Annotated in this window: 44 protein-coding genes, 1 tRNA gene, 1 other RNA gene and 5 pseudogenes (2 of these 51 cut by a window edge); 30 read left to right on the top strand and 21 right to left on the bottom strand. The window is 41.6% G+C overall.

Annotated features, from left to right (window positions below; genetic code table 11):
• A protein-coding gene (locus AC2SLO_RS11800; RefSeq protein WP_486543732.1) for an acetate/propionate family kinase crosses the window boundary here: on the bottom strand, nucleotides 1-988 show its 5' portion. 215 nt of this gene lie to the left of the window's left edge; 988 of the gene's 1,203 nt are visible here — the first part of the coding sequence; it begins with the start codon at nucleotides 986-988; its stop codon lies off the left edge, out of view.
• Nucleotides 989-1,324: 336 nt separating this feature from the next.
• On the opposite strand from AC2SLO_RS11800, the gene lptM reads away from it, so the two are divergent.
• The 4 genes from lptM (at nucleotide 1,325) to AC2SLO_RS11780 (ending at nucleotide 5,289) form a co-directional block, all read left to right on the top strand.
• A complete protein-coding gene (gene lptM, locus AC2SLO_RS11795; RefSeq protein WP_486543733.1) occupies nucleotides 1,325-1,597 on the top strand; it encodes an LPS translocon maturation chaperone LptM in 273 nt (90 codons plus the stop codon).
• 51 nt (nucleotides 1,598-1,648) lie between these two features.
• Nucleotides 1,649-2,989 (top strand): diaminopimelate decarboxylase, encoded by a 1,341-nt coding sequence (gene lysA / locus AC2SLO_RS11790; RefSeq protein WP_486543745.1) that lies wholly within the window; start codon nucleotides 1,649-1,651, stop codon nucleotides 2,987-2,989.
• 380 nt (nucleotides 2,990-3,369) lie between these two features.
• Entirely contained in the window at nucleotides 3,370-4,260 is an 891-nt protein-coding gene (gene dapF, locus AC2SLO_RS11785) for a diaminopimelate epimerase (protein ID WP_486543734.1), read from the top strand.
• A 12-nt stretch (nucleotides 4,261-4,272) separates the two neighbouring features.
• Nucleotides 4,273-5,289 (top strand): tyrosine recombinase XerC, encoded by a 1,017-nt coding sequence (locus AC2SLO_RS11780; RefSeq protein WP_486543735.1) that lies wholly within the window; start codon nucleotides 4,273-4,275, stop codon nucleotides 5,287-5,289.
• A gap of 73 nt (nucleotides 5,290-5,362) precedes the next feature.
• On the opposite strand, the gene AC2SLO_RS11775 is transcribed toward AC2SLO_RS11780, so the two are convergent.
• The gene (locus AC2SLO_RS11775) at nucleotides 5,363-6,268 is read right to left on the bottom strand and encodes a nitrilase-related carbon-nitrogen hydrolase (RefSeq protein WP_486543736.1); all 906 of its coding nucleotides are present in this window, start codon (nucleotides 6,266-6,268) and stop codon (nucleotides 5,363-5,365) included.
• Nucleotides 6,269-6,740: 472 nt separating this feature from the next.
• On the opposite strand from AC2SLO_RS11775, the gene AC2SLO_RS11770 reads away from it, so the two are divergent.
• On the top strand, nucleotides 6,741-8,477 hold the full coding sequence (locus tag AC2SLO_RS11770) for an RNA polymerase factor sigma-54 (RefSeq protein WP_486543746.1): 1,737 nt from the start codon (nucleotides 6,741-6,743) through the stop codon (nucleotides 8,475-8,477).
• A 422-nt stretch (nucleotides 8,478-8,899) separates the two neighbouring features.
• Nucleotides 8,900-9,298 (top strand): ribosome hibernation-promoting factor, HPF/YfiA family, encoded by a 399-nt coding sequence (gene hpf / locus AC2SLO_RS11765; protein ID WP_486543737.1) that lies wholly within the window; start codon nucleotides 8,900-8,902, stop codon nucleotides 9,296-9,298.
• 134 nt (nucleotides 9,299-9,432) lie between these two features.
• Here hpf and thiS read toward each other — a convergent pair whose 3' ends face one another.
• The 4 genes from thiS to AC2SLO_RS11745 form a co-directional block, all read right to left on the bottom strand.
• Nucleotides 9,433-9,633 (bottom strand): sulfur carrier protein ThiS, encoded by a 201-nt coding sequence (gene thiS / locus AC2SLO_RS11760; RefSeq protein ID WP_486543738.1) that lies wholly within the window; start codon nucleotides 9,631-9,633, stop codon nucleotides 9,433-9,435.
• A 46-nt stretch (nucleotides 9,634-9,679) separates the two neighbouring features.
• The gene (locus tag AC2SLO_RS11755) at nucleotides 9,680-10,042 is read right to left on the bottom strand and encodes a DUF423 domain-containing protein (protein WP_486543739.1); all 363 of its coding nucleotides are present in this window, start codon (nucleotides 10,040-10,042) and stop codon (nucleotides 9,680-9,682) included.
• A 38-nt stretch (nucleotides 10,043-10,080) separates the two neighbouring features.
• Complete coding sequence (gene rpoH, locus AC2SLO_RS11750) at nucleotides 10,081-10,947, bottom strand: RNA polymerase sigma factor RpoH (protein WP_486543747.1); 867 nt, start codon at nucleotides 10,945-10,947, stop codon at nucleotides 10,081-10,083.
• A 266-nt stretch (nucleotides 10,948-11,213) separates the two neighbouring features.
• Entirely contained in the window at nucleotides 11,214-11,591 is a 378-nt protein-coding gene (locus AC2SLO_RS11745; RefSeq protein WP_486543740.1) for a sulfurtransferase TusA family protein, read from the bottom strand.
• A gap of 481 nt (nucleotides 11,592-12,072) precedes the next feature.
• Between AC2SLO_RS11745 and AC2SLO_RS11740 the strand changes: the two genes are divergently transcribed.
• Nucleotides 12,073-13,743 carry a M48 family metalloprotease gene (locus tag AC2SLO_RS11740; protein WP_495637077.1) on the top strand — a complete coding sequence of 557 codons (1,671 nt, stop codon included), beginning with the start codon at nucleotides 12,073-12,075 and terminating at the stop codon, nucleotides 13,741-13,743.
• Between the two features lie 78 nt (nucleotides 13,744-13,821).
• On the opposite strand, the gene AC2SLO_RS11735 is transcribed toward AC2SLO_RS11740, so the two are convergent.
• The 6 genes and pseudogenes from AC2SLO_RS11735 to AC2SLO_RS11710 all read right to left on the bottom strand — a co-directional run bounded on the left by AC2SLO_RS11735 (nucleotide 13,822) and on the right by AC2SLO_RS11710 (nucleotide 21,394).
• Nucleotides 13,822-14,271 (bottom strand): GatB/YqeY domain-containing protein, encoded by a 450-nt coding sequence (locus AC2SLO_RS11735; protein WP_486543742.1) that lies wholly within the window; start codon nucleotides 14,269-14,271, stop codon nucleotides 13,822-13,824.
• A gap of 280 nt (nucleotides 14,272-14,551) precedes the next feature.
• On the bottom strand, nucleotides 14,552-14,767 hold the full coding sequence (rpsU, locus tag AC2SLO_RS11730) for a 30S ribosomal protein S21 (protein ID WP_007394316.1): 216 nt from the start codon (nucleotides 14,765-14,767) through the stop codon (nucleotides 14,552-14,554).
• A gap of 311 nt (nucleotides 14,768-15,078) precedes the next feature.
• Nucleotides 15,079-15,959: pseudogene (locus AC2SLO_RS11725) on the bottom strand (IS982 family transposase).
• A 309-nt stretch (nucleotides 15,960-16,268) separates the two neighbouring features.
• Nucleotides 16,269-19,592, bottom strand: a complete 3,324-nt coding sequence (locus AC2SLO_RS11720; protein ID WP_486541647.1) for a TonB-dependent hemoglobin/transferrin/lactoferrin family receptor — start codon at nucleotides 19,590-19,592, stop codon at nucleotides 16,269-16,271.
• A 91-nt stretch (nucleotides 19,593-19,683) separates the two neighbouring features.
• Nucleotides 19,684-20,432 (bottom strand): IS5 family transposase gene (locus AC2SLO_RS11715; RefSeq protein ID WP_486541649.1). Its coding sequence is split into 2 segments (ribosomal slippage): nucleotides 19,684-20,111 and nucleotides 20,111-20,432, totalling 750 coding nucleotides; the frame shifts between segments, so codons are not numbered across the junction.
• Between the two features lie 356 nt (nucleotides 20,433-20,788).
• Nucleotides 20,789-21,394 (bottom strand): annotated as a pseudogene (locus tag AC2SLO_RS11710) (IS982 family transposase).
• A gap of 296 nt (nucleotides 21,395-21,690) precedes the next feature.
• Between AC2SLO_RS11710 and AC2SLO_RS11705 the strand changes: the two are divergent.
• The 4 genes and pseudogenes from AC2SLO_RS11705 to AC2SLO_RS11690 all read left to right on the top strand — a co-directional run.
• Nucleotides 21,691-22,713 carry an energy transducer TonB gene (locus tag AC2SLO_RS11705; RefSeq protein ID WP_486541651.1) on the top strand — a complete coding sequence of 341 codons (1,023 nt, stop codon included), beginning with the start codon at nucleotides 21,691-21,693 and terminating at the stop codon, nucleotides 22,711-22,713.
• A gap of 22 nt (nucleotides 22,714-22,735) precedes the next feature.
• Nucleotides 22,736-23,407 (top strand): MotA/TolQ/ExbB proton channel family protein, encoded by a 672-nt coding sequence (locus tag AC2SLO_RS11700; protein ID WP_486541653.1) that lies wholly within the window; start codon nucleotides 22,736-22,738, stop codon nucleotides 23,405-23,407.
• Entirely contained in the window at nucleotides 23,407-23,820 is a 414-nt protein-coding gene (locus tag AC2SLO_RS11695; protein WP_486541655.1) for an ExbD/TolR family protein, read from the top strand. Before AC2SLO_RS11700 ends, AC2SLO_RS11695 begins: the two co-directional genes overlap by 1 nt.
• A gap of 574 nt (nucleotides 23,821-24,394) precedes the next feature.
• A pseudogene (locus AC2SLO_RS11690) lies at nucleotides 24,395-24,499 on the top strand (IS982 family transposase); the annotation flags it as partial.
• Between the two features lie 42 nt (nucleotides 24,500-24,541).
• Here AC2SLO_RS11690 and AC2SLO_RS11685 read toward each other — a convergent pair.
• Together AC2SLO_RS11685 and AC2SLO_RS11680 are read right to left on the bottom strand one after the other, a co-directional pair.
• Nucleotides 24,542-26,090 (bottom strand): annotated as a pseudogene (locus AC2SLO_RS11685) (IS3 family transposase).
• A gap of 194 nt (nucleotides 26,091-26,284) precedes the next feature.
• Nucleotides 26,285-27,165, bottom strand: a pseudogene (locus AC2SLO_RS11680) (IS982 family transposase).
• 476 nt (nucleotides 27,166-27,641) lie between these two features.
• Between AC2SLO_RS11680 and AC2SLO_RS11675 the strand changes: the two are divergent.
• The 4 genes from AC2SLO_RS11675 (at nucleotide 27,642) to crcB (ending at nucleotide 30,507) form a co-directional block, all read left to right on the top strand.
• Entirely contained in the window at nucleotides 27,642-28,043 is a 402-nt protein-coding gene (locus tag AC2SLO_RS11675; protein ID WP_486541657.1) for a hypothetical protein, read from the top strand.
• A gap of 192 nt (nucleotides 28,044-28,235) precedes the next feature.
• Entirely contained in the window at nucleotides 28,236-28,817 is a 582-nt protein-coding gene (locus AC2SLO_RS11670) for a c-type cytochrome (protein ID WP_486541659.1), read from the top strand.
• A gap of 186 nt (nucleotides 28,818-29,003) precedes the next feature.
• On the top strand, nucleotides 29,004-30,044 hold the full coding sequence (tsaD, locus tag AC2SLO_RS11665) for a tRNA (adenosine(37)-N6)-threonylcarbamoyltransferase complex transferase subunit TsaD (protein WP_486541661.1): 1,041 nt from the start codon (nucleotides 29,004-29,006) through the stop codon (nucleotides 30,042-30,044).
• 88 nt (nucleotides 30,045-30,132) lie between these two features.
• Nucleotides 30,133-30,507: a fluoride efflux transporter CrcB gene (crcB, locus tag AC2SLO_RS11660; RefSeq protein WP_486541663.1), complete on the top strand. Its 375-nt coding sequence runs from the start codon at nucleotides 30,133-30,135 to the stop codon at nucleotides 30,505-30,507.
• 75 nt (nucleotides 30,508-30,582) lie between these two features.
• On the opposite strand, the gene AC2SLO_RS11655 is transcribed toward crcB, so the two are convergent.
• A complete protein-coding gene (locus AC2SLO_RS11655) occupies nucleotides 30,583-31,521 on the bottom strand; it encodes a LysR family transcriptional regulator (protein ID WP_486541665.1) in 939 nt (312 codons plus the stop codon).
• 571 nt (nucleotides 31,522-32,092) lie between these two features.
• Here AC2SLO_RS11655 and AC2SLO_RS11650 point away from each other — a divergent pair.
• Entirely contained in the window at nucleotides 32,093-33,466 is a 1,374-nt protein-coding gene (locus AC2SLO_RS11650) for a dicarboxylate/amino acid:cation symporter (RefSeq protein ID WP_486541667.1), read from the top strand.
• Nucleotides 33,467-33,591: 125 nt separating this feature from the next.
• Here the strand turns inward: AC2SLO_RS11650 and AC2SLO_RS11645 are convergent, their stop codons facing one another.
• Nucleotides 33,592-34,347 (bottom strand): TSUP family transporter, encoded by a 756-nt coding sequence (locus tag AC2SLO_RS11645; RefSeq protein WP_486541669.1) that lies wholly within the window; start codon nucleotides 34,345-34,347, stop codon nucleotides 33,592-33,594.
• 405 nt (nucleotides 34,348-34,752) lie between these two features.
• On the opposite strand from AC2SLO_RS11645, the gene nhaA reads away from it, so the two are divergent.
• The 11 genes from nhaA (at nucleotide 34,753) to pdxJ (ending at nucleotide 45,726) form a co-directional block, all read left to right on the top strand.
• The gene (gene nhaA / locus AC2SLO_RS11640; protein ID WP_486541671.1) at nucleotides 34,753-35,952 is read left to right on the top strand and encodes a Na+/H+ antiporter NhaA; all 1,200 of its coding nucleotides are present in this window, start codon (nucleotides 34,753-34,755) and stop codon (nucleotides 35,950-35,952) included.
• A gap of 57 nt (nucleotides 35,953-36,009) precedes the next feature.
• On the top strand, nucleotides 36,010-36,576 hold the full coding sequence (locus AC2SLO_RS11635) for a DUF2799 domain-containing protein (RefSeq protein WP_486541673.1): 567 nt from the start codon (nucleotides 36,010-36,012) through the stop codon (nucleotides 36,574-36,576).
• A gap of 368 nt (nucleotides 36,577-36,944) precedes the next feature.
• Nucleotides 36,945-37,340 carry an MliC family protein gene (locus AC2SLO_RS11630; protein WP_486541675.1) on the top strand — a complete coding sequence of 132 codons (396 nt, stop codon included), beginning with the start codon at nucleotides 36,945-36,947 and terminating at the stop codon, nucleotides 37,338-37,340.
• A 162-nt stretch (nucleotides 37,341-37,502) separates the two neighbouring features.
• Nucleotides 37,503-37,876: RNase P RNA component class A (rnpB, locus tag AC2SLO_RS11625), an RNA gene on the top strand.
• Nucleotides 37,877-38,013: 137 nt separating this feature from the next.
• A tRNA-Met gene (locus tag AC2SLO_RS11620) sits at nucleotides 38,014-38,090 on the top strand.
• Between the two features lie 271 nt (nucleotides 38,091-38,361).
• A complete protein-coding gene (gene lepA, locus AC2SLO_RS11615; protein ID WP_486541677.1) occupies nucleotides 38,362-40,164 on the top strand; it encodes a translation elongation factor 4 in 1,803 nt (600 codons plus the stop codon).
• A gap of 156 nt (nucleotides 40,165-40,320) precedes the next feature.
• On the top strand, nucleotides 40,321-41,445 hold the full coding sequence (lepB, locus tag AC2SLO_RS11610) for a signal peptidase I (protein ID WP_486541679.1): 1,125 nt from the start codon (nucleotides 40,321-40,323) through the stop codon (nucleotides 41,443-41,445).
• 213 nt (nucleotides 41,446-41,658) lie between these two features.
• Complete coding sequence (gene rnc / locus AC2SLO_RS11605) at nucleotides 41,659-42,480, top strand: ribonuclease III (RefSeq protein ID WP_486541681.1); 822 nt, start codon at nucleotides 41,659-41,661, stop codon at nucleotides 42,478-42,480.
• Between the two features lie 462 nt (nucleotides 42,481-42,942).
• Nucleotides 42,943-43,983 (top strand): GTPase Era, encoded by a 1,041-nt coding sequence (gene era, locus AC2SLO_RS11600; RefSeq protein WP_486541683.1) that lies wholly within the window; start codon nucleotides 42,943-42,945, stop codon nucleotides 43,981-43,983.
• Nucleotides 43,984-44,088: 105 nt separating this feature from the next.
• The gene (gene recO / locus AC2SLO_RS11595; protein ID WP_486541685.1) at nucleotides 44,089-44,844 is read left to right on the top strand and encodes a DNA repair protein RecO; all 756 of its coding nucleotides are present in this window, start codon (nucleotides 44,089-44,091) and stop codon (nucleotides 44,842-44,844) included.
• A 132-nt stretch (nucleotides 44,845-44,976) separates the two neighbouring features.
• A complete protein-coding gene (gene pdxJ / locus AC2SLO_RS11590; protein ID WP_486541687.1) occupies nucleotides 44,977-45,726 on the top strand; it encodes a pyridoxine 5'-phosphate synthase in 750 nt (249 codons plus the stop codon).
• Nucleotides 45,727-45,742: 16 nt separating this feature from the next.
• On the opposite strand, the gene AC2SLO_RS11585 is transcribed toward pdxJ, so the two are convergent.
• A complete protein-coding gene (locus tag AC2SLO_RS11585; protein WP_486541689.1) occupies nucleotides 45,743-46,315 on the bottom strand; it encodes a pilus assembly FimT family protein in 573 nt (190 codons plus the stop codon).
• 535 nt (nucleotides 46,316-46,850) lie between these two features.
• Between AC2SLO_RS11585 and AC2SLO_RS11580 the strand changes: the two genes are divergently transcribed.
• The 3 genes from AC2SLO_RS11580 to mscL all read left to right on the top strand — a co-directional run bounded on the left by AC2SLO_RS11580 (nucleotide 46,851) and on the right by mscL (nucleotide 50,773).
• Nucleotides 46,851-48,017, top strand: a complete 1,167-nt coding sequence (locus tag AC2SLO_RS11580; protein ID WP_486541691.1) for an OmpA family protein — start codon at nucleotides 46,851-46,853, stop codon at nucleotides 48,015-48,017.
• 202 nt (nucleotides 48,018-48,219) lie between these two features.
• Nucleotides 48,220-50,070, top strand: coding sequence for a translational GTPase TypA (gene typA, locus AC2SLO_RS11575; protein WP_486541693.1), 1,851 nt, complete (start codon nucleotides 48,220-48,222; stop codon nucleotides 50,068-50,070).
• Nucleotides 50,071-50,344: 274 nt separating this feature from the next.
• On the top strand, nucleotides 50,345-50,773 hold the full coding sequence (gene mscL / locus AC2SLO_RS11570) for a large conductance mechanosensitive channel protein MscL (RefSeq protein ID WP_486541695.1): 429 nt from the start codon (nucleotides 50,345-50,347) through the stop codon (nucleotides 50,771-50,773).
• A gap of 138 nt (nucleotides 50,774-50,911) precedes the next feature.
• On the opposite strand, the gene mutM is transcribed toward mscL, so the two are convergent.
• The 4 genes from mutM to AC2SLO_RS11550 form a co-directional block, all read right to left on the bottom strand.
• The gene (mutM, locus tag AC2SLO_RS11565; RefSeq protein ID WP_486541697.1) at nucleotides 50,912-51,838 is read right to left on the bottom strand and encodes a bifunctional DNA-formamidopyrimidine glycosylase/DNA-(apurinic or apyrimidinic site) lyase; all 927 of its coding nucleotides are present in this window, start codon (nucleotides 51,836-51,838) and stop codon (nucleotides 50,912-50,914) included.
• A gap of 14 nt (nucleotides 51,839-51,852) precedes the next feature.
• Nucleotides 51,853-54,477: a RelA/SpoT family protein gene (locus tag AC2SLO_RS11560; RefSeq protein WP_486541699.1), complete on the bottom strand. Its 2,625-nt coding sequence runs from the start codon at nucleotides 54,475-54,477 to the stop codon at nucleotides 51,853-51,855.
• A 272-nt stretch (nucleotides 54,478-54,749) separates the two neighbouring features.
• On the bottom strand, nucleotides 54,750-56,312 hold the full coding sequence (rlmD, locus tag AC2SLO_RS11555) for a 23S rRNA (uracil(1939)-C(5))-methyltransferase RlmD (RefSeq protein ID WP_486541701.1): 1,563 nt from the start codon (nucleotides 56,310-56,312) through the stop codon (nucleotides 54,750-54,752).
• Between the two features lie 144 nt (nucleotides 56,313-56,456).
• Nucleotides 56,457-57,671: the 3' portion of a tripartite tricarboxylate transporter permease gene (locus AC2SLO_RS11550; RefSeq protein WP_486541703.1), read on the bottom strand. Its footprint extends 288 nt past the window's final position; 1,215 of the gene's 1,503 nt are visible here — the last part of the coding sequence; its start codon lies beyond the right edge, outside the window; it ends in the stop codon at nucleotides 56,457-56,459.

Below are 57,671 nucleotides of genomic sequence, written 5' to 3'. Positions count from 1 at the left end.
CTGAGAAGATGATACCGGTAAGCTCAGGTAGCGCACATGATAAGGACGCTAGGTATTTGCCGGCGCGGTAGCAGAACATCTCAACCGCCAGTTTGGCATCAGCTTGATGTGGATGCTTGTCATCATTGGCAATAGATTCAACAGTGCGCATGTCATTAGAGACACCAGAAACACCGAGTAAACCACTTTCTTTGTTTAAAATTGTATCGATTTGCTCTAGGCTTAAGCCCAATGTGCGTTTTAAATGAATATGTAAGCTTGGGTCAACATCGCCAGAGCGGGTGCCCATCATCAGACCTTCAAGGGGAGTAAGCCCCATGCTGGTGTCTAGGCTTTTGCCATCATAAACAGCCGTTGCTGAGCTGCCGTTACCCAAATGAGCAATCAGCCAGCCGTGTGGGCCTTTGGCTTTGGTTAATGAGCTGGCGCGGTTTGATAAATAAGCATGCGAGGTACCGTGGAAGCCATAGCGGCGGATGAAGTCTTTTTCATACATCTCTTTTGGAATGGCATAACGGAATGCTTTTGGTGGCATAGTTTGGTGAAATGCGGTATCAAAGACCACGACTTGTGGTAGCTCTGGATGAATCGCTTGAACCGCTTCAATACCGGTGGCGTTAGCAGGGTTGTGCAGAGGTGCTAAGGCTTTTAGACGTCTAACTTCGGCGATAACATGCGGAGTTACTTTTTCTGCAGAACTAAATTCACGGCCGCCATGTACCACGCGGTGGCCTACTGCGATAGGTGATTGGTCGCCCAATAGGTCCATGATTTTGACCAAAGCGGCTTTATGGTTGGCGCCTGGGATACTGACTTCGTTTTTTTCACCGGCTAGGTTTTTGTGAACAATGCGTGCGTTATCTAACCCTAAATTTTCTGCAAGCCCTGTGATACGTTGCTGATTGTCTTCACTGATTAGGGCGTATTTGATAGAAGAAGAACCACAATTAACGACTAAAGTGGGTTTTGTGATAATCGAATTGCTCATTATGTATCCTTACAAAGAAAAGTGATAAATAGAAACAACATATAAAATATTAATCATAATGTTGCACAAGACATCTCAGCGGATGTTTAATAAGATTATTTTATTATGGGTTGTGCTTATTTAGTATAGCCCAGATTAATTTGAAAAACAGGGGTTAGACTCAAAAATACACTTGAAAATTAACTGCTTATTTCTCTAAATTATTCAAATTATTCATCAAAAATACGCACCAAACCATAAATGCCTTTAGGCAAACTTTAAGAAGTTTGTTAACATAACTGACACTTATATCTGTAGATAGATGGTCGCTATTTTTCAACACACAGGAAGCCTTGCATGCCAAACCTTCTCTATCGTTATTTATCAAAGCCTCAGGGCGGCACTCTTTTGACAGCTAAACACAGAAATCGTCCATTAATCACCGTATTAAGCGTCATTTTCGCAGGCGTGATGCTGACAGGCTGCGGACAAAAAGGTGCCTTGTATATGCCAGATGAGGCGCCGAGCAATACAGATTTTATTCTACATAAAGCCAACAAAGCTGATTCACAGTCGTCAAAAGAACCCATCAAAGGTCCTGACATCTCTGAAGACCCACAAGACTATTAATCCCTATCTTCTTTATTCATATTTATTACTCTACTTGGATACCCCCAAATGATGAGCAACACACAAACCCCCTCTTCTGACATACAACACACTGATACCGGCCTGCGCATTGAGCCAGAAGCTTTTGTACAAAAGCTGCCGTCTTTAAATTATCAGCAAGGCACACTGGCTATTGAATCGACTCCAGTAGCTACGTTGGTTGAGCACTATGGCACGCCTTTATATGTGTACTCAAAAAAGGCGATCTTAGATGCTTATAATGCCTATAGTGACAGCTTTGCCGATATTGAGCATCAAGTGTGTTTTGCGGTTAAAGCCAATTCAAACCTAGCTGTATTAGACGTATTAGCGAAAGCGGGTGCAGGCTTTGATTTGGTATCAGCAGGGGAGCTGGCTCGCGTGATGGCGGTGGGCGCAGACCCTAAAAAGGTTGTGTTCTCTGGTGTGGGTAAAAGCGTCTCCGATATCAAAGCCGGCCTAGAGGCGGGTATTGGCTGCTTTAATGTTGAGTCGATGAGCGAGCTTGATACAATTAACCGCATTGCTTTGGATATGAATGTTAAAGCGCCAATCTCTATCCGTGTAAATCCAGATGTTGATGCAAAAACCCATCCTTATATCTCAACGGGTCTTAAAGACAATAAGTTTGGTATTAGCCATGACATCGCCATCGAAGCGTATCAATACGCTAATAGTTTAGAGGGATTGAACATTGTCGGTATTGATTGTCATATTGGCTCACAATTAACCGAGATTGATCCTTTTGTTGACGCTTTAGACAAAGTGGTTGAACTGATTGAGTCATTAAAATCAGTCGCTATTGAGCTAGAACACGTCGATTTAGGCGGTGGTCTAGGTGTATTATATATCGATGAGGAAGTAGCGAAGGTTAGTGAGTTTGCTGCTGCGTTATTGCCAAAATTACAGCAATTGGGCTTAAAGGTATTCTTTGAGCCAGGCCGTAGTATTGTTGCTAATGCCGGTGTATTATTGACCTCAGTTGAGGTATTAAAACCTACCGAGCACAAAAACTTTGCCATTGTTGATGCGGCGATGAATGACTTAATTCGTCCGGCATTATATCAAGCAGAAATGGCAGTTATTCCAGCACAGTGTGCAGCAGATAGTGATAATGAAGCGAGCTGGGATATTGTGGGTGCGATTTGTGAAACCGGTGACTTCTTAGCCAAAAAACGTCTGCTATCATTAGCGGTCGGCGATGTGTTAGCGATAACCGGTGCCGGTGCGTATGGTTTTGTGATGGCGAGCAACTATAACTCGCGCCCGCGTCCTGCAGAAGTCATGGTATCCGGTGAGATACATCAACTCGTCCGTCAACGCGAAACTATTGAGCAGTTATTTGAAACAGAATCGCTTTGGCAAGGTAATTAGAAAGGTGGCTTTGATAAGTGACTGAATTTCAAATGATTTGGCTTTAAATGATTCAGATTTTAACGATTAAATCTTTGAATAAGTATTACTGATTAGACCCTAATGTCTATTAAAAAATTTAAAGCCAATTATCAGTCAAAGCTGTATTGATTAATGAATAAAGAACCTGCAGTTATAGTGCAGGTTTTTTTATTGTCTAAATTACTGTCAAGCACGCTGCGCTGTTTGTGATTTTAAGGGATGTTCACAACAGTGATGCGGTTAGTCGCGTATCCTAAACGCTACCAAACCTAACTTGTTCTTTTGCAGTGATTAGGCATTATCATTGTCATAATGTGCGTGGTAAGATAGGACACAAATAAAATTTAAGGAAGAGCACGATGCTTATAGAATTTACAAAAATGCATGGTCTAGGCAATGACTTTATGGTTATTGACTTGGTCACGCAGCGTTTGGAATTAACCCCAGAGCTGATATCACTACTGGCTGACCGCAACTTAGGCGTCGGCTTTGACCAATTATTAGTGGTCGAACCACCGATGCGCCCTGATGTGGACTTTAGGTATCGTATTTTTAACTCTGATGGTAGTGAAGTTGAACAGTGCGGTAATGGTGCTCGCTGCTTTGCGCGCTTTGTGCAAGCCCGCAAGCTGTCATTTAAACAGCGTATTCGCGTAGAGACCAAGTCAGGAATTCTGACTTTATCTACTGATAATTATGGCTGGGTAGAAGTAGACATGGGTAAGCCACGTTTCGAGCCTACCGAGATTCCATTTACGCCAAAAGCGATTACTAAAATTCAAAATGCCTATCATCTAGACGTAGAAGGTACACCGGTTCAGTTGTATGTGGCCAATATGGGTAACCCGCATGCAGTGATTAAGGTCGATGATATCTTGACCGCTGATGTTGAGAAACTGGGTAAAGCCATTGAATCACATCCGGCTTTTCCAGAGCGTGTCAATGTTGGCTTTATGCAGGTGATGAATCAGCGTCATATCCGCTTGCGTGTTTATGAGCGCGGCGTTGGTGAAACGCAAGCATGTGGTACCGGTGCGTGTGCCGCTGTGGCCACTGGTATTCGTGAAGGCTGGCTTGATGAAGGTGAAGAAATTAGAGCACAGCTTTATGGCGGTAGCTTATTAATTCGTTGGTCGCCAGGTTATTCTGTGATGATGACTGGCCCAACAGCCTTTGTTTATGAAGGCGTCTTTAGTCCAGATGGTATCATGGCGCAAGCCGGTTTTAAGCATGACGCTCAATCTCAATAACTGTTCATAGCCATGTCTACAGCCAAAGTAGTGGTCAATGAAGAGGTCAATGACGTTGACGAGCAACAGGCCATCTCGTCTGAGTTAGAAGCACTGCTTGCGCCTGTTGAGCAGTGGCTTGGTGAGCTTACGGTTCGTCAGTTATCTGAGCATACGATTGATGCCTATTATGCAGGGCTATATCAGCTTGCCTGTTTTTTGGAAAAATCGAAGCTGACATGGACCCGCTGTGACAAACGCCAGTTATCTAAATATATTGGTAAACGCCTTGACGTTGATGCGCTTGCGATATCGAGTGTACAGCAGGAGCTGTCTGCTATTCGTCACTTTTATGGCTGGATGATTGAACAAGGCCATGCGCGCATTAACCCTACTACTGGCTATCAATTAAAGCGTGCACCCAGACCGCTGCCCAGTATTGCCGATGGCGATTTGATTGCTCAGCTTCTTGAGCAGCCGATGCCAGAGGGAGCAGAACAGGCACGGCTTTGGATACGTGACAAAGCTATGTTTGAGCTGCTTTATAGCAGTGGACTACGGGTTGGAGAATTGGTTGGGCTAAATGTAGCAGATTTGCGTATTGATACCAGCGGTGAGCGTGGTGAAGTACGGGTTACGGGTAAGGGTAATAAAACGCGCTTGGTGCCTGTAGGGCGCGAAGCGTTAAAGGCCATTACCACTTATATGCCGCATCGCTATTTGTGGGAGGAGCAAGGCGATACGGCGTTGTTTATTAGCGAGAAGCTAGGCACACGGCTGACCACAAGAGCGGTACAACAACGCTTAAAGGTGGCAGCCAAACGTGCCGGTATTGCACAAAATATGTACCCGCATTTATTACGTCACTGTTTTGCTTCTCACATGCTATCTGGCAGTGGTGATTTGCGTGCAGTACAAGAGATGCTTGGGCACAGCGATATCAGCACTACCCAGATTTACACTCATGTTGACTTTGCCAAACTGACCCAAGTCTATGATAAGGCACATCCTAGAGCGGTACACACAAGAATCAAAAAAGACAGCGAGTAACTTACTGTCTTTTTTTATTTTGTAGGTATAAAAATAAACCAAACTCTTTAAATTAGTTTAATTTAATACTACCCTAAGCCAATCTATGGCAATGATTGGTTGGCATATCGCTGCGCCATGTGTTTTGTTGTTTTTGATCAAAAGGCGTGGTGATAAGTTTAAATCCGTTGACTTCTTCAAGCGTGCTTACACCGGTATCTATCACAAGCTCGCCATTGGCGTTGCTTATGCTGCTATGCCCCCACGTCTCACGCTGCCCATCTGGCAGTTGATGCGTGCCGCCCTGTGCTGAGCCGACCACTAGACATTGAGAGTCTAATCCGCGTGCTTTTAGCAGTAGTTCCCAATGCGCTTTACCGGTCTGATAGGTAAATGCAGAAGGTGCAGTCAAGATATCAGCGCCTGCTTGACGTAGACGCTGAGCCAGAGTCGGGAAGCGCAGGTCAAAGCAAACCATCATGCCAATATTAAGCAGACCCTGTTTTGCATTCGGCGTGTCAGCGTTAGAATTAGCGCCTATCAAGTTGCCCATATCACACTGAGCGACAACTGTGGTATCACCGGGCTCAAATGTCTGTGATTCGTCATAGCTGCCAGTGTCATCAGCGACATCTGCTCTAAACAAATGAATCTTGTCATAACGCGCCACACGCTTGCCATCAGGTGCAAATAATTGACTCACTTGTCTGACACGACCTGCTGGAACAGGCGTCCCATCAGGACGATACGGACAAGGTATGGTACCAGAAACGATAAACATCTGATGTTTATAGGCAAGATTAGCGTACCAGTCTGATATCTCATCAAACCGCTGACTGAGCTCACGTTGTCCGCCCATACGGCATGCATTCTCCGGCAATACAAGCAAATGTACGCCTGCGGCTTTTGCAGCATTAGTAGACTGCTGAATCACCGCTAAGTTCGCATCAATATCAAACTGACTGTTTAACTGCACATTTCCAATAAGAGGTTGTGTCATAATCATTTTACCCAGTGATAGTAGGTTATTTACAAAGTGACGCTTTTTTATGATTTTATTTATAGTCAGAGAAATCTGGAAGGGTTCCAACGAAACCGAGCGTAAGTACTACAAATGTAGGCTTAGCGAGGTTAACACCGTAACTGTTTAGTCGTTCGCTGACTATAGATAGCCCTAGTGTATCAATTATCTATGGCGGTATCTAATACTCATCGTTACCAAATAGGCCGATTAAAAAATACGCTTAAACAGTCTGTTTATCAAAATATATTTACTAAATGACTGTGTTAGCGTATTTTTTATAGGCGGTCATGGCAAACTTTGTCAGCACTTATCTGTAGGCTTTGTGCCATGATATCCGCTAAGAATATTGGTTTGACTGACATTTTTCAGCCCAACTATTAATCGCCACTGTTACTTTATATTCAGCATTTGCAAGCTCTTAACTAACTGGAACAAAAGTATATTTATGATGAGTCCTTCATTTAATTTAGGCGTCAATCTTTCTAATTCGCAAAAGCTAACGCCGCAAATGCAGCAAGCCATTAAGCTGTTGCAACTCTCCAGCCTTGAGCTTGAGCAAGAGGTTCAGATGAGGCTTGATAGCAATCCTCTGCTTGAGCGTGTAGAGGAGGAAGATGAGGTGAGTGCTGAGGATTTTAATAGTATTGAAGAGCTGACACGGATTGAGCGAGACCAAGACAGCGATGAAGATCCTTATGATCCTTATAATGAAAACGATAGTTATGGGGATAGCTTTGCAGAAAATAGCGATGATACGGCCGATTTATTCGGCAGCAGTGATGATACCCATTATGACTCTAATGACAGTAGCTCCTATGACGAGTTCAGCAGCGATTCGTTTTCACAAAAATTTAGTTCAGAGGCGACGGTTAGCATTAATGAACAATCTGTGAATGAGCTGACCGACAGTAGCGAGCGTATGACCGATAATATGCTAGGGGAGCTGAGTATAGATACCGAATGGGAGGATGTGTATACCCATACCTCTTCCAGCTTGGCCGCGCCTGATACCCAAGGTATGACAGATTATCAAGGTGCTACCTCGGTAAGCTTGCAAGACCATATTCGTTGGCAGTTAAACTTTAGCCATCTCTCAGAGACAGATATTCTCATTGCCGATTATCTGATTGATGCGATGGATGAATCAGGGTTTATTCAGATTGATCTTGATGAATTAAAGGACAGCTTTGATGAAACCGCAAGCTTTTATCAGTGGGAGCAAAAAATAGAGCGTGAGCAAATTACGCATATCCTAAAGATTATCCAGAATTGTGAGCCACTTGGTGTTGGCGCGCGTAATCTTGCAGAGAGCTTACAAATTCAGCTAAGTAGTCTTGATAAAAACACCCCATATCGCGAGCAGGCGCTGCGTCTGCTTGATGAGCATGAGCTATTGGTCAATAACAATATTAAAGAGCTGGTACAGCGTACGGGTGTTGAAAACAGCGAGATAGGGCAGTGCCTAGAGCTTATTAGGACTCTGAATCCTGCACCGGGTTTGGCATTTAGTACGGCGCAGCCAGAGTATGGCAGCAAGCCTGAAATCTATGACATACCGGATGTGATAGTACAAATGACACACCAAGAGGGCAGTGTCGACCCTGTCTGGCGAGTGGAATTAAATCCAGAAACCTTGCCTAAGCTTAGAATCAACAAACAATATGCCAGTCTAGTGAAGCGAGGGGACGACAGTCCCGATAATGTTTATTTGCGTGATAATTTAATAGATGCGCGCCTGTTTATCAGAAGTATTGAGGAGCGCAATCAAAACTTATTGAAAGTGGCAACCTGTATCGTGCAGTTGCAGCAGCAATTTCTGTTAGACGGTCCAACCGCCATGAAACCAATGATTTTAAAAGATGTGGCAGATACGGTCGGACTGCATGAATCAACCGTGTCGCGCCTGACTACCAGCAAAAGTATGTTAACCCCGCAAGGGCTATTTTCGTTAAAGCACTTCTTCTCATCTCATGTTTCAAGCGACAAGGGCGATATCTCATCAACCGCCATTAGCGCCATGATTCAAGCGTTGATTAACAAAGAAGATCCTAAGAAGCCGTTATCTGATAGTGCGATTAAGCAGTATTTAGAGGCTCAAGGTATCGATATTGCACGGCGTACCGTCGCCAAATACCGAGAAGCATTAAATATCGCTTCGTCCACACAGCGTAAGGTGAAGTTTTAAGCCTTCTGTTTTAGAAGTCATTCTCTAATTTTAATGATAAGACACGCTCTATTTATAGAGGGTTAGGGAGGTTTCTGTATTGTATTTTCTGGGTTAAAAATAATAAAAAATTTCAGATTATAAATGGTTTTATTACGTTTGGCTGACATATTTATATTTAGTTACAATTTAAGCGCTTGCGCATTGTCTTATTTCGTGTCAAATTAAAGATGTCCCAATAAATGCTTAACTCACAAATGGTTAAATCAGACATTGTTAGCAGGGATGCCTAATAGGGATATTAGGGTTCAAACTTAAATCATACCGAGATTTCGTTTAGGAAAATACTAAGGAAAATAAAGGTATGTTCACTGGCTTAGTATAACTGACAAGTCACTTTGAGTAAGCCCAGCTTCTCAAACTTAAAGAAGGATGTATGTATTATGAACATTTCAATCAATGGCCATCACATTACTGTTACCGACGCGATGAAAGACATGGTTATGGACAAGCTCTCTAAAGTTGAGCGCCATTTTGACCAAATTCAAAGCATTAAAGTAATTCTATCGTTAGACAACCATCATTCTGATATCAGTCATAGCGGTAAAAATAACCATAAAGCAGAAGCGATTTTGCGAGTGGCTGGTCAAGAAATGTTTGTACAGTCTTATGATGATGATATGTACAAAGCCATCCACGAAATGGCAGATAAATTAGACCGCCAAGTGCGCAAATATAAAACCCGTATGGAACGTAAAACACGTTCAGCAAAACGCAGAGAGCGCTTTACGCCTCGTGTTCCTGAAGCCGATATTGCAGAAGGCTCAATACTCGCTTATTAATTAATACTTCTATCATTAACGAATCTTTTCCTCCAAGATAAAAAAGATAAGAAAAGGCCTCTGTCATTAAGATAGAGGCCTTTTTTTATTCAGTAGTTTTTTTACTTGAGATTGAGATTTAGTTAAGGATTTATTTAACCGCCGCCAACTGCTTGAACCACCTCAATAACCATATCCTCAACAATCTCAGTGGAAGGTAGCTCAGATTTAGGAACCAATTCACCGTTAATTTCCACCGCATAACGACCTTGGCTTAACGCCAATTCATCAAGTACAGCCTTAACAGAGGTTTGCGCAGTAGAGAGAGTATTCCCATTAACAGTGATGGTTTTCATGAGATTTAATGCCTTATCCTTCAAATATTAAAAAAAGTGATACAAATTACGAGGTGTGCTTAAACGCAGTCACTGCCAACCAAACCCAGCCGATAATCATTAATGTGCCGCCAATAGGAGTAATAGCACCAAACCAGCGTGGGGCACCTAACGTCATGGCAAATAAACTACCAGCGAATATAATTACGCCAATCTGTAGCAGCCAAGCAGTGGTTTGAGTGGTATAACCCAAACGCACCAATATACCGACTATTAATAAGCCTAATGCGTGATAGAAGAAATATTGCGTGCCAGTATGCCACCATGCCATTTGCTCTGGTGAAGCTATTGATTTGATACCGTGAGCACCGAAGGCGCCAAGTGCGACAGCTAACGCTAAGTTAATAGCAGCAATACCAATCCAGTTCATACACTCACCATCAGTAATTATCAGTCTGCATTATTCTATTAATAGGACTCTTCATTTGGCATAATGACGCTATCAATCGTCATTGCCTCACGAATTTTGTCCATGGCATTTTTTTCAATCTGACGTACACGCTCAGCAGAGATGTTATAAACCGCTGCTAACTCATGTAAGGTTGATTTTTGCTCAGATAGCCAGCGCTGCTCGACAATATCGCGCGAGCGATCATCTAACGTATCCATTGCATCCATTAATGCACTGGTGTTATTTTCTTCCCAGTCGGCATCTTCAACCATTTCAGCCGGATCAACACCGTCCTCTAAAAACAGCTGCGGTGCATAATGGCCATCATCATCGTCGCTAGATTGGGCTTCAAATGACGCATCATAAGAGGTCAGGCGGGATTCCATCTCTAAGACCTGCTTACGGGTCACATTTAGGTCAGCCGCAATGGCATCGGCTTCCTCTAAGGTAAGCTGATTGTTGGTCTTTTTAAGACTGCGCAAATTGAAGAATAGTTTACGATGCGCCTTGGTTGTCGCAACTTTGACAATACGCCAGTTACGAATCACAAACTCATGAATCTCCGCTTTAATCCAGTGTACCGCAAAAGACACCAAACGTACGCCTTTATTCGGATCAAAGCGCTTCACCGCTTTCATAAGACCTAAATTACCCTCTTGGATTAAGTCCGCTTGTGGCAGACCATATCCTGAATAACTACGCGCAATATGAATCACAAACCGTAGGTGTGACATAACCAGCATACGAGCCGCTTCGACATCACCATCATCATAATAACGATGCGCAAGCTCTTGCTCTTGCTCTGTGGTTAAAATCGGAATCTGATGCACTGAGTTGATATATGCACCCAAGTTAACGCCCGGTGCCGATAAATTAACCGGCATTGTAGGCACCAAATCACGGGTACGTGTATTTGGATGCTCACTCACCCAAGGGGTCACTTCTTGAACAGGTTCATCAATATCAGGCGTCAGTTCATCCAGCTCGTCATTATCCAGAAGCGTTTCTGCCTCAACATCGATTGGCTCTACTTCAGGTGTTTCAACTGCTGTCTTCTTTACAGACTCTTTTTTAGTTTTTTTAGGAGTAGCCATATTTTGACCTTGCAAGTAATAACTTTATTGGGGTCTATTGTAAAGGATACTAACGACTAGTTGCCATGTGTTTTAGTAATGATGAGGTGAAAGATTGTATCGAGTTTTTCCAAACGTTCGGACACAGGCGATTTAGAACGGGTGTTTAAGATCATATTTAGACCAGCTTGTTTACAAAATGCATCCAAGTCGTGCCGCGAGTTTGGGTCAGTGGCCAACACATAAACACTATCGCCAGGCTCAACAGAGCGCAGCGCAACTTTCGTTTTAAGCAGCGGCATAGGGCACGCCAGTCCGCGGCCATCGACCAAGGCCGTGATTTGTGAGTTTTCTAAGCCAGACTCAAGTGTTTGTTGCTCAGTATCACTAAGCGTCTCTAGCTGAGTTTTTAATAGCGTTTCTTGCTCTTTATCTGCTAAATTAATATCAATCATAATATCAAAGTGTCTCTTATTGAAAAGGCTAATTTTCAGCGTTATTTATCTATTATTTATTGGTTATGACATCATTCAACTGGTGGTGGTTTAATCAGGCTGCAACCTATACACAATGCGCTTAATGCTAATTATAAAAAATTACACCGGTGACATGATGGCATAATATTGTCTGGTTATGATGGTATCATCAAAGTGCGTAGATAACATCTAAGCGCACGTATCAAAAATGATGACATACAGTACTAAGCGTAATGGTAAGCGTTACAACTAACGTCATATTTAGCCTGCATATAACTACCAAATGCAATGTCAATTCTCGTCCAAAGCTAGTTAGAAAACCCGTTAAGATAAACACAAGGAAGACATATTGAGTTCTCTATCACCGCGTCCTAATTCTACTAACGCATTTAAGCCCTCTAAGGTATCGCGCCAAAATCGTCTTTCATTAACCTCTGTGTCTAGGGTTTTGGGAGGTAGTGTGTTGCTTGCCTTGTCAAGTATAGGGTATGCTGAGGGCGGATTTGCACAAGGTAGTGCGTGGCAAAATTATTCATCGAATTATTCGTCTAATGCTTCATCTGGCTATTCATCCAATGATGCATCCAACTCGTTTGGTAATACATCTGTTGGCCCTTGGGCGACAGGCAGTAGTTCAGTATTCAGCTCGAAGTCTGCGGAGCTTAAGCTGCCAGATTTAGGCAGCGGTGGCGGCCGGTTTTTGGAAGCCAATCAACACAAAATACTGGGCGAGTGGGCGCTGCAGCAATTAAGCCGAAGTGCGCCTATGTTGGGTGATCCGTGGATGCAAGAGCAATTAGAGACTCTCGTGTGGCGTATTAATGCACAAGCCAGAACGCAAGCACCGTTAGCCCTCGTGGTACTAAATAACCCAACCATTAACGCTTTTGCCATACCCGGCGGGGTGATGGGTATACACACGGGCACAGTTATCGAATCCAACAGCATGGATGAGCTGGCCAGTGTGGTGGCGCATGAGGTGGCGCATTTAAGTCAGCGCCATTATGAACACCGTGACGATGCCAATAAAAAAGCCTTGATGATGCAAATTGGCGGTATGCTTGCCGCGATTGCAGCCTCTGCCGCTGGCGGTGGTGATGCCGCTACTGCAGTCATGATGGGCAGTCAGACAGCTGCACTAAACAGCCAAATGGCGTTTAGCCGCAGTAATGAGCGAGAGGCAGATCGCATTGGTATGCAGCTGATGGCCAAATCCGGTTATGACCCGCGAGCGATGCCGAAATTTTTTGCGACTTTAAATCAAAAAACGCAGCTCAATAGAGGTAAAGATGTTTATCTGCCTAGCTTTATCATGACTCACCCCTTAAGCTCAGAGCGCTTGAGTGAAGCACAGAGCCGTGCCAACAGCTATGACAATATTAGTCTACATAAGAAAAGCGACCCGTTAACTTTTGATTTATTAAAGTGGCGGGCAAAGGTACTAACCAAGCAGAGCAATCAAGGTGAGCTAATAGCTGCAGCACCGCATAATACAGGTGCTTCCATGGCGCTCGCTTATTGGTACGGATCGCAAGGTCGATACAGTGATGCCGAAAAAACGCTGAATAAGCTAAAGCAGTTACCGGCGCCCAAAGAGCAATCTGACAAAGTTGCTTTTGATATTTTACTGGCCATTACTGAGGCTGAGATAGCCGGTATGCGTGGTAAATGGGATATCACTGAACAAGTGCTGCAGCCCTACTACAACCTATATCCCGAGCGTCGTGATGTGAAGCTATTATTATCAGATGCTTGGCTTCAAAATGGCAAATACGATCAGGTTATTAAGGTGTTAAAGCCTGTGATTAATAGTCGACCTTATGATGTTGAAGCCTTGTTTCGGATGCAGCGTGCTTATGAATTGATGGCGCTTAACCCGAATACTCAGGGCAATACCCAGCAAAAACGGCTGATGCGCGATATTGCTACCATTAATGCGCTGCGCTACCGCGGACGAGGTGAGTTATGGCGTGGCAAATATGAAGATGCTTTGGTCTCAGTACAGCAAGCCAAAACATTGATTGATGATATGAAGCCAAGTGAGGTAGGCAGCTTTAACAAAGCCCCCTTACTAGCAACCGTAAAACATGAGATTGTAGAAATAAAAGCAGCCAAAGACTTCCGTCCTTAGCTGCTTGAGTTTAATGGATTTGGGTTGCTGATATTCAACCTATAGCTATTCAATAAGTGAAGTCGCAAATGGATAATGTTAGCCCATTAATGCTTTTTTAACCAATTGTGACATCACGGCAGGGTCGGCGCGTCCTGCTGTTTTTGCTTTTAATGCGCCCATCACTTTACCCATATCTTGCATTGAGCTGGCACTTTGCGCACTGATTTCATCGTTAATCAAGGCCGCTAATTCTTCTTCGCTCATTTGCTGCGGCATAAAGTCATTAATGATATCAATCTCAAACTGCTCTTTTTGAGCCAAATCATCACGGCCGTTGTCTTGGAACACATTAAGTGATTCTTGGCGCTGTTTTAGCTGTTTTTGCAAAATCTCCAATACGCCGGCATCGTCTAGCTCAATTTGGCGGTCAATTTCAATTTGCTTAATCACAGATTGAATGTTACGAAGCACTTTGACTTTATCAAGCTCACGCGCCTTCATAGAGGTTTTGACTTGCTCAGTAATGGTATTTTTTAATACGCTCATGAGAGTATCCTGTATTTATACTAGAAGCTAATCTGCTTCTAATGTTTTTATTATGATGGAGAGGAGGCCGTTAAAACCATCATTAGTTTAAATGATTAACCTCGATAATGACTAAAAGTTTAACATAAAAAAACCACCTATATTATGCCGAGGTCATCACAAAGCTGTGATAATAACGACAAAATAAGGTGGTCTTTTAATCAATATATCAAGCGCTTAAGCCGGCAAGCAGCGATATCACACTTAACTAAAATCCGCTCTAAAACAAATTAAGTATTGATTAGTACATACGAGTTGTGCGGATAGACTCGCGTTGTAATTTCTTTTTATAGCGTTTTACTGCGGCTGCCTTTTTACGCTTGCGCTCTTGCGTAGGCTTTTCATAGAACTCGCGTTTACGTACATCAGACAAAACACCAGCTTTTTCGCAGGCACGCTTGAAGCGACGGATAGCGATATCAACAGGTTCGTTTTCTTTAACCTTAACTGAAGGCATGCAGACTCCTTAAATAAGTAGTGGAAATTAGAGACTAAGGACATTAGTAATGCTGTGTGGTTTATATTAGCCGCAGTGTCTCATCAGGGTGCGGCATCAGCTATTACTAGGATAAAATTAATAATCCTAATAGGGTATATTAGATTTAAGAGCGAAATTATACTAAAAAATAACAGCGCTGTCAATATAAAGCAGGGCTTATGGTGTGAGCGATATAAAGTAAGATTACTTAGTTCTCTTTAATTGGGGTAAATAAATTATTGGTAAATATGTCTATTTAACCTGAATTCGGGATAAGCCCCTAAAAAACCTTAAAGTTTAGCGACCTGTCCATAAGCTGACACGTTCTTTAAAGTAGGTTTATGTGGAAACCAACAATAAGCAATCAATCCTGCTAATAAGTTAGTCGCAAAGCCTGCCATACTGCGATGCCTTGAGTGTTCAATCTGACACAAGTTCTTAAGTTCATCAAACACCGTCTCAATTAAAGAGCGTTGATTCAGTAGGCCCTCATCAAAAGGTTCAAGTTGTTGTTCTTTCATGTTTCTGCGTAGTTTGGTGGTAAAGTCTATGTCAAACTCTTTGAGTTTATCTTTTAGGGCTTGACTCACATAGCCTCTATCACCAAACAGTTTGCCGAACAAGTTATCTGCCATGCCTTGTTTTAAAGGCTCTCTATCATCGACATTACCTGGGGTTAGTTTCACCGCTACTAACTCTCCCTTATGATTAATAATGGCATGAAGCTTAAGCCCGTAGAACCACCCCATACTTGTCTTACCTCGACCAGCAATGCCTTCAAATACTTTATGACGATAGATTCGTTTGTTATGGCACACCGATAACTTGGTAGCATCAACGAAGCTAATCCCTGTGCATGTATCCATCAATCCTTTAAGGTAAACACACAGTGGCATAATCGTTCTTGGTATTAGTTCAATAAACCGTGAGTAGCTCGGTAGGTTAGGAAACTCACGTCTCATCATGCCGATCATATGATGATAATAAAAACCTTTAAACTGACGATAACGCAGTTGATGAAACAGTACCAATATGGTCATTATCTCTGGTACACTTATCTTGCATGCTCTTAATCGCTTTGTGCCGTTTTCGATAAGATGCCCTTCAAACTCTGGTTTGAATGCTTGGTGAAAATCGTCAATATAGCAGTCAGTTTAATTAGGTTATCCATGTAAGAAGTCCTCGTTGCAAGGTTTGTCTTGGTAAACTGACTTTAGCAATTTTGGACTTCTTTTTTTATACTCTTTTCTTATCCCGAATTCAGGTTGTTTTAATCAAAACCTCTTAAATACTGTCTAAAAATACTTGACCACTACACTTTATTACATTCACAAAAACGCGCAACCCATTGATAATAATGAGTTGCGCGTTTTAATATTTATTGTCATTTTATCTAGGTAACATGATGAAACTCAGGGTTTGAAAAAATGACTATTATGCCACTGCTTTAATAGACTTTTATGTTTATTAAAACTTTTAATTAAAACTTAAATTCTGCTGCAAGTGAAAAGTTGCGACCTGGGGCAGTTAAATAATTGTAATTGTTTCCTTCTGGTTTATGAATAGAGTTTTCGGAAACTTGGCGTAAAGCAGACCAAGTTGTATATCTTTTATTAAAGACATTAAATACACCTGCACGAATTGTCATATAATCTGTTGGCTTGTAGTAACCAATTAAATCATAGGTTGTCCATGCCTTGGGTATATTATAAACAACGGGTATTTCTGGTTCTGTGAACTCTCCTGATAGACAAAGGCCGTTTTTGGACTCCCCGACACAATCTCGACTTGTATTGCGACTAGAGAGTATCTCACTGTATTTTTTCGCTTTTGAATGTACCATCATTGCCTGCAAGCCCCATTTGTCATCAGGACTATCATAACCTAAGCCAAAGGTAAACTTAGCAGGCTGAATAGCTTCAAAAGAAGACCCCAATATCTCTAATTGAGCATCATAAATTTTACCGTCTATCTCTACTTTTTTATCGTGAGTATTTAAATAACGATCTTTTACCTTTAGTTTATTATAGTGGAAGGTAGAGTATAAGCCATCTGGAACCTTGTTATAAACACTATTAAGGTCTAAGTGCCCATAAATATTGATACCATCTAAAGTGGCATTTTCCAAATTGCGATAATTGATCTTAGCCTCTTCATCTTCCGAATCAAAACCTGCATATCTTCCCACAACAATAAGATCTTTATATTTATTATTAAAGTAATTCATTTCAAGTAAGCCATAATTGCCTTTCACACCAAGCCCATATTCTTGATTAATTACTGTTTCAGGAGACAGCTTTCTGCTGGCATAAGGGAACTTTCTTACTTCCTCATAGCCAAATTGTTCATGAAAGGTGGGTACACGAAAACCATTAGACATGCGATAAGATAAAAAGATATTTTTTGTTGGTTTAACCACTGCGCCAACATTGTAAGAAAGATTATTATAATCAGCATTAATTGATCCACTATCGGTCTCAACTTTATGATGGTCATGACGTAAACCCAAGCCTAAGTCTAAATAAGGATTGATTTTAATCTTATCATTAAATCCAATAAAGGTATTTTTTGAGGTTAAGTCATAGGAATTACAGCCTACTGATGCACTTGTATCATTGCTGCAGTTGTTGGTGGTATATAAGCCTGTGGATGCTTTATCGACTACATAAACATAAGGATTGTCTTTTGTGCCCTTACCTCCTATTTTCTCCATTCTCACAACAGCATTTTCAGCATAATAGTTTGTCCGTTGTACCTTAGCATCTGCAAGATCATGACCTGCTAATATATTCAGCCTATGTTTCCATGACCCTGTATTAAATGTGGTATTTGCATCAGCTTTAAAGATATGATGTTGCTCATCATAGTTATGAGTTTGTGTTTCATAATATGAGTATGGCTTATCCATTGTTGCACGGCAATTTTTATCTACAGTCGGATACTCAGAACAGTTACGGATATGCTCTGTTGTTTTAGTGTTGATACGCTGAAGGTCATAAGTGAAATTTACATCATCAAAAAATTTTAAATCTTTTTGTTGCAATGTTAAGCCTGCCCTTTCTTTATTATGCACTTCATCGATATGCCTTAAACGAGTATAACGATAGTTTGTACCATGTACGTCACTTGAAATGAGACCTATTTCTTTAGGTTTAAATCCTTCTTCAAGAATAATTGGTTTTCCTGGTACTATATCAATAAGTTTTTCGTTCCAATAATAATCAACAGCAACAAGTTTTTCTACGCCATCAACTACTTCGGTTTTGTAGTACGGTATACGTTTACCATCTTTTAAAGTATTTTTATTTACATATAAAAAATGATCTATATAGTCATTTTTGTCTGAATCATACACTTTAACAATAGGATTGGTTGGATCATTAACGCGTACATTCGGATCTGTTTCAGCACGTGCCAATGATATTGGATCGCTCAGTGGCAGTATGAGGTTATGAGCTGGATTAGTAGAATGAGCTATATAATTACCTTTGCCACGACGACCAATTAGTTTTTTAAATTCTTCATCTGGTTTCCAATAAGCAGGTTTGTGCATATCTCTGATATTGTATTTTTGTTTTGTGTTTTCATAAACAATACCTATGCGTTTATTATCATCAACCTGATATCCAAATTTTGCTAATGTAGAGTTAGAATTATAATTCAACTTATCAGGAGTAGGGCTATCTTTGCCAGTATAATTTTCAGCACTAATAGTTTCGCGTGTTGTTAAGTCTTTATCAAAAATTTTTTCATATGTATAGGGAGTACTATCTTCTTTTTCATAAATCAAATATGGCCATCCTAATTGCTGTGGAGTAGCTTCATAAGCATGAACTTTATTTTTTAATTTGTCTCCTATACAATCTTTAGATTGTGGGTCACAGACATGATACCATTTTAAGTATCCATCTGTTTTTAAATGCTCTGGTTGATCAAGCTTAATCTTTTTTCTAGTAAAATTTGAAGGAAAAAATTGTGCATCAACAAATTTTTCAGATTGATTACCGTTTTCATCTTGAATGGTAAAATATTTTGTATTATCCTTGCCTGTTTCATTCCCTTCCTCATCATATGCGGGACCAACAAAGTAATATTGAGAATGTGCAACATCGAATGATTCATCCAAAACATCCTCATGTACTTTAGTCTCTTTGCCATCTTTTTGGGTATGAATTAGCAGAAAATCAGCATTTTTATGACGACCAGCAAAAGCAATAGAATTTAATAAATTGCTATTTTTACTGCTATAAGCAGATTTGACATCTAACCCCCAGTTTTTTCCTGATTTAACAATATCTTGTGCATCTTTGGTCTGCATTCTGATACTACCACCAAGAGAGCCACTGCCAAAATCAGAAGAACTTGCACCTTTGCTAATTTCGATATTTTTGATGTTTTCATATTCTATTTCGTTGATTGCACCACTGAAGATATCATTAGCGGCAGATTTTCCAAAACGCTCAACTGTGTAATGTGATAATTGAGGTATGCCATCAACGGATATACCTACCCGGTTTTTATCCATGCCCCTTATAGAGTAACCACTACTAGCGCCCCGTCCCTGTTCAACAACATCAATACCTGGGTCATAACGAGTCAAATCACGAATACCCATTACCATTTCTTTATCTAGATCTTTAGAGCTTTTAACTTCTTTACCAAGACCGGTAAGCTCTGTAGATTTTTTATGTAATTTCTTATTACCTTGAATATGAACATCAGCCAGTTGAGTCTCTGCTGCAATACTACAGTTACTGTACAATACACAAAATATGATATAAAGTTGGAGCTTTTTGTTTCGCATTCAGTTTATCCTTAATCAACGTAAAGGCACAGCTTTTAGCATATGCATTGTCTCTGATAAATATATAAATTCAACTAGGGCGTGTTGACAATTACCGCAAATGGATAAGGGTTGCAGCTAGGTAGGTATTAGCAGCAAATGAGTCATCCGTTTTCTCAGCACTCATGGCAATTTTCTTGAAATCTTTAAGTTTACAAAAGAAGTTCTCAATTAAATGACGCCATTTGTACATCTCTTTATCGAAATCTCGTTGCTTTAAAGAAGAGCGTTTAGGAGGTATGACCGCTTTGCTACCGCGCTCCTCTAAATCAAGCAGTAGCCAATCAGTATCAAAGGCTCTATCAGCAAGTAATGCACCAAACTCTTTGTCTTTGATCAAAGGTTTAATACCAGCCATATCATGCTGTTGTCCTTTTAATAGGGTAAAATCAACGAGGTTACCTAACGCATCAACCACTGCCATGATTTTAGTCGTCATACCGCCTCTAGATTTGCCAATTGCCTGACGACAAGCTCCCCTTTTGCACCCTGCCCATGACGATGTACTTTAACGATAGTGCCATCAATCATGGCATACTCTAAATCTGGGTCATTTAGAGCTTCAAATATCTTGCTAAACCTGTCACTTTTTACCCATCTACGGTAAAGCTTATTGACACTGCTCCAGTCACCAAATTCAGGCGGTAAGTCTCGCCATGGACTGCCAGTACGGATAATCCATAGTACCGCTTCGATAAATAGTCGGTTATCTACCGCTGTTCTACCTACGTCAGTGTCTTTACCTGCACAATGCGAGGCTATCTTTGCCCATTGGGCGTCACTTAATGTTGGTCTAGTCATATGAGTATAGTTGTCAATTTCTTGCTATATGTCCACACACCCTAGTTCTTTTAAATGATAACCTAAATAGTTATTATTATCATTTAAATTAATGCGTACGATAACAGAAAAGTTAACTCAATAATAGCACTTACGCAAATCTAACAGAAAGTTACCGTAACTTCTGGCAAAAGTAGTAGTCAGGTAAGCCTTATTTCAACTGAGACATCCGTATTAGCTGTAGTAAGAGCAAGTCTAGCAACCGCCGTATAACTATCGCCCCTCGAAAAACCTTCACCCTAAGCCGTCACTCATGTCATGCCGCCAATACCGAATACCTAAACGAACCTAAATTCGGGATAAGCCCTTAAAAGCCCTTAAAGCTTAGTGACCTGTCCATAAGCTGACACATTCTTTAAAGTAGGTTTATATGGAAACCAGCAGTAAGCAATCAATCCTGCTAATAAATTGGTCGCAAAGCCTGCCATACTGCGATGCCTTTAACTCTCCCTTATGATTAATAATGGCATGAAGCTTAAACCCGTAGAACCATCCCATACTTGTCTTACCTTGTTCAGCAATGCCGTCAAATACTTTATGACGGTATATGCGTCTGTTATGGCACACCGACAACTTGGTAGCATCAACAAAGCTAATCCCTGTTCATGTACCCATCAATCCTTTAAGGTAAACACACAGTGGCATGATAGTTCTTGGTATTAGTTCAATAAACCGTGAATAGCTCGGCAGGTTAGGGAACCCGAGTCTCATCATACCTAGCATATGATAATAGTAAAACTCTTTGAACTGCCGATAACGCAGTTGATGGAACAGTACCAATATGGTCATCATCTCTGGTGAACACTTATCTTGCATGGTCTTAATCGCTTTGTGCCGTTTTCGATAAGATGCCGTTCAAACTCAGGTTTGAATGTTTGATAAAAGTCGTCAATATGGCAGCATAGTTCGGTTAGGTTGTCCATGTAAGAAGTCCTCGTTGCAAGGTTTGTCTTGGTAAACTTAATTTAGCAATTTAGGACTTCTTTTTTTATACCTTTTTCTTATCCCGAATTCAGGTTAGTTAGCAGCTACTGTTATTCATTTACGGTAATTGTCAACACACCCTAATACTTTACTTTACTTTACTTATAATAATATATACACTTGCAACGTTTTTTATAAACAATAATAAGAATCATTATTATCTAAATAATTATTACTTTTCAATAGTTAGATTTTACGAAGGTCGATTGATTGTAGTGTTATAGGTCAAATACAAATGAAACAGTGTCGAACTAGTTCCTTTTTAATAGTGTTGGTGGTCCTTATTATTCACTTTGTTTTAGGGTGGCTACTTGCGCAAGCTTCTTTTCAAAAAGTTAAAGTTGATGATTCTTTCGAAAGTTTACAAATGATAGAAATGAATCTAGATGAGGTTGTTTTTGGAAATACTATAGAGGGATTAGACTCTGCAAGGGCTGTTGAGGATATGACAATAGAAACACAATCACAATCACAATCTATCAGAGACTCCGCCCCATCAATAGGGCTAGTGCAACCTCAGGATCATACACCTAAGCCTCCATATACACCTAAGCCTCAAGAGTTTAAATCAACACAGGTAAATGATGTAGCTGACATAGCACAAAACTATGAACCTATTGAAACAGATAATAAAAATTTACCTGATCCGCTTAAGTCAAAAGAGACTAAAAATGGATTTGGACTTGAAAATCCTAGCAAAAATATCTCTAATTTACCAACCAAACCTATCTCTCAGGCTGGTGGTAAAGCCTCATCTCAAGATGAACCGCCAAGTGGCGATAAAGTTGGATCAGTAGCAGGAAACGGGAGGAAAGGTGGTACAAATAGTGGTGGTGCATCATCTCAAGGTGGTATAAATAGTGGTAATGCATCATCTCAAGGTGGTACAAATAGTGGTAATGCATCATCTCAAGGTGGTATAAATAGTGGTGGTGCATCATCTCAAGGTGGTAGTCAAGCTAATAGCACCACAGAAGCATCATTAGGGGCAGGGTATGGCAGCGCAATGAAAGGGGCTTGTTCCGACATCTCTGATGAAGCCGATGATGAAGGACGAGTAACGCTTAAAGTGTCTGTAAATGAGCAGGGTAAAGCGCAAAATGTGCAGATTGTATCACCATCTGATGTAAAACGCTTGAATAACCAGGCAAAACGTATTGCCTCAAATCATATTTATAGCCCAGGAAAATCAAATGGTCAACCTGTGGCAAGTGATGTTGTTTTTACAATTAATTTTAAATGCGGTAATGCCGCTTAATCTTATTTTTTAGAGGTTTGTTATGGATTTAATGCATATTATTGAGCAACAAGATGCGGTGTTACACATCTCTTTCCTTGTTCTGGTTTTAATGAGTATCATTTCTTGGAGTGTCATTGTTATACGTTTAATTAAAATTAAGGGCATGAGAGCTAAAAATAAGTGTATGTTAGACAATTTTTGGCAAGCCAATAACATCAAAGCTGTACAAGATGCCATAAATAATGATGCTTCTGTTATTGCCTGTGTACTAAAAAAAGTATTACCAAGTTACCTAAAATATCAACAAGACAAAGAAAGTGTTGGCGGTTTACAAGCCCAATTATCACTTAAAGACTATCTTAAATTAAACATTAGCAATGCGATTACGCAGGCAATGCGTCCTTTTGAATCAGGGTTAGTCACGCTTGCTTCTATTGGTGCAGTTGCTCCTTTTGTTGGGTTATTTGGTACGGTTTGGGGGATATTTAATGCATTAATGGATATAAGCCAACAGGGGCAAGTTAGCATTGCCACCGTGTCTGCCCCCATCGGCGAAGCATTAGTTGCTACCGCATTAGGGCTATTTGTTGCCATACCAGCGGTGTTAGCTTATAACGCTATCACACGTTTAAATGGTAACCTTTCAGAAGATTTAGATGCGTTTGCTCATGATTTATATATTTATTTACTAAATCATAAGGAGAAAGTCTAATGGCGTTTGGTTCATTTAATAAATCTTCTGCTTCTCAGAGGCTGATGTCGGAGATTAATATGACACCACTTGTTGATGTTATGTTGGTTTTGTTGATTGTATTTATGATTACTATGCCAGTCTTAACTCAGTCAATTCCATTAGAGCTGCCTACCGCAAATGTCGAACAGCAGAATGAACCTAAACATATTTCTAGAGTAGCCATCAATTCATCTGGTATCTATGTGGGTGAAAAAATTATGAACAATGATGAGTTAGATGCTTATTTTGCACAGCAATTTAATCAAGATGAAAATACAGTGGTTGCTATTTCTGCTGATGTTGCCGTGGAATATCGCAATATTGTTAAAGTTTTGGAATCTGCTCAGAATGCGGGTTTAAAAAAAATTGGTTTTGTGACGGTTAATAAATAATTTTGATGTTTGAGTCGGAAAGTCTTATTCTCTTTAGGAATTAAATCTATGCGTGTTCTCTTTAATAGTAGAGGCTTAGTGTTTATTCTTCCTGTTTTATTAACTGCTTGTGGAGGGGGAAGCTTTGATACTAATATTGTTCCAGAATACAACAAGTCGTTTGCACCTTAAGATGGAAATAAGCCTTCTGGGAATGAGGATACAGACTCTGATAAGCCAGATGATACTAATCCTATTGATAAGGTAGTAGGATATCAATTAGATATTCCCCGCTGAAATATTGCTACTTATCATGAAGATGGCAGTAGGACAGAGCTTGTAAATAGCACAGTGATAGTTAATGGTGTGAACACAGACACTCAGGTTTATTCAGGGGTGGAAAAGCATTTACGGCTTAAAAAATATGATATAAAAGCCGGAGTGGGCAAAGATTTTAGCTGACAAGAGACGACATTAGAAAGGGTTTTGTGCATATTACATCATGAATTCGGGATAAGAAAAGACTATAAAAAAAGAAGTCCAAAATTGCTAAAGTAAGTTTACCAAGACAAACTTCGCAATGAGGACTTCTTACATCGACAACCTAACCGAATTATACTGCCATATTGACGATTTTTACCAAGCATTCAAACCAGAGTTTGAACAGTATCTTATCGAAAACGGCGCAAAGCGATTAAGACCATCGCGGTGTTTGTCAACATAGTTGTCACCTTTTTACGAACTAGGCGACTCTCATTTCATCAATCGATTTAGGCGCTTTTAACGGATTTAAAGTCGTTGGCTTAACTGGCGTACAATTTCTTACGGCACGGCTTCCCCACCGAGTAGGGTTAAGACTTTTAGCGTGTTCTATCGTTTGTTTCCGTTTAGCAAGTATCTCTTTATCTTTACCTGTATGACGCTCATTAGGGGTTACAAAGCGAAGCTTGCTGTGCTTATGCTCCATATTGTACCAATGGGTAAACCTAAGCACCCATTGCCTTGCGGTCTCAAGGCTATTAAAGCCATCTGTTGGCCAATTAGGACGATACTTAAACGTCCTAAATAAAGACTCTGCAAACGGATTATCATTACTTACTCGAGGTCTACTATAAGAAGTCACAACCCCAAGCTCATAGGCTTTCATCCGCATCGTTTGCGCCTTCATCGGTGCACCATTATCAGAGTGTAGAACGACACCTGAATGCAGACACCTCTCTTTAATTAACGTACGCTGTAAAAGCTTGGCAGCAAGCTCACCTGACTCATGATCATATACTTCCCATCCCACAATCTTACGACTATACACATCCTCAATCATATACAGATAGTAGAACTGACCGCGTACAGGACTTGGCAGGTATGTGATGTCCCAACAGAACACTTGGCATGGCCCTGTAGCGGTAAATGATTGCGGTGCACTGTAAGCTCTGGGCGCAAGGTTACGTCCCCTGTGGTTTAGTTGATTATGGGCGTTAAGTACACGATAAAAGGTGGATTCTGAGGCATGATAGATACCTTCATCTAGCAAAGTGGGGACGATCTGTGTCGGTGGTAGAGCTCGTTACAGACTTTGATGATGGCAGCTGTTTCATCATCTGTGAGCTTGTTGCTGGGCATAGGCCGCACAGCTTCAGATCGCTTGTCATGAGCTACTTGACCTTGCTTATACCAGCGCCTGTAAGTGCGCACACTAATACCTGCCTCGTTACAGGCAGGTGCCATCCTTGCACCTGAGTCATTGGCCTCTTGAATCCATGCAATATATTGCTTACGCTGTGGCAGTGAGGTTAGTCGTCCTCGCTTTGCGTCTCCCAGAGCGCATCCAGCTTTTTTCTAAGCAACAGTAAAGCGGCAGTTTCTGCTAAAGCTTTCTCTTTGCGATTAAGCTCACGCTCTAGTTTTTTAATCTTTTTGCGGTCAGCTTGTTGTTGTCGTCTGCTTGCTAAGCTTTGTTTCTGTGTTTGGTTAAAGCCTGATAAGGCACCTGCTCGCCATGCTTTGATTTGTTCGACGTATAGGCCTTTACTGCGGCAGTATTCGCTAAGTTCGGTCTCTGTCAGTCCGCTGGTTTCTATGATGGTGGCAAGCTTGGCTTCGCTTGACCAGTTGTCGGGGGTGTTTTTATTGCCGGGCATCGGCTGTCCTTGCTTTTGAGCTTGATTACGCCAATTATACAGGGTCTGTAATCCTATGCCTTCACTCCTTGCAACTTGGGCTACACTTAAGTTATGTGGTGGCGATAGTTTGCTTAATATGGCTTGCTTTCTCTCTTCACTATATCTTGGCATCATTATTTCTTGTTGCCCCCTTTAGGTTTTATTTAGGGGTGACAACTATCCTGACATAGGGGGATCGCAAGATATAGTAGATCGCATATTATAATACTCAGACCACAACCACAAACTTAAATAGGACTATGCCAAAAATATATCCTCAAGACCTAACTCTTATGGTTACCTGAATTCGGGATAAGGCTTTAAGCTTAAGATTTAGTGAGTTGTCCATAAGCTGACACATTCTTTAAAGTAGGTTTATATGGAAACCAGCAGTAAGCAATCAATCCTGCTAATAAATTGGTCGCAAAGCCTGCCATACTACGATGCCTTGAGTGTTTAATTTGACACAAGTTCTTAAGCTCATCAAACACCGTTTCAATTAAAGAGCGTTGATTCAGCAAGCCCTCATCAAAAGGGTCAAGGTGTTGTTCTTTCATGTTTCTGCGTAGTTTGGTGGTAAAGTCTATATCAAACTCTTTGAGCTTATCTTTTAATGCTTGACTGACATAGCCTCTATCGCCAAACAGTTTGCCGAACAAGTTATCTGCCATACCTTGTTTTAAAGGCTCTCTATCATCGACATTACCTGAGGTTAGTTTCACCGCTACTAACTCTCCTTTATCATTAATAATGGTATGAAGCTTAAGCCCGTAGAACCACCCCATACTTGTCTTACCTCGACCAGCAATGCCTTCAAATACTTTATGACGATAGATTCGTTTGTTATGGCACACCGATAACTTGGTAGCATCAACGAAGCTAATCCCTGTGCATGTATCCATCAATCCTTTAAGGTAAACACACAGTGGCATAATCGTTCTTGGTATTAGTTCAATAAACCGTGAGTAGCTCGGTAGGTTAGGAAACTCACGTCTCATCATGCCGATCATATGATGATAATAAAAACCTTTAAACTGACGATAACGCAGTTGATGAAACAGTACCAATATGGTCATTATCTCTGGTACACTTATCTTGCATGCTCTTAATCGCTTTGTGCCGTTTTCGATAAGATGCCCTTCAAACTCTGGTTTGAATGCTTGGTGAAAATCGTCAATATAGCAGTCAGTTTAATTAGGTTATCCATGTAAGAAGTCCTCGTTGCAAGGTTTGTCTTGGTAAACTGACTTTAGCAATTTTGGACTTCTTTTTTTATCCCGAATTCAGGTTATTTATATAAGTATAAAGATAACGCTTAACATCAGACTGTCCAAGTGAATAATAGCCATAAAATAGATAGGCATTAATCACAAAAGAGGTTTGAAGAATAGGTTTAAAGCGTCTATAATGATTTAAAACATTCATATTAAATGAATCAATTAGGTGGCTTTTGATTGTTGTTCAATTCAATCCAGGTCATGCTTAGCATAGGTGCTTGGTTTATTTTTGTGATAAACGCTCAAAATCAGTCGTAAGTGATAGTGGGCGGGCAGTGGTTGTGATATTATTATTGATAGATTTGGTCGACCTTAATCGCTTATCGATGTCGGCTAATATCGATAGTTAACTGATATAGACGCTATTGTAAGCACTATATCTCTGTTCCCTTTTTAGGAGTTCGACATGTCATTAATCGCTCAACAAAATAAACAAAAATCAGTTGGCTTTCGTCTGGCAACGCTTGCCTCTGTCATGTTAGGTGCCGCAGTAACGTTAACGGCGTGTGGCGGCGGTGAGCACGAAGAAGTAAAAGCGGTGGATAAAGTAGAAGAAGCGGCTGAAATGGCGCGTGCTAATGCACCAGAAGCCGAAGTGCTAGAATTTGAAGAAACAGAAGCGCCTACTGATACTGAGGCAACAGGCGCTGACGCTACCGAAGGCGACGCAGCAGAGGGTGAAGATGCTACTGAAATGGATGCTGCAGATGATATGGCTACCGCAGATACTGCTGAAGCCGCTGCAACAGACACAGCTGCAACAACTGATGCCGAACAGCCAGCTGACGAAGAGGCCTCTGCTCAATAAATCCTATAATATCGTTTATTAATAGGGTAGTGCAGTAAAGCGAACGCTTTAGAAGGAGCATGAGAAGCTGTCAGTCAAAAATGAGCTGTTACGAGATATTAATAAGTAGCAGCTTGATTGGTTCTAAAATTTAAAAAGAAGTTTTATCTCCGACTTAATATTTCATTAATTTTAGCAAAGGCGAGGTTTCTCATGCTAACTACTCATAATCAACACGACGCTCAATCTTCTAAAGCGGCTAATTCCGCTCATTCTCACGTAAAAAACAGTCTGTTTCTAGCAGGAGCACTGGCTCTAGGTTTAGTAACAGGTTGTAGCAGTAATAACGAGACAAATACTGACGCACAAGCGGAACCAGAAACCAGCGCTGAAGTTGCACCTACTGCCTCAGAAGCAGAGACGTCTGATGCAGTGACTACTGCTGATAATGTTCAAGAACCAGTCGCTGAAGAGCCGGTAGCAGAAGAAGCAGAGCCAGAAGCAGAAGCTCCTGAAACGGACGCAGCAGCAGCGAACGACTCAGCCCCTCTAGCGGCTGATGCGGGAGAAAAGCTGTATGAAACGAAGTGCAAGCAGTGCCACGAACCAGGACTGTTAGGTGCACCTAAATTTGGTGATCAAGCAGCATGGGCTGATCGTATCGCTAAAGGAAGAGACACGCTTCATAAGCACTCTGCCGAAGGCTTCAACAGTATGCCAGCTCAGGCCGATGACAATACAAGCGTGGCAGAAGTGTATGCTGCGGTTGACTATATGATTGAGCATTCAAGCTAACGCAGTCGCATTTATAGCCGATTAATAGTTTTTCATAATTGGCGATAAAGGATAGACAAAACGTATTCTTGATAATTTGGTAAACTACCGCCATTGTATAGCGACAGTGGCGGTTTTTTGCGTCAATAAACAAACAGGATTGATGGCAGAAGCTGAGTTTGATGCCAATCAATGAAGGGGTGCCCTTTGAAAGTATTAGGTTTAGAAACATCTTGTGATGAGACAGGTCTGGCTATCTTTGATAGCGAGCGCTTAGGCGATGGTAATAATGGTCTGGTTGGCCAAGTATTGTATTCGCAAATCGAACTACACGCGACTTATGGTGGCGTGGTGCCTGAGCTTGCCAGTCGTGACCATATTCGTAAATTGGTACCACTACTCGATGAGCTACTTAAGAAATGCGGTGTGAGCAAGAATGAGCTAGACGCGATTGCCTTTACAAAAGGACCAGGGCTGATTGGTGCTTTAATGACTGGTGCATTGTTTGGACGCAGCTTGGCTTATGGGCTAGATATCCCCGCCATTGGTATCCACCATATGGAAGGACATTTGTTATCGCCATTATTGGGGCCGAATCCACCAGAATTTCCTTTTGTGTCTTTATTAGTCTCAGGCGGGCACACCCTATTGGTTGCTGCCCATGGTGTCGGCGAGTACGAAATCTTAGGTGAGAGTATCGATGATGCCGCTGGTGAATGTTTTGATAAAGCGGCCAAAATGCTAGGACTGCCTTATCCAGGTGGCCCTAATGTTGCCAAGCTTGCCGAATCCGGTAGTCAGTCTGCCTATGAGTTACCACGTCCTATGCTGCACAGAGGTCTGGATTTCTCATTTAGCGGTATGAAAACAGCGGTACACAATCTGATTAAGGATACCGAAGGCTCAGACTCTGATGAGCATATCCGTGCGGATATCGCTGCCAGTTTCCAACATGCGGTTGTGGATACGCTGGTTAAAAAATGCGTAAAAGCATTAAAGCAAACAGGTATGAAGCAATTGGTCATCGCAGGCGGCGTGAGTGCTAATTTACATTTGCGTGACAGCTTAGAGAAAGAGTTGGCTAAAATTGATGCGACTGTACATTATGCGCCACTTGAGCTGTGTACCGATAATGGCGCTATGATTGCCTACGCTGGATATCAGCGTCTGCAGGCCGGTCAGTCTGATGGTTTGGCAGTGAGCTGCGTGCCAAGATGGAATATCTCCGAGTTGCCCGCCTTAAACTAGCGCTCAAGCTCAAAAGGTAGCATACTATATTTTTAAATGAGTGTGAATCAAAAACGAGATAGACAAAAACCATTAGCAAGGAGGTTTCATGCAGTGGATAGCAGTTGGATTGGGTGCAGCTATTGGTGCTTGCTTGCGGGCTTGGCTTGCACGGTTCAATCCTTTGCATACTTGGATTCCGCTAGGTACGCTTGGTGCCAACGTGCTTGGCGGCTTATTAATTGGTATTGCAATGATGTTGTTTATGCGTTTGGGTGGCAGTTGGCATCCGAACATAAAGCTATTTGTAGTGACTGGCTTTTTAGGTGGCCTGACTACTTTTAGCACCTTTAGTAGTGAAGTGTTTAGTCTACTAAACAGTGGCAAAATCGTCTCAGGCTTTGCGTTGATTGGGATGCATCTTATTTTGACCCTAGCTGCCACCGCTGCCGGTTACTATCTTGCGCGCATGGCCTTGTCGTAATTTAATGTTGCCATAAGCAATGCTATAAAGGGCAGATAGACTCTTAACTGTCCTATATTTTCATACCGCTAATGGTTAGGGCTTAACCAATTCTTCTAATAGCTTTGCAAAACCTTGCATATAAGCCACTTCTTCACTACTTTGACGTGTCGCCGCAAACAGTTGGCAATATACCCCATCCTTTTTCTGCCCATTTTCTTGGCCAGACTGCTTATCATCAGGTTCATTAGCCAGTAACGGCCGAGTAACCACCCAACCTTTCTTCTCATATTCGGCAGCCACCCAGTCAGGTAGAGCAGCAACGCCTCGTTCGCTGGCGACCAACTGAATCAACATGGCGGTCAATTCTGTAGTGCGAATTTTGGCAAAGCTGACATCCGCCGGTGCCATAAACTTGGCAATTACATCCAACCGTTTGGTTTCAACAGGGTACGCAATTAAAGTTTGATCAATCAAATCAGTCGGTACAATGCTTTCTTTATTGGCCAATGGATGAGTCGGAGATAACACCAAACGACTCTCATAATTAAACAACGGCTGATAGCGGATACCCGGCAGATTGATATTACTGGTGGTGATCAATAAGTCGATATCACCTTCTATTAATAGATGATGCGGCTCTGGCTCAAAACCTGTCGCAAAGTCGAGTTCTACATCTGACCATTCACGGCGGAACTGGTTCAAAATCGGCATCAGCCAATCGAAGCAGCTGTGGCACTCTGAGGCCAAACGCAAGCGTCCTGCTTGTCCATGCGCCAGACGCTTTAAATTATTCTTAGTACGAGTGACCCGTGGCAGGATATCGTCGGCCAGTTTGAGTACGACGCTGCCGGCCGGTGTGAATGTCAGCGGGCGAGTACGGCGATTGACAAGGCGCACGCCATAATAGCTCTCTAACTCTTTTAATTGATGAGAGACAGCAGAGGCGGTAACGTGAAGTTCATCAGCGGCAGCGGCAAGTGAGCCATGAGCGCGTAGGGCGGTGAGCGTTTGGAGATGTCGAAGCTCGAGCATAATTTAGAATCATTTGATTAATTAACAATAGTGATATTCTACCCTATTACTCCGCTATGATTCACCTGTTTGAGTAACTAATTCCTCAAAAAATAAACGGATTTATAACGCAATAAAATTCTAGTTTAGAGTAAGCCGTGACCTATTTCGAGTGTTTAATATTGTATAGCTTTTAATCTCTGGCTTAATAAAGGCTATACTGATAAAAATTACTTGCGGTCAAGGCAACTTTTACTTTATATTGACGGCATACGAATGGGTCACATTAATTTACACAGGTGTAAGGATTGCTTCAGGTATGGCCTTATAAGAATGAGGTGCCAAAATCAGCTTATTCAACACCAAATACCTATTTAAATTAATATGACTCATGACGCACAAGGAGTGTGATAGCGCATTGATTGAGAATAATTGATGCAAACAAGTCAGAGGGAGATGACAGCAATGTCAGTCCAAATTAAGTGTCGAAATATCGACAGCAGACTGAGATTGTTCATGAATTTATTAAACAAGATATCTTAACGCTATATGACAAGGGTCAGGCGAGGTATCTTGTATTGAGGATAATGTTATGTGGAAAAATATGGGTCTAACCGGCAAGATTTTAATTGCCATGTTCTTAGGTATCGTCATAGGGCTGTTTTTTAACTATACCGGTTTGAATGCTGAAGGTGGTTTTATAGACACTTACCTTATCAATGGTCTATTTAGTATTATTGGTAAGCTGTTTGTTAACTCCTTGAAAATGTTAGTGGTACCTTTAGTGCTTATCTCACTGATTTGTGGGGTTTGTGGTATTGGTGATATTCGTCTGCTTGGCCGAATCGGTACTAAAACCTTCTTTATGTATATGCTGACTACGGCTTTGGCTATCGCAACAGCGATTGGCCTAGGATCATTATTTGGTATCGGTAAAGGTGTTAATTTAGTGCCTGAGACCACGTTCGAAGCCAAAAATGCACCTTCCTTGATAGATGTGTTTTCAAATATCGTGCCGTCTAATCCAATAAGCGCAATGGCAAATGGAGACATGTTATCGATCATTTTCTTTGCGATATTAATTGGTATTAGCATCTTGATGGTGGGTAAGCCTGCCAAAGGCTTAGTGCAAAGCTTAGAGCTTATCAATGAAGTAATCATGAAAATGGTCACTATCATTATGAATCTAGCGCCGTATGGTGTGTTTGCGCTCTTAGTAAGTGCAATGTCAGAACTTGGTTTAGATTTATTTAAGTCACTCGTTGGCTATGTTGCTGTATTAATTGGCTCGTTGGCATTCCACTATTTTGTCACTATGATGATAATACTAAAGCTGGCATCAGGTTTGTCCATCAAAACGTTTTTGGCAAAAATGCGCGAAGTTCAAATCTTTGCCTTTAGTACGTCAAGTTCTAATGCAACTATTCCGGTGACGTTACGGACAGTAACCAAACGTATGGGTGTGAATAACTCTGTCGCCTCATTTACTGTACCGTTTGGCGCAACCATTAACATGGATGGTACGGCGATTATGCAAGGTACAGCGACTATTTTCATCGCAAACTTGTATGGCGTAGATCTAGGGATAGCGGGATACTTAACGGTTATTCTGATGTCTGTGTTGGCATCAGTTGGTACTGCTGGGGTACCAAGTGTCGGTCTGATTATGCTATCGATGGTATTCGCTCAAGTGGGCTTGCCTATTGAAGGTATTGGCTTAATCCTTGGTGTGGACCGTCTGCTTGATATGTTACGTACGGCTGTGAATGTGGGCGGTGATGCAGCAGTAACGGCAATCGTTGCAAAATCTGAAGGTAAAATGGATCTAGCTGTTTATGACGATCCTGACGCAGGCACTAAAGATGTGTTTGATGGTCATATCGATGAGGATAATGAACGTGAATTTAGTGGTATCTTGAATGATGGGGTTCTGGGTAGCGAATATGATGAATTAAATAAACGCTAAAATCACATTAGAAAATACAAGATAATATAAGTCAATTGAGTAACAAAGAAAAAGAGTCATGGAAATAGTCCATGACTCTTTTTTGGTTGCAGACAAAGTGGTTTAAAATGGTTTTGATTATTTAATTAGCCAAACACATATTTTGCGACCATACCTAGACAAACGAGCACAATAACAGGACGGATAATCTTACTACCGCCTTTGACCACCATATGTGACCCTGCATAAGCACCAATGGTTTGCCCAACCATCATGGCTAATCCAACCTTCCATAATACATTGCCACCAATAATAAAGAATATTAAAGAAGCAATATTGGTCGATAAGTTTAAGACTTTGGCGGTACCTGTGGCTGCGATAATTTGGCGTCCGCGTAGCGCAACATTACCTAGGGCAAAGAACATGCCCGTTCCTGGGCCGACATAGCCATCATAAAAACCGATTAGTGGGGTTACGAGTCGTTGCCACATAGATTCTGATATCCTCGGTTCGGCTTCTACTTCACCCAAACTTGGCGCAAATAATGTGTATATGCCAATGGCTGCAATTAAAAAGGGAATCAGCTTTTCTAGCATATCGGGTGGTGATAATTGAACAGCGATAGTGCCTATCACAGCGCCAATAAAGGCACCAGCAATGGCTAACTTGATTTGACGTGGGTCGACCACGCCTTTTCTTATCATCGTAATAGAGGCAGCAAAAGCGCCAGACGCAGCTTGAAGTTTGTTGGTGCCAAGGGTTAAAACGGGAGGAATATTAGCAAGTAACATCGCTGGGATAGTTAGTAGACCACCACCACCTGCGATGGCGTCAATAAAGCCGGCAACAGCAGCCACTGCTGTCAGCATCAAAATGATCTCAAGTGATAAGGAGACGTCCATAGTCACACCCTAGAATTCGTTAAATATGGTTGATTAAATTATTTGTTAAATTTGGCGCATTTATACCAATGACACAAAACCGATGAATTATAGCACGCTGCGAATGACGAGATAGCGATGATAGAGCTGCTCATTTAGATTGTTTTCTGAGTAAATATAAAGCGATTAAGTCGTGAGCTATAGAAATTTAAGTTGAATATTGACTATATATAAGAATGCTAGAAATGAGGGTAGTAAAAGGAGTAGACCGCACTAATTGATAATAGTTGGCACAATTAGGTAACCAAATTTTATCTCGATTAGTACCTCTTTTCTGCTACCATAAATACAAAATATTGACACTTATAAATGACTTAAATAGCTTTATGGGTCGTAAATCACCCACTAGAAAGACAGAGAGGACACATGCTTGTACAAAAATTAAAGAGGTTTTTTGCTTTTGAGGCAGCGGGAGGTATAGTACTTGCCTTCGCCGCTATTGCCGCCATGATAGTGGCGAACTCGCCGCTGCATGATTGGTATACCTCCTTTATCCACGCACCAGTGGTTGTACAGGTAGGGGAGTTGGTCATCAGTAAAGATGCGCATCACTGGATTAATGATGGGCTAATGGCGGTGTTTTTCTTCTTAGTAGGGCTTGAGCTCAAGCGGGAGGTATTGGTCGGTGAGCTCTCCAATATCAAGCAGATTATCTTACCGGCAGCCGCAGCAGTGGGCGGTATGATAGTACCGGCTTTGGTTTATTCCGCCTTTAACCACTCTAATCCGGCGCATTTAGCCGGTTGGGCTATTCCAGCGGCTACAGATATTGCGTTTGCCATTGGTATCTTAAGTCTACTGGGTAGCCGAGTACCCAATTCGCTAAAAATATTCTTGGTGTCTATCGCTATCTTTGATGATATCGGTGCCATCTTGATTATCGCTTTATTCTATACTAGTGATTTATCGTTGACCGCATTAATGGTTGCCGGACTGTGTTTACCCTTTTTATATATTCTAAATCGCCGCAACGTCACCTCGATTACACCGTATATTTTCTTTGGTATTATTATGTGGATTGCGGTCTTAAAGTCAGGGGTGCATGCGACTTTAGCTGGCGTGATACTGGCGTTGTTCATTCCTATGGTCGATGCCGATGACCCAGAGCATTCGCCGCTAGAAGACCTTGAGCATGATTTGCATGGTACGGTTGCCTTTGCAATTTTACCGCTGTTTGCTTTTGCCAATGCAGGCATCTCTCTGAAAGGCGCAGGCTTCGATCAGCTATTTCACTCAGTGCCTTTTGGTATCGCGGCCGGTTTATTCATCGGTAAGCAGGTCGGTATTATGCTGATGTGCTGGATGATTATTAAGTTTGGTTTGGCGCAATTGCCAAATGGTACCAACTTTAAGCAAATTTATGGCGTGTCGTTACTATGTGGTGTCGGTTTCACAATGAGTTTATTCATTAGTGGTCTGGCATTTGGCGGTGTTACCGAAGGCTTTGATCCGCGTTTGGGTATTATCCTAGGCTCGATTATCTCAGGTATTACTGGTTATTTATTGCTTAAAACCACACTAAAAGATGATACAGACAGTACCGCTTTAGATTTAACCAAAGTATAAACGGATTTAAGTAAACGCCCAAATTTGGGCGTTTATATTATCAAGGAGAAAAAGAGGATGATGCGATTATTGGCAGTAGCAGCTATCAGCGCAGCCGTATTAACAGGGTGTGCTACTTTATCAAAAGAAGAATGCATGACCGGTAATTGGCAGGCAATTGGTTTTGCCGATGGCGCAGCAGGGCATAGCTCAGATTATCTTAATCAACATAATAAAGCCTGTGCAAAGGCCGGCGTGGCGCCTAATTATCAAATGTGGGAAAGAGGCCGACAGGAAGGGTTAAAGCAGTACTGCACCAAATCTAATGCCTATCAGCTTGGCAGACGCGGCACTCAAATAAGCGCAGTATGTCCTGCATTAATCACTCCAGAGCTTGAGCGGATTAATGCTGATGGGCGTAAATATTATGGACTGAACAAGCAGCTGGCTATCGAAGAGAAACGCCTTGAGGAGTATCAAGAAGAGTACCGAAAATTGCGTGAAGGCCATAATTTAGACTTTAAGAATGAGCGAGAAGCGCGAACCTATTTATTGCAGATGCCAAAGAAAGCGCAGGCTATCGATACGCGTATTAATAATATTAAGCAAGCACTTACTTATCTAGAAGAGAATTACGGATATTAGAAATCGCCACTAAATAAGATAGTTAATAGGCTAGATAATTTAAATTGATTGAATTATTTAGGTATAGTATTTAGTTAAGCTAATACTGTTTACTACAATTAAATTTTGATTACATAACTTAATCAAAATTATGAATTAAGCACCAAAAGTGACGATAAACGATAACAGACAAATATTCAATTCTATCTATAATTGTTGATAATTAATGATTTGTTGAACATAACACGACACATTGGTTCAAGATTGACTAGAGTGCGGCTGATAGGTTTAGATAATTAAATAAACTGAGTATAAAAATAAGCCTCTAGTGAATCAGATGTTAGATTCCAACTCTTTTCTTTAAACCTATAAACTCATGGAGCTTATTTATGAAAAAATTACTTGCTTTACTACCTGTTAGTGTTGCATTAGCCGCTTGTGCAACTGGTCAAACTCACACCAACTCTACTACTGCAGAACAACAGGTCAACAAAGCTTATGATCGCATGGCACCAGAGCGCTTTGTATGTGAAGATAATGCTACTGTGATGCCAAAGTATTCACTAGATGGTCAACAAGCTATGGTGACCGCAAGCTTACCTAAAGCAAACTGGAACAACCAAACGTTGGTTATGAATATCGCTCCTTCTGGCTCAGGTGCGCGTTATGTTAATTCGGATAACTCTAACGTTACTTATGAATGGCATACCAAAGCAGATAGCGGTCTTATGGGCCTTACATGGGCTGACGGTAATGAATATATCGTCAATTGTGAACGTCAATAAGCCAATAAATAAAATTATCTAAATTTTATTGTTAGGTTTTTATAATGATCCCCAACAGCCATTGTTCATTGAACAATGGCTGTTTTATTGTTCAGGTAACAGTGGTTTAATAAAAGCCAAGTTTTTCTATCTTATTTTTTATGGTCTGTTATAATACATCGCTTGGTAAACCAGACGATCGCCGTTTTGTATTATACAGAAGGGAGGAAAGTCCGGGCTACATAAGGCAGCGTGCCAGCTAACGGCTGGGCGGGGTAACCCGACGACAAGTGCAGCAGAGAGAAGACCGCCTCAATAAAAGCTTTAGAGCTTAGCTCTTAAGTGAAGAGGTAAGGGTGAAAGGGTGCGGTAAGAGCGCACCGCATGGCTGGTAACAGCTCATGGCAAGGTAAACTCCACGCGTAGCAAGACCAAATAGGTGTCCATTACTTGTCGCCTGCAGGGGACACGGGTAGGTTGCTCGAGCGTACTGGCAACGGTACGCCTAGATGAATGATCGTTCTCGACAGAACCCGGCTTATCGGTTTACCAATACTATTTTGTACGGTCTTTTAGTAAGATAAAAACAACGCAAAATTGGCTGTTTATTATCTGCTTTAGTCATTAATTTAAATTAAATGCGATTTAGGGGTTGACGGCTTAAGTAATTTTAAGCATAATACCGCCCTCAAATGGCGATGTAGCTCAGCTGGTTAGAGCGCACGACTCATAATCGTGAGGTCAAGAGTTCAAGTCTCTTCATCGCCACCATATTCGACACTCAGTGTCTAAATTAGCCGATTACTTTACTGAGTAGTTGGCTTTTTTTATGCCTATTCAAAATACTTAAGCTTTTCTCTATGCTCGGCAGTTTATCTACTCCTTTTATCAAGACGGCCGACAGTTAGAGCGGCCTTTCATCACTGCCAATTCGCATTTCATTTATACCACTTACAAGATAGCTTAAAGCTGTTAGAATAGCGGGTACTAATATACTTTATTTATCCATTTCTGAACTTAACAACGTAGGTAGCCGCAAGACGTGACCGCATTAGCAAATATTCGAAATTTCTCAATCATTGCCCATATTGACCATGGTAAGTCTACCTTGGCTGATCGCTTTATTCAGACTTGTGGTGCGCTACAAGATCGTGAAATGCAGGCGCAAGTTCTAGACTCAATGGATATCGAGCGTGAGCGCGGTATCACCATTAAAGCACAGTCCGTGACTCTGTATTATGATCATCCCAATGGTGAGCGCTATCAGTTAAACTTTATTGATACGCCAGGTCACGTTGATTTCTCTTATGAAGTATCACGCTCATTAGCCGCTTGTGAAGGTGCGCTTTTGGTCGTTGACGCGGCGCAAGGCGTGGAAGCACAGTCTGTTGCCAACTGCTATACCGCAGTTGATTTAGGTCTGGAAGTTCTGCCTGTACTAAATAAAATTGACTTGCCGCAGGTTGAGCCTGAACGTGTGATTCAAGAAATTGAAGACATTATTGGTATTGAAGCTGATGATGCACCGCGCGTTTCTGCTAAATCGGGTCTGGGTGTCGATGAGCTACTTGAAGCCTTGGTAGAGCGTATTCCTGCACCCACAGGTGACCGTGAAGCCCCTTTACAAGCTTTGATTATTGACTCTTGGTTCGATAACTATTTAGGCGTGGTGTCTTTGGTACGTGTGCGTCAAGGCACGCTGACCAAGGGTGATAAGATTTTAATCAAATCAACCATGGACTCACACTTAGTGTCATCAACCGGTGTGTTTACACCGAAACCGCTTGAAACTGGCAAATTAGAAGCCGGTGAAGTGGGCTTTGTGATTGCCGGTATTAAAGATATTCATGGTGCGCCAGTGGGCGATACTATTACCCATGCCAAAACACCAGATGTAGATTTAATTCCAGGGTTTAAACAAATTACCCCTCAGGTCTATGCCGGTTTGTTCCCTGTTGACTCCAGTGACTTTGAAAAATTCCGTGAAGCGCTACAGAAGCTACAAATTAACGATTCTGCCTTATTTTTCGAGCCAGATACGTCAGATGCGCTAGGTTTCGGTTTCCGCTGTGGCTTCTTAGGTATGCTGCACATGGAGATTATCCAAGAGCGCCTAGAACGTGAATATAATCTTGACTTAATTACTACCGCACCGTCGGTTATTTATGAGATTAAGAAGAAAAACGGTGAGGTATTATTAATTGATAACCCATCTAGACTACCAGATCCAGGCTTCGTTGAAGAGTTCCGTGAGCCGATTGCCCGCTGTCACATTTTAGTGCCTCAGGACTATTTAGGTAACGTGATGACCTTATGTATGGAGCGCCGCGGTGTTCAGGTCGATATGCGCTTTATGGGTAAGCAAGTTCAGTTGATTTTTGATATTCCACTGGGCGAAGTGGTTATGGATTTCTTTGATAGATTGAAGTCTGTGTCACGTGGCTTTGCCTCTCTTGATTACGAATTTGACCGTTATGAAGTAGACAAACTGGTTAAAGTCGATGTTCTGATTAACGGCGATAAAGTCGATGCGCTTGCTATGATTTGCCATCAAGAACAAGCCCGTTATCGTGGTAATCAGCTGGTTGAGAAGATGAAAGAGCTGATTCCTCGTCAGATGTTTGATGTTGCGATTCAGGCGGCTATTGGCAGTCAAGTTATTGCCAGAAGTACAGTTAAAGCCATGCGTAAAGATGTTCTTGCCAAGTGTTATGGCGGTGACGTGTCTCGTAAGAAGAAACTGCTTTCTAAACAGAAAGAGGGTAAGAAGCGCATGAAGCAAGTGGGTAGTGTTGAGATTCCACAAGAAGCCTTCCTTGCCGTGTTACAAGTTGATAATCAATAACTCAAAGCAGTTATAATATGATAATGACCGCTATGCTGATTTGATTAAACAATATTGAACCGTAAAGGGCAAAAGTATCAAGCGACCAAATAAGCAAAGGGCTGGACAAAGTGAGTATGCGCATCGTGCAAATAGTTAAGAGGTTAGGGCTGTAATATGGACTTTGATTTTAATGTAATTTTAGTGCCGGTAACCTTAATTCTTGGGTTGATTTGGCTGCTTGATAAGTTATGGTTTAAACAGCATAAAAGCGGTAGCACGGCTACTAGTAAAGAGGTCAATGCTGCTCAAAAAAACCTAGCCACAAAAAAACAAGCTTATATTGATGCGCTTGCACAGTATGGTCATCAGCAAGATATTGCAAACACAGACTTAGATGCTGTTGTCGTTGATGATGCGCCTATGCCAGTTAAGCAGGCGGAGCGAGAATATCGTGAGGCCAAGCGACAAGCAAATATTGCTACCTCGACCCAGTTATCGAAGCCATCAAATGAGAACTTTTTAATTCGTTGGGCACACGATTACTTCCCTGTATTAGCCGTGGTATTGATTGTGCGCTCTTTTATCATTGAGCCGTTTAATATTCCATCGTCCTCTATGGTGCCAGCGCTATATACCGGCGATTTCGTGGCAGTCAATAAATACGCTTATGGTATTCGTTTGCCACTAACTTATAATAAGGTTATCGAAACCGGTGATCCTGAGCATGGCGATGTGGTGGTTTTCCGTTATCCTGAAAACCCTAAGGTTTACTACATTAAACGTGTGATTGGTTTGCCAGGCGATACGGTAAGCTTTAATAATGGTCAGTTATCTGTTAATGGTACAGAGGTACCGACCAAAGCTGTTAACTTTAGTGCGGACGAGTCATTAACAGAGCGTTTATATACGCCTGTTAAAGGCAGTGACCCGAGTCGTGAGTGGGATCTATCGCCACAAGACGCGATTCGTGTGGCACAAGAGGAGGAGAGTGGAGCAAGCTATTATCAAGAACAGCTTGGCGAGCATACTTATCTACGCCGTTACTTAGCTCCGAGCCTACAGCAAGGCGGTTATTCAGAGTTTTTAGAGCAGCCGATGACCCATGAAGGCGGCTGGGAAGTTACCGTTCCTGAAGACAGCTACTTTGTGATGGGTGATAACTCAGACCGTAGTGAAGATGGACGCTATTGGGGCTTTGTTCCAGATGAGAACCTAGCCGGTAAAGCGGTTTATGTATGGATGCATAAAAAGCCTGGCTTTAATTTACCAACCTTTAGTTATAATCGCTCTATTGATTAATGGCGATCTAAAAACTCAGCGATGAAATGGAGTACAATAGCGGTAACACAAACTGTTTTATCGTTTATTGACTAATTGTCCTGTACTGTTGAATGAAATGGTAGTAGGGCAAATTATCCTAAATACATCCAATATAACTCAACTTCATTCACTAAATACGTTGTATTTATCCTCCCATGGATTAGATAACTGCGACTAACGTGCCCAATACCTATGCCAAAAACCTTTGAGAAAAAAAGTGGTGACAGTAATAAAATTATTGAGATGGCTGAAATAGCGAGTAAATCAAAGCAGCCGCCTAAGCAGCGTTATACTAATTTTGAACAAGGCTTGCCAGTATTACAAAAGCAGCTAGGCTATAAATTTGAAGACATCAGCCTAGTCAAACTGGCATTAACTCATCGCTCATTTGATGGCAAAATCAACTACGAGCGCTTGGAGTTTTTAGGCGATGCCTTATTAGGTATGATTATTGGTGAGGCCTTATATTACCAATATCCTAAGCAGGATGAAGGTCGCTTAACGCGTATGCGTGCCACACTGGTACGTCAAGAATCGTTAGTACTCGTGGCACAAAAACTAAATCTATCATCGCATCTGATTTTGGGTGTGGGTGAGCGCAAAGGCGGCGGACGTGAACGCGCCTCTATTTTGGCGGATACCGTAGAGTCTTTGATTGGTGCTATTTATCTAGATAGCCAGAATATTGACATCGTCAAAGCATGCGTCCTTGATTGGTTTGCAGAGCTGATTGATAACGTTAACGATCAGCGTGTACTAAAAGATGCGAAAAGCCGACTACAAGAGTGGCTACAAGGCTATAAGTTTGAATTGCCTAATTACGATTTGTTAGAAACCCAAGGCAATGCGCCAAACCAGATATTCGTTGTGCGCTGTGAAGTAGATGTGCCGCATAGCAAGGCAATTATTGAATCTGGTGAAAGCCGCCGTATCGCTGAACAAAAGACTGCTGAGAAAATGATTAATCAGCTAAACAAACTGGTCAACGACCGCATTATTAAAGTAAAAGCCTAGGGTCTGTTGAACATTCGAATACTAGGACTGCTGACAGCTAAAATTGTTCCAAACTAGGCGTAAACCGACGATAATGTCTAGACCTTAGCTAGGTTTATAACAACGTTTGGGGCAATTTTAGCATCAGCCTCACTCGAGCACAGCTCTCGCCTTGCGAACGGGCAAAGCAGTGCTTTGCTTAATCCGTTCTCAGGGGCGGGACTGTTTTTTGTCAATATATTGCGAAATTTTTTAACTTAGAATGACTAAGCGTCAAAAACTTCCCTGCCTATTGCCTAAAAAACAGCCTCCGCCAGCTCCACATTTGAATGTTCAACAGACCCTAATATGGGTGTAAATGTAGCATAAGTTTTTACGCTTGATACTTATACTAACCAACATTGAATACATTTTAAATTTTAAACAGACTATTCAAAGCACGTCATAGTGCTTTTGTAATTACGAAATCGGATAATATTATATATGACAAACGCACCACAAGATAACACTGACTTAAACGCTGAAAACGAAGTAAGTCAGGACCTAAGCGAACCAACAGACAATGTGGTTGATAGCTTTTTTAATAACAATGTTGCAGGCGGCTCTGACGACTATCGTTCAGGCTATGTCGCTATTGTTGGTCGTCCAAACGTAGGCAAATCAACCTTGATGAACCACATGTTAGGGCAAAAGCTGTCGATTACTTCACGTAAGCCGCAAACGACTCGTCACCGTATCCACGGTATTTTATCAAATGAAGACATGCAGGCGGTGTTTGTTGACACACCTGGTATTCATAGCAATGAGGTGCGTTTGATTAATGAGCGCATGAACAAAGCAGCTATTTCAGCTTTAGTGGATGTTGATCTGGTACTGTTTGTGGTTGATGGCGAGCAGTGGCGTGAAGATGATTTATTAACGCTAGAAAAAATTGGCGAAACCAACACGCCCGTTGTGTTGGTTATTAACAAAGCCGATACTATCAAAGACAAAGGCTCAATTCTGCCCTTGATTGAAACATATAACGAGAATTTTGAATTCGCTGATATTGTGCCAGTTTCTGCATTGAAGAATCAGAACCTAGATCGCTTGAAAGAAGTAATTTACTCGCATTTACCACAAGGCGCGCCGATCTTTGATACCGAACAAATCACGGATCGCAGTGAGCGTTTCTTGGCTAGTGAAATTATTCGCGAAAAAATCATGCGTCAGTCAGGCGATGAAGTACCATATGATTTAACGGTACAGATTGATGAATTTAAAGATGAGCCTGCGCATATTGATCCTAAAACAGGCCGTAAGCGTAAAGCGGTTACCTTTATTGATGCGACTATCTTCGTTGAGCGTAATGGTCAAAAAGCCATTGTTATTGGTGATAAAGGCTCACGTATTAAACAGGTCGGTATTGCCGCGCGTGAAGATATGGAAGCCTTATTTGAGCGCAAAATCATGCTTAACCTATGGGTGAAAGTGAAGCAGGGTTGGTCGGATGATGCGCGTGCACTCAGCAGCCTAGGCTACTAGAATTAATAAAAGAACAGGGATGTTAAATAGTTATGGCCAATTTTGATATAGCGAGTTTACCGTTATCTCCTACTCTAGTTTTTAGACTATAGTGGGTGAGCGCCCATGCGTAACGAGCCATTAAATGCTTATAGCCTGCATCAAAGACCTTATCAAGATAAGCGGACAATCTATTATTTATTGACCAAAGAGCATGGCGTACTGCATGGAATTGGTAAAAAAGGTATCCCGCAGTTCGTGCCACTTACGCTATTCGCCACAGGTAAAAAGTCTCTTAAAAACTTTCAAAGCGTTAATATTGCAGAAGCGGTACCCAGTCTGATTGGCCAACAACAATACGCTGCCTTGTATGTGAATGAAATTACGCTGAAATTGCTGCCAGTAGAAGACAGTGTACCGACTATCTATAAGCAGTATAGTGAAACGATGCAGCAGCTACAGCAGCCGCTCAGTCGTGATGCACTGAAATTAGTGCTGCGCGTCTATGAGTATGTGTTATTTACTGAACTAGGATTTGCGATTGATTTAGAGCAAGACAATCAACAAGCTAAGATTGAAGCTGATCAATGGTATCGCTTTGGTGCAGATAATGGTTGGACGCTGATATTGCCTTCTCATTCAGAGTTCTTTGAAGTAAGTAATACCGACACTAGCTCTGAGTCAGCTACGCCGCCACTTTCAAATAATGCTATGCAAGCACCCACGTTGCTGGGCAAGTCGATTATTACAATGCGCTCAGGCATTAATTTGCAAACACTCAATGATTGGTCGCTTGTGCATAAGCAACTGATTGACCATCTATTTGACTATCAGCCGCTTCAAAGCCGTATTTTATGGCAACAATTTTATCGCTATCAGTAGCTTATATTTTGTTATTTAAAAATAGGTTTGTACGAGATAAGCGATGCTAGATGCTAATCTGTGGACTCACACTTCCTGTAACTCCCAATATTTATTATTCAACTATAATTATAACTTTATAGGATAGCTTGTATGACAACTCAAACTCTTCCTTTGCTAGGCGTAAATATTGATCACGTGGCAACTCTGCGTCAGGCACGTGGTGTGAATTATCCTGATCCGGTAGAAGCTGCTTTGGTTTGTGAGCAAGCTGGCGCTGATGGCATTACTCTACATTTGCGTGAAGACAGACGCCATATACAGGATAATGACGTTTACCTCATGAAGCCCAAACTTAAAACACGTATGAACTTAGAGATGGCGATGACATCAGAGATGCTCGATATTGCACGTGATGTGAAGCCTGAATGGGTATGTTTGGTACCTGAAAAGCGTGAAGAGCTAACCACAGAAGGTGGTCTAAATGTCGCTGTTCAAGTCGAGGCGCTTACGACATACATTCAAAAGCTGCATGAAGTTGGTATTAAAGTATCGTTGTTTATTGACCCAGAGCCTGCACAAATAGAGGCAGCTATCGCTGCTAAGGCCGACGCTGTCGAGTTGCATACCGGTCAGTATGCGCAAGCGACATTAATAGAGAATAACTCATCAGATATCGATAGAGAGTTTCATAGAATCAAATCAGCGGTTGCTTATGCGCACGATTTAAATGAGGGTTTAATCGTTAACGCAGGTCATGGATTAACGCGAGATAATGTGACGGCTATTGCCAATATTGAGGGTATCTATGAGCTAAATATTGGTCACGCGCTAATCGCTGACAGTGTGTTTATGGGTCTAGAAGGTGCAGTCAAAGCAATGCGGCAAGCGATGCATCAATAAGCTCATTGCCTGAGAGTTAAGGACAGCCAGTTGCCACAAGCGCAGGAGATTTGTAGCGATAATTGCCATGCTGATTAATAGAAATCTGATACATATTTGTGTTTAAGCCGTTATTAGGACAGTATTTGATATGCCCAAAGTGTCCACGTGGCAACCCCGTATCTGCATAAAACTTAATATAGTCACGCCGCCCTGCTCTTAAATAGATCTGCCCATAATCTAAATCTAGTGACTGCTTACTTAAAATTGTATCTATGGCACTATCGAATTTATTATTTAAATTATGATCGGTGAAGGTTAATAGATACTCAGAGTTATTTTTTTGGCAGAGGTTATTATTACTGGCAGGGCAGAATATAACGTTTTGATGACGTATTAAGCTTTCTGCCTTAGCCTGCCTAAAACCGTTAATAATATGACGTTGCACCTCGTCTGCCTCATAAGCTCGAAGAGTAGAGATGAACGATGGAATGGCAATAGCACTTAAAATCGCTAAAATAGCGATGGTCAATATTAATTCTAGGAAGGTAAAACCTCTTTGCAGTGACCGTATTGGCAGATAACGAATAGGTCTGGCACTGTTTGTCATACAAAGGCCTTAAAAGAATCAGCGGAAGAGTAACAGGAAGGCGTCTGCTGATTATAGACAGCCGTGATTGAATCTATTGAGTCATGGTAAATAGGTGAATATTTAATATACTCAGTTAAGCATGATGGTATTGATTAAAAGTTAATTATAACTTAATGTCAAATTTTGTTACATTTAGTGAAAAATGTCTGTCAAAAGATAGAAGTATTTTGTCACATGTATTAGAATTGCCATTAATAACTGATGAAACACATAACTATTTTTAGACTATTATCTTAATTAACTTAATTTATTGTCCTTTCCACTACCAATCTATCTGTCACATATTTAGATTGTGGCTACTAAGTATATCTATAGTACCTTTGTGTATGTAAAGAGACAGAGTCAAAAAAATATGTTGTAAAATATTTAATTTGTATATAAGCTATTATGCGATAGTGTAAATTAGTGTCCAACTCTATTTTAGTGAGTAGGGTGTCTACAAATTAGAGATACAAGTGTTTTTTGCACACAAACCGTCCCTTGGAGGAAGTTTATGAAACTTAACAAAATTACTTTAGCTATACTTGCTGCGGCAACTGCTGTACCAATGATGGCATCTGCTGGTGTAACAGTGAGCCCATTACTATTAGGTTACCATTACACTGAAGCTGACGATGATGACTATGCAAAGGAAGTTGGCTTCTATCAAGAAGATGATCTATATACTGGTGCTGCACTAGGTATCGAACTAACCCCATCAACTCAGTTTCAAATTGAGTACGGTGTTACTGACTCTGATGCTTTAAATCGCAATGATGACAAAATTGGTGATGCTGAGCGTGAAATGATCACTGGTAACTTCCTAATTGGTTTCGATCAATTCTCAGGCTACCGTGATTCTGCATTCCGTCCATACGCTTTAATCGGTGCTGGTCAGCAGAAACTTGAAATTAAAGATTCAAGTGGTAACAAGGCTGAAACTAAAGATACTATCGGTAACCTAGGTCTTGGTGCTATGTACCGCATCAATGACGCTTTAAGCCTACGTGGTGAAGCGCGTGCTATCCATAACTTTGACCATGATTTATGGGACTATATGGGTCTAGCTGGTCTAGAAGTTGTTCTAGGCGGTCACTTAGCTCCTGCAGTTGTTGCACCACCACAAGCTGAACCACAACCAGTAGTTGAGCCAACTCCAGTTATTATCGTTGAAGCTGACCAAGATTCAGACAATGATGGCGTAATCGACAAGTTAGATCAGTGCCCTAACACTCCAGCTAACGTAGTTGTTGATGAGAATGGTTGTCCACAACAAGTTCAGATCGATGACGAACTGAAAATGGAACTACGTGTGTTCTTCGATAACGACAAATCAGTTATCAAAGATCAGTACAAGCCAGAAATTGCTAAAGTAGCAGAGAAGATGCGCGAGTATCCTAACTCTTCAGCTAGCATCGAAGGTCACGCCTCTAAGACTGGTCCTTCAGCACGTTATAACCAACGTTTATCTGAAGCACGTGCTATCGCTGTTAAGACTGCACTTACTAACGAATTCGGTGTTGCTCCTAACCGTTTAAGCACTATTGGTTACGGTTACGACCGTCCAATCGCGCCAAACGATACAGAAGAAGGTCGTGCAATGAACCGTCGTGTATATGCTGTTATCACTGGTAACAAAACCATGACTGTTGACCAAACTAAAGATATGAAAGTACAATAATATCTTAAGTTGTTTTAGTAGTTATTTATAAAAAAAGCTGCCTAATTGGTGGCTTTTTTTATTTTTATCAAAAGTAGCTTTTTCATGTTTTCTTAACGAAGCTGTAAAATGAGTTTATAAACTGTCACATAATAGTGCTATACTGCAGCCCTGAAAATAAGTTACTAATTATTACCCGCAAAAATATTGAGTCTTTAAAATTATGTCTAACGAAATACAAAACTTACGCAATATCGCTATCATAGCTCACGTTGACCACGGTAAAACGACCCTAGTTGATAAACTATTACATCAATCAGGTACTTTTGACGAACGTGCTAATATTGCGGAACGCGCAATGGATTCAGGCGCAATTGAGCAAGAACGTGGAATCACGATTCTAGCGAAAAATACTGCTATCAAATGGCAGCACCCTAAAAGAGATATCGAATACCGTATTAATATCGTAGATACCCCAGGTCACGCCGACTTCGGTGGTGAAGTAGAACGCGTTATGTCTATGGTTGACTGCGTACTACTTGTTGTAGATGCTATTGATGGCCCTATGCCACAAACACGCTTTGTAACCCAAAAAGCTTTCGAACAAGGCTTAAAGCCAATTGTTGTTATTAATAAGATTGACCGTCCAGGTTCGCGCCCTGATTGGGTAATGGATCAAATATTTGATCTGTTTGATAACTTAGGCGCAACCGATGAACAGTTAGATTTCCATGTGGTTTATGCCTCAGCACTAAATGGTATCGCTGGCCTTAGCGCTGATGATCTTGCTGATGATATGACGCCCCTGTTTGAAACCATTGTTGATGTTGTAGAGCCACCACAAGTGGATGCGGAGGCACCTTTCCGTATGCAAATCTCGAGCCTTGATTATAACAGCTTCGTTGGTGTTATTGGTATTGGCCGTATTGAACGTGGCCGCGTTAAAACAAACACACCGGTTACAGTTGTCGATAAAGAAGGCAATACTCGTAACGGCCGTATCTTAAAAATCATGGGTTATCATGGTCTAGATCGTGTTGATGTTGATGATGCACAAGCAGGCGATATCGTTTGTATTACTGGTATCGACTCTTTGAATATTTCAGATACGATCTGTGATCCTAACCATGTAGAAGCCTTGCCACCGCTAACTGTGGATGAGCCAACGGTTTCTATGACCTTCCAAGTAAATAACTCACCATTTGCTGGCCGTGAAGGTAAGTTCGTAACGTCACGTAATATTCGTGAGCGTTTAGAGCGTGAATTGATTCATAACGTAGCATTACGTGTTGAAGATACAGAGTCTGCTGAGAAGTTCAAAGTATCTGGTCGAGGCGAGCTTCACTTATCAGTACTTATCGAAAACATGCGTCGTGAAGGCTTTGAGCTTGGTGTGTCACGTCCAGAAGTTATTGTTAAAGAAGTAGATGGTAAACTACAAGAGCCGTATGAAAACGTTATTTTTGATGTAGAAGAACAGCATCAAGGCGCGATTATGGAGCAGGTAGGCCTACGTAAAGGCGAGATGACAGATATGCAATTAGACGGTAAAGGCCGTATGCGTATTGAAGCTGTTATGCCTGCACGTGGTCTTATTGGTTTCCGTTCTGAGTTCCTAACGTTGACTTCAGGTTCAGGTATCCTAACCTCTAGCTTCTCGCATTATGGTCCACAGAAAATAGGTGAAGTTGGCGGCCGTACTAATGGTGTTCTAGTATCAATGGCCAACGGTGTTTGCCTAGGTTATGCACTATTTAACCTACAAAAACGCGGTAAACTATTTGCTGAGCCTCAGCTTGAAGTTTATGAAGGTATGATTGTTGGTCTGAACTCACGTAGTGATGACATGGTTGTTAACCCAACAACAGCTAAACAGTTAACCAACGTACGTGCTAGTGGTACTGACGAAGCGTTGACCTTAGTGCCTGCAATTAAGTTCACACTAGAGCAAGCGCTTGAGTTTATCGAAGATGATGAATTGGTTGAAGTAACGCCTAAATCTATTCGTCTACGTAAAAAGTACTTAACTGAAAGTGAGCGTAAGCGTCACGGTCGTAGCAAAAAAGACAGCTAATTTGTTTTAAGTTTTCTGGGTTACTGTAAGTAAAACAGAAAATGACAGGGTTAACATAGTGATACTATGTTAACCTTTTTCTTGTGTTAAATTGCATAACGCACTTATTATTATGTAATGATATGAATAAAATCATGTAGATTGCCTACAATAATAAGTTGTTACGGATTTAAGAAGTTGTTAATATCTGTTTCCCAATTATATAGTAAAGTTAGTGACCTGAATAACGCTATTTATCAAACTATCGATAGTCAGGTCTATGGAGAAAATGTTCATGAGTATGGTGTCAGAGTTTAAAGAGTTTGCCCTAAAAGGCAACGTAATGGATTTAGCAGTGGGTGTAATCATTGGTGGCGCATTTGCTACGATTACCACCTCATTGGTTGAAGACATTATTATGCCAATCGTTGCCGCTATCTTCGGTGGTCAAATTAATTTCAAGAATATGTTCTTTGTCTTAGGAGATATTCCTGAAGGCGTTGCGCGAAACTATGATGCTTTAAAGGCAGCGGGTGTGCCGATATTAGCGTATGGTAGCTTCATTACCGTATTAATTAACTTTTTAATCTTGGCGTTTATTATCTTTATGCTAGTGAAAGGTATGAATAACTTACGTCGCAAAAATAAGGTTGAAGAAGGGGTTGAAGAACCGTCAGAAGAAGTATTATTACTTCGTGAAATTAGCGCGAAATTAAATAAATAAGTATTTTGAGCTAAGCCAACTTATTATTTACTGGTATATATTAGATAAAAAAGAGACCCAATTGGGTCTCTTTTTTATGTGCGCTACGTTTATATAGCTATACAACTTTAATACTGTAACCGTTTACAGCATCATCAGTTATAAGGGCTGACATTGTGGGCAAAACGTACTGGTACGGCCGGTAATGGTCACTTTATCAATAGGTGTATCACAGTGGGGGCAGGGCTGTTTATACTTTCCATAGACATCTAAAGTCTGCTGAAAGTAACCGGTAGTCCCACTGGCAACCGTGAAGTCTTTAAGCGTAGAGCCCCCTTTTTCGATAGAGCTTTTTAGTATCGCGCGTATATGCTCAGATAAGGTCGCGAGCTGCTGCTGGGTTAGAAGATGGGCTGGTGTACTGGGATGAATACCAGATAAAAATAGACTTTCTGTGGCGTAGATATTACCCACACCCACCACAAACACCTGATCCATAATCACTGCTTTAATCGGGCGAGTAATCGGTTTCAATGCTGGTTTGGCAGAGGTTTTACGGCTTGTATTTTCTTCAATACGATGGATACGATTATATAAGTAATCACCGGTAAACTCAGCTTCTAGGGGTTCAGCGCCTAGATGGTTAAATAGCTTGTCAGCGTAGTCATCAAACCATAGAATGGCGCCAAAGCGACGCGGATCATGGTAATGCAGCTGAATATACTGATGTGCATCACTGGTATCCACGGATCGAGCACAAAAATGAATAATCAAGTGATCATGCTTACGCTTAGGCGTCCCTTCAGGGAATTGCTGTAAGCTACCCGACATTCCAAGATGCACGATAAGCGATAAAGTATCAGAAGACACATTGCTATTAACTGACTCTGGGTCACGTACAAAGTCTAGAATCAAGTATTTAGCACGTCGTTTTACTTGCAACAATGTATGGTCTTTTAGCTTGCCAATATCGTCAGGGATGGGCCAACGCAGCTTTGGTTGAAAGACTTGTACATCGCTGACTGTTTTGTATAGTAAAGGGTCTAAACTGTTTTTGGTGGTTTCGACTTCTGGTAATTCAGGCATGATACCTCTTGTTGTTAAACGGCTCGTCTGGCATGTAGAATACCCGGTTGCTGCTCAAGTTTTGCCAATAATTTAGACAGTTGAGACAGCCCCGTGACTTCGAGCTTAAACTTTAATCGGGCGATATTATCATCGTCACTGTTGGTATCGACACCGCGAATATTCACATCTTCTTTGTCAATCACCTGAGTCAAGTCACGCAATAAACCGCGTCTGTCGTAAGCTTCAATGATAATCTCAACCGGCTGATAGCTGGTCTGCTGCGATACCCAAGAGGCCGGAATTTGACGTTCAGGTTCGCGCTCAATCAAGCGTGCATACTCAGCACAGCCGCGATTGTGAATTGAGACGCCACTACTTTGAGTAATGAATCCTGCAATAGGCTCACCATAAATAGGCTGACAGCAGTTGGCAAAGCGCATTTCAATGTTATCTAGACCATCAATGCTGATTTTATAAGCATCTAGCTTGCCGGTGACTTTAGGATGTACGCTCGGCGTGTATTCTTGCTCTTCTTTATCGGTAACAAGATCAAGCTCACGTGAGATATGTCCTGTTAGCTGGTGGATACCAATATCACCAGTGACCAAGCCGACCAAAATATCGTCAGCAGAGTTCACGTTATTAAAGTGCTTAATATAGTCTTTAAGGTTAATACTATTAGGATGTAGTGATAGGCGTGTCAGCTCTTTGGCGAGCATTTGCTTACCAATCTCAAGGTTCTTATCTCGGTCTTGCTTATTAAACCATTGACGTAGCTTCGAACGAGCACGGTTGGTATGAATATAACCCAAAGAGGGTACCAACCAATCTCTATTTGGCTCACGAGAAGACTTGGTAATAATCTCTACTTGCTCGCCAGTTTTGAGCTGATAGGTGAGGGGCACATAGCGCTGATTAACGCGAGCTGCCTGCGCTCGGTTACCCACTTGGGTATGTACATAGTAAGCAAAGTCAAGAACGGTGGCACCTTTAGGCAGCTCGGTAATATCCCCATCACGGCTGAACACATAAATGTGCTCAAGCTCATTGAAATCGACCAGTTGCTCTTCTTCATCAAGCTCTTGGTCTAAATCATCCTGCAGTCCTACAAGCGCTAGATTCTTATTATTTGCATCACTACCAGCAAGCAGTAATTGACGTAAGGAGTTTATCTTTTGGCTAAGATAGGCGTCCTGCTTATTCTTACCACCTTCTTTATAATTCACGTGGGCACACATACCAAGCTCTGCTTCAAAGTGCATTTGGTGGGTGCGAATTTGAATCTCTAATGACTTATGTTCGGCAATGACGGCGGTATGTAGCGAGCGATAACCGTTCGACTTAGGATTGGTAATATAGTCGTCGAACTGCTCAGGAATATGGCGCCACATACCATGTACCAAACCTAGGGTATGGTAACACTCAGCCTGTGTATCAACGAGTACCCGCAGCGCTCGTATATCATAAAGCTGACCAAAAGATAAGCCTTTAAGCTTCATTTTACGATAAATGGAATAGATATGTTTGACGCGCCCAGAAACCACACCTTTAATGCCGGCTTCTTTTAAAGCCTCTTCAAGCTGCTTCTGTACACGCTCGATGTATTCTTCGCGCTCGCTGCGCTTCTCAGATAAAAGCTTAGCAATCTCTTTATAGCGATCAGGCGCTAAGTAACGGAAAGCTAAATCTTCAAGCTCCCATTTAATTTGTGCAATACCCAGACGGTGTGCAAGAGGGGCATAGATGGTCATGACCTCACGCGCCACACGTTGCTGGCGCTCGACACTGGCGTAAGACAGCTCACGCATGGCGAAGGTACGCTCGGCAAGCTTAATAAGTACCACACGCACGTCGTTGGTCATAGATATAAGCATGCTGTAGATGTTAGACAATTGCTCACGCTGATTGTTCGCAAAGTGATCTTCTAAGCGCTTGTTGCTCTCAATGGTTTCAGAAAGCTGCCCCATTGCGAGCGCATCTTTAACTAAGGTGGCGACCTCTTTACCAAAGTTCTCCTCAATCTGCTCATTAGAGATAAGTGTGGTACGTGCAGCACGATATAACATGGCAGCAGTCAGCGCATTTTCATCTTGGTATAGATAGGTCAGTATATCGGTCATGCCGATACCTGTCATATAGGCGCTAGAGCGATTGTCCTTATCTTCTGTAAGACTTGACTGAGTGCCAATTAAATTACAGGCCTTTGCTAAATCAGGCAACTCATCGATATTGACACGATTGGCCACCGCTTTTAACCAAGCTGGCAAGTCAATAATAGTATTATCAGCAAGAACAGTGTTTCTCTTAGGCTCATCACTAGGCGCCGCTGAGTCTGAAGACTGCGGGTTGGCTAGATTATTTTCAGAAGGCGTCGGGGTGCTTTTAGAAAAAGTAAGTGTGTCGAGTTCAAGGTTATTTGGATGAATGAGGTCATTCAGCGGTAATAGCTCACTACTGATGGAACGATCCATCGCCGTCATGAGTTTGGAGGTGGTCAGCTGCTTTTTGAGGTCTTCATTCAGCATCTCAAAAGAGGGTCGGGCAGGGTTGTAATACCCATGTTGCTGCTGAGCAATCATTTGGGCAGCAAGGGAGGCGCTGTCTTCTTGTGTTGTCTGACCGTCAATAAGGGGTAACCCTTCACGAACCTTTACCAAATTTTCCTCCCTCAAAATCCGTCTGGCAACCCACAAAGTGTACGTCGCTCTATAACTATTCTATTACTTAATTATTATCTTATTTATAAATAAAAATTCAAGGCGCACTGTGTGAGCAGCTGTAAGGAGATGGTAACAATAAAAACTCTCTAAAGCCGCTCTCTGTCCAATGTTTAAATGTGTTCAGGATAATATAACTGCTTAAGTTGGACCTAAGTTAAAACGGTCTAAGTTAGAACGGTCTAAGTTAGAACGGTCTAAGTTAGAACGGTCTAAGCTAATGCCACTTTTTCAAAACGAGCAATCGATTCAACATGACCGGTATGACAGAACATATCCATTACACCAGCATCTGTAAGGCGATAGCCTTGTTCGATAAGTGCTTTGGTATCGCGGGCAAGCGTGGCAGGATTACAAGATACATAGACAATGCGCTGAGCATCAAATCTTGGTAAATACTGCATGACTTCCCAAGCGCCAGAGCGTGGTGGATCAATTAAAATCGCATCAAAACCCTGCTGCGCCCAGGGTTGGTCGCTGAAATCTTGCGTTAAGTCTTGGTTATAAAACTCCGTATTAGTGATGCCATTTCGCTTAGCATTATCAGAGGCACGTGCCGTCATCGCATCTGAGCCTTCGACGCCTATCGCCAGACCTTGCGTACCATCTTCACCGCCAACAAGACGAGCAAGAGGTAAACTGAAGTTGCCAAGGCCACTAAATAGATCTAAAACACGCTCTCCTGATTTTAAATCTAGCAAATCACATGCCAACTTAGTCATCTTACGGTTAACCGATAAATTCACTTGGGTAAAGTCAGTAGGAATAAACTCGTAGGTTAAATTAAACTCAGGTAACTTATAATACAAACGACCGAATTGCTCGCTAATATCGTCACCTTCATGTAAAGCAATACGTTTAATACTGTCAGGACCTTTAGATTGCAGGTATAGCTGCCAATGACGTGCTTTAAAAAATTCTTTTAGTTTGTCGATATCAGCATCCGAGAGTGGCTCAAGATGGCGTAATATTAGGGCAACCGGTTGATCGCCATCAGGCAGATCAGGCTGTGACTCACCCATTGCAAGCTCAATCTGGGCGATATGAGCACGGGCCTCTAGCGAGCTGATTAACGCTTTTAGATTCTCAAGCTCAAAGCCAATACTCTCATCGAGAATATGACACTCGTTTAGCTCAGCTAGGAAGTTGCTGTTGCGCTCACGGAAACCTACTAGGGCGGTTTCTTTTTTGGCGACATAACGCACACCCATACGCGCTTTAGTTCGATAACCCAAGCGATCGCCAATCACAGGCGCAAGCCAGTTATCAGGCTGGACACCAGCTTGATGGTCTAATAGTTCAGCCAATACGGTTTGTTTAAATGCAATCTGACCATCTGGTTGCCAATGCTGCAAGCTACAGCCACCGCAAACACCAAAATGAGGGCAGGGCGGTGTTTGGCGTTCTGGATGTGGATTGGCTAATATCTCAATCGCATCGCCTTCTTCAAAGCTTTTGCGGCTATTGGTTAAGCGCACGTTGACTGATTCATTTGGCAGGGCAAAGCTGACAAAAACCTTCTTGCCATGCTTGTCTTCCGTGTGACCGTCGTCCACCCCAAATTCATTGCCATAAACAGCTACGCCGCGGCCGTCATGAGATAAGCCGTCTACTTTAAATGGCAGGGGTGGCGCTTCTTTTAGACGACGACGTACACGTGAGCTTGGTTTCGATAGCTTTTTGCTTGGCGCTGCGGCAAGAGCTGATTTACCTGTATTCTCCGGTGTGTTCTCTGCTTTGTTTTGTGAGGTGTTCATTGTATCGGTGGGCTGCATAAACCTGCCTATTTGTTGAATGTACATGAAAATGGGGTTTGAATTAGGAGAGATTTTAGCACAGGGGATTGTTTAATGAGCTATAAATATTAAAAAGGCACCCTATGGATGCCTTTACTCTTATACCTTTTATCTAGGCTTAAATTAAGTACGAGGTTTATATCTACGAATATAAATACTGCGAAAGAACGGTACAAATACCATTAATATTGATAAGGACCATAGTGCTAAAGTGATGGGGCTACTCCATAATATCCCTAATTCACCTTGAGAAATGGATAATGCACGTCTCAAGTTAGATTCCATTAACTCTCCCAGAACATAACCTAAAATTAGAGCAGATAGAGGGAAATTTAACTTTCTTAAAAAATAACCAAAAACACCAAGAGCTACCATAAAAATTAAGTCGAAGGTAGTGCTATGAATTGAATAGACACCCACAAAACTAATGGCTGCGATGGCAGGTAAAAGCATATAACTTGGAATATTTAACAGTTTTGCGAAAAAGCCTACTAAGGGTATGTTTAATACTAATAAGATAATATTGCATATAAATAGAGAGGCAATTAAACCCCATACAATGTCAGGTTGCTCAGCAAACAATTGAGGACCAGGTGTAATATTGTAAAGGGTAAGAGCTCCCATCATTACTGCAGTGGTCCCAGAACCAGGTACGCCCAACGTTAACATTGGAATGAAAGAGCCACATGCAGAAGCATTGTTTGCAGCCTCTGGTGCAGCAACCCCTCTCAAATCGCCCTCTCCAAAAGTACCACTTTTACCCGCTATTTTTCTTTCACTAGCGTAAGTCATAGCACTTGCGATAGTAGCACCAGCCCCCGGTAAGATACCTACGATAAAACCCATTAATCCGCTGCGTAACATCGTTGCAAAGCTAAACATAAACTCTTTAAAGTTTAATAAACTCCGTTTGCCTTGTTCAATAACTTTATGCCCAGTCGTAGTTCTCTCTAATAGTATAAGTATCTCACTAACACTAAAAAAACCAATAACAATGGTGGTGAATTGTATACCATCTGAAAGATGAACTGAATCAAAAGTGAATCGATAGATACCAGTTACTGCATCAACTCCAACTGTTGCTAAGCCTAAACCTATCAAGGCTGAAATAGCAGTTTTAATAGGTTGATCCCCGACAAGCCCGCTTAAACAAGTAATAGCAAATACCATTAGTACAAAATATTCAGCAGGACCAAAAGATACGGCCCATTTTGCTAGTAGTGGTGCAAATAAGACAACGCCTATAGTGGCAATAGTTGCACCTACAAATGAACTAACCGCAGATAAGGATAATGCAATACCTGCTTTACCTTGTCGGGCCATAGGATAGCCATCTAG

Source organism: Psychrobacter sp. CX14, assembly GCF_057396205.2.
This window is presented reverse-complemented; position numbering and strand designations above follow the sequence as displayed.

What these genes read in the sequence shown, in the direction of transcription:
- lptM (WP_486543733.1), top strand. Translation starts at nt 1,325, where the DNA reads ATGCCAAACCTTCTCTATCGTTATTTATCAAAGCCTCAGGGCGGCACT.
- lysA (WP_486543745.1), top strand. Translation starts at nt 1,649, where the DNA reads ATGAGCAACACACAAACCCCCTCTTCTGACATACAACACACTGATACC.
- dapF (WP_486543734.1), top strand. Translation starts at nt 3,370, where the DNA reads ATGCTTATAGAATTTACAAAAATGCATGGTCTAGGCAATGACTTTATG.
- AC2SLO_RS11780 (WP_486543735.1), top strand. Translation starts at nt 4,273, where the DNA reads ATGTCTACAGCCAAAGTAGTGGTCAATGAAGAGGTCAATGACGTTGAC.
- AC2SLO_RS11775 (WP_486543736.1), bottom strand. Translation starts at nt 6,268, where the DNA reads ATGACACAACCTCTTATTGGAAATGTGCAGTTAAACAGTCAGTTTGAT.
- AC2SLO_RS11770 (WP_486543746.1), top strand. Translation starts at nt 6,741, where the DNA reads ATGAGTCCTTCATTTAATTTAGGCGTCAATCTTTCTAATTCGCAAAAG.
- hpf (WP_486543737.1), top strand. Translation starts at nt 8,900, where the DNA reads ATGAACATTTCAATCAATGGCCATCACATTACTGTTACCGACGCGATG.
- thiS (WP_486543738.1), bottom strand. Translation starts at nt 9,633, where the DNA reads ATGAAAACCATCACTGTTAATGGGAATACTCTCTCTACTGCGCAAACC.
- AC2SLO_RS11755 (WP_486543739.1), bottom strand. Translation starts at nt 10,042, where the DNA reads ATGAACTGGATTGGTATTGCTGCTATTAACTTAGCGTTAGCTGTCGCA.
- rpoH (WP_486543747.1), bottom strand. Translation starts at nt 10,947, where the DNA reads ATGCCGGTTAATTTATCGGCACCGGGCGTTAACTTGGGTGCATATATC.
- AC2SLO_RS11745 (WP_486543740.1), bottom strand. Translation starts at nt 11,591, where the DNA reads ATGATTGATATTAATTTAGCAGATAAAGAGCAAGAAACGCTATTAAAA.
- AC2SLO_RS11735 (WP_486543742.1), bottom strand. Translation starts at nt 14,271, where the DNA reads ATGAGCGTATTAAAAAATACCATTACTGAGCAAGTCAAAACCTCTATG.
- rpsU (WP_007394316.1), bottom strand. Translation starts at nt 14,767, where the DNA reads ATGCCTTCAGTTAAGGTTAAAGAAAACGAACCTGTTGATATCGCTATC.
- AC2SLO_RS11720 (WP_486541647.1), bottom strand. Translation starts at nt 19,592, where the DNA reads ATGCGAAACAAAAAGCTCCAACTTTATATCATATTTTGTGTATTGTAC.
- AC2SLO_RS11705 (WP_486541651.1), top strand. Translation starts at nt 21,691, where the DNA reads ATGAAACAGTGTCGAACTAGTTCCTTTTTAATAGTGTTGGTGGTCCTT.
- AC2SLO_RS11700 (WP_486541653.1), top strand. Translation starts at nt 22,736, where the DNA reads ATGGATTTAATGCATATTATTGAGCAACAAGATGCGGTGTTACACATC.
- AC2SLO_RS11695 (WP_486541655.1), top strand. Translation starts at nt 23,407, where the DNA reads ATGGCGTTTGGTTCATTTAATAAATCTTCTGCTTCTCAGAGGCTGATG.
- AC2SLO_RS11675 (WP_486541657.1), top strand. Translation starts at nt 27,642, where the DNA reads ATGTCATTAATCGCTCAACAAAATAAACAAAAATCAGTTGGCTTTCGT.
- AC2SLO_RS11670 (WP_486541659.1), top strand. Translation starts at nt 28,236, where the DNA reads ATGCTAACTACTCATAATCAACACGACGCTCAATCTTCTAAAGCGGCT.
- crcB (WP_486541663.1), top strand. Translation starts at nt 30,133, where the DNA reads ATGCAGTGGATAGCAGTTGGATTGGGTGCAGCTATTGGTGCTTGCTTG.
- AC2SLO_RS11655 (WP_486541665.1), bottom strand. Translation starts at nt 31,521, where the DNA reads ATGCTCGAGCTTCGACATCTCCAAACGCTCACCGCCCTACGCGCTCAT.
- AC2SLO_RS11650 (WP_486541667.1), top strand. Translation starts at nt 32,093, where the DNA reads ATGTGGAAAAATATGGGTCTAACCGGCAAGATTTTAATTGCCATGTTC.
- AC2SLO_RS11645 (WP_486541669.1), bottom strand. Translation starts at nt 34,347, where the DNA reads ATGGACGTCTCCTTATCACTTGAGATCATTTTGATGCTGACAGCAGTG.
- nhaA (WP_486541671.1), top strand. Translation starts at nt 34,753, where the DNA reads ATGCTTGTACAAAAATTAAAGAGGTTTTTTGCTTTTGAGGCAGCGGGA.
- AC2SLO_RS11635 (WP_486541673.1), top strand. Translation starts at nt 36,010, where the DNA reads ATGATGCGATTATTGGCAGTAGCAGCTATCAGCGCAGCCGTATTAACA.
- AC2SLO_RS11630 (WP_486541675.1), top strand. Translation starts at nt 36,945, where the DNA reads ATGAAAAAATTACTTGCTTTACTACCTGTTAGTGTTGCATTAGCCGCT.
- lepB (WP_486541679.1), top strand. Translation starts at nt 40,321, where the DNA reads ATGGACTTTGATTTTAATGTAATTTTAGTGCCGGTAACCTTAATTCTT.
- rnc (WP_486541681.1), top strand. Translation starts at nt 41,659, where the DNA reads ATGCCAAAAACCTTTGAGAAAAAAAGTGGTGACAGTAATAAAATTATT.
- era (WP_486541683.1), top strand. Translation starts at nt 42,943, where the DNA reads ATGACAAACGCACCACAAGATAACACTGACTTAAACGCTGAAAACGAA.
- recO (WP_486541685.1), top strand. Translation starts at nt 44,089, where the DNA reads ATGCGTAACGAGCCATTAAATGCTTATAGCCTGCATCAAAGACCTTAT.
- pdxJ (WP_486541687.1), top strand. Translation starts at nt 44,977, where the DNA reads ATGACAACTCAAACTCTTCCTTTGCTAGGCGTAAATATTGATCACGTG.
- AC2SLO_RS11585 (WP_486541689.1), bottom strand. Translation starts at nt 46,315, where the DNA reads ATGACAAACAGTGCCAGACCTATTCGTTATCTGCCAATACGGTCACTG.
- AC2SLO_RS11580 (WP_486541691.1), top strand. Translation starts at nt 46,851, where the DNA reads ATGAAACTTAACAAAATTACTTTAGCTATACTTGCTGCGGCAACTGCT.
- typA (WP_486541693.1), top strand. Translation starts at nt 48,220, where the DNA reads ATGTCTAACGAAATACAAAACTTACGCAATATCGCTATCATAGCTCAC.
- mscL (WP_486541695.1), top strand. Translation starts at nt 50,345, where the DNA reads ATGAGTATGGTGTCAGAGTTTAAAGAGTTTGCCCTAAAAGGCAACGTA.
- mutM (WP_486541697.1), bottom strand. Translation starts at nt 51,838, where the DNA reads ATGCCTGAATTACCAGAAGTCGAAACCACCAAAAACAGTTTAGACCCT.
- rlmD (WP_486541701.1), bottom strand. Translation starts at nt 56,312, where the DNA reads ATGCAGCCCACCGATACAATGAACACCTCACAAAACAAAGCAGAGAAC.